The 57,671-nt window shown below is 67.5% G+C and carries 48 protein-coding genes (1 of these 48 running past the window's edge); 11 read left to right on the forward strand and 37 right to left on the reverse strand.

Translation table 11 applies throughout. From position 1 onward, the window contains the following. From BKH28_RS00220 to BKH28_RS00250, 7 genes are all read right to left on the reverse strand, one after another. Window positions 1–2,287 (reverse strand): fatty acid synthase subunit beta domain-containing protein (locus BKH28_RS00220; RefSeq protein WP_178388795.1); only part of this gene is annotated, 2,287 nt, incomplete at its 3' end. A 115-nt stretch (window positions 2,288–2,402) separates the two neighbouring features. Further along, window positions 2,403–3,971 (reverse strand): acyl-CoA carboxylase subunit beta, encoded by a 1,569-nt coding sequence (locus tag BKH28_RS00225; RefSeq protein ID WP_178388796.1) that lies wholly within the window; start codon window positions 3,969–3,971, stop codon window positions 2,403–2,405. Between the two features lie 54 nt (window positions 3,972–4,025). Then, window positions 4,026–5,861, reverse strand: a complete 1,836-nt coding sequence (locus BKH28_RS00230) for a biotin carboxylase N-terminal domain-containing protein (protein WP_075416948.1) — start codon at window positions 5,859–5,861, stop codon at window positions 4,026–4,028. Between the two features lie 377 nt (window positions 5,862–6,238). After that, complete coding sequence (gene rpe / locus BKH28_RS00235) at window positions 6,239–6,934, reverse strand: ribulose-phosphate 3-epimerase (protein ID WP_075416949.1); 696 nt, start codon at window positions 6,932–6,934, stop codon at window positions 6,239–6,241. 37 nt (window positions 6,935–6,971) lie between these two features. Next, window positions 6,972–8,363: an RsmB/NOP family class I SAM-dependent RNA methyltransferase gene (locus BKH28_RS00240; protein ID WP_081379970.1), complete on the reverse strand. Its 1,392-nt coding sequence runs from the start codon at window positions 8,361–8,363 to the stop codon at window positions 6,972–6,974. Between the two features lie 218 nt (window positions 8,364–8,581). Then, window positions 8,582–9,556 carry a methionyl-tRNA formyltransferase gene (gene fmt / locus BKH28_RS00245; RefSeq protein WP_075416951.1) on the reverse strand — a complete coding sequence of 325 codons (975 nt, stop codon included), beginning with the start codon at window positions 9,554–9,556 and terminating at the stop codon, window positions 8,582–8,584. Window positions 9,557–9,595: 39 nt separating this feature from the next. Next, window positions 9,596–10,276, reverse strand: coding sequence for an HAD family hydrolase (locus BKH28_RS00250; protein WP_428978899.1), 681 nt, complete (start codon window positions 10,274–10,276; stop codon window positions 9,596–9,598). A gap of 345 nt (window positions 10,277–10,621) precedes the next feature. Here BKH28_RS00250 and arcA point away from each other — a divergent pair, with 345 nt between their 5' ends. The 7 genes from arcA (at window position 10,622) to BKH28_RS00285 (ending at window position 18,791) form a co-directional block, all read left to right on the forward strand. Further along, a complete protein-coding gene (gene arcA / locus BKH28_RS00255; RefSeq protein WP_075416953.1) occupies window positions 10,622–11,845 on the forward strand; it encodes an arginine deiminase in 1,224 nt (407 codons plus the stop codon). Between the two features lie 64 nt (window positions 11,846–11,909). Further along, a complete protein-coding gene (gene argF, locus BKH28_RS00260) occupies window positions 11,910–12,917 on the forward strand; it encodes an ornithine carbamoyltransferase (RefSeq protein ID WP_075416954.1) in 1,008 nt (335 codons plus the stop codon). Window positions 12,918–12,920: 3 nt separating this feature from the next. Continuing rightward, window positions 12,921–13,901 (forward strand): carbamate kinase, encoded by a 981-nt coding sequence (arcC, locus tag BKH28_RS00265; RefSeq protein ID WP_075416955.1) that lies wholly within the window; start codon window positions 12,921–12,923, stop codon window positions 13,899–13,901. 210 nt (window positions 13,902–14,111) lie between these two features. After that, complete coding sequence (locus tag BKH28_RS00270) at window positions 14,112–15,239, forward strand: serine/threonine protein kinase (protein WP_075248172.1); 1,128 nt, start codon at window positions 14,112–14,114, stop codon at window positions 15,237–15,239. Window positions 15,240–15,424: 185 nt separating this feature from the next. Next, window positions 15,425–16,438 carry a DMT family transporter gene (locus tag BKH28_RS00275; RefSeq protein ID WP_075416956.1) on the forward strand — a complete coding sequence of 338 codons (1,014 nt, stop codon included), beginning with the start codon at window positions 15,425–15,427 and terminating at the stop codon, window positions 16,436–16,438. A 129-nt stretch (window positions 16,439–16,567) separates the two neighbouring features. Next, window positions 16,568–17,926 (forward strand): MFS transporter, encoded by a 1,359-nt coding sequence (locus tag BKH28_RS00280; RefSeq protein WP_075416957.1) that lies wholly within the window; start codon window positions 16,568–16,570, stop codon window positions 17,924–17,926. Window positions 17,927–18,044: 118 nt separating this feature from the next. After that, entirely contained in the window at window positions 18,045–18,791 is a 747-nt protein-coding gene (locus BKH28_RS00285) for a TetR/AcrR family transcriptional regulator (RefSeq protein ID WP_256695404.1), read from the forward strand. A gap of 46 nt (window positions 18,792–18,837) precedes the next feature. Here BKH28_RS00285 and BKH28_RS00290 read toward each other — a convergent pair whose 3' ends face one another. From BKH28_RS00290 to pyrR, 12 genes are all read right to left on the reverse strand, one after another. Further along, on the reverse strand, window positions 18,838–20,985 hold the full coding sequence (locus tag BKH28_RS00290) for a primosomal protein N' (RefSeq protein ID WP_081379971.1): 2,148 nt from the start codon (window positions 20,983–20,985) through the stop codon (window positions 18,838–18,840). A 38-nt stretch (window positions 20,986–21,023) separates the two neighbouring features. Next, entirely contained in the window at window positions 21,024–22,229 is a 1,206-nt protein-coding gene (gene metK / locus BKH28_RS00295) for a methionine adenosyltransferase (protein WP_075416958.1), read from the reverse strand. A gap of 68 nt (window positions 22,230–22,297) precedes the next feature. Next, window positions 22,298–23,635: a bifunctional phosphopantothenoylcysteine decarboxylase/phosphopantothenate--cysteine ligase CoaBC gene (gene coaBC / locus BKH28_RS00300; RefSeq protein WP_075416959.1), complete on the reverse strand. Its 1,338-nt coding sequence runs from the start codon at window positions 23,633–23,635 to the stop codon at window positions 22,298–22,300. Between the two features lie 12 nt (window positions 23,636–23,647). Continuing rightward, window positions 23,648–24,046 carry a DNA-directed RNA polymerase subunit omega gene (rpoZ, locus tag BKH28_RS00305; protein ID WP_075417015.1) on the reverse strand — a complete coding sequence of 133 codons (399 nt, stop codon included), beginning with the start codon at window positions 24,044–24,046 and terminating at the stop codon, window positions 23,648–23,650. Window positions 24,047–24,091: 45 nt separating this feature from the next. After that, window positions 24,092–24,685: a guanylate kinase gene (gmk, locus tag BKH28_RS00310; RefSeq protein WP_075416960.1), complete on the reverse strand. Its 594-nt coding sequence runs from the start codon at window positions 24,683–24,685 to the stop codon at window positions 24,092–24,094. Between the two features lie 57 nt (window positions 24,686–24,742). Beyond that, complete coding sequence (gene mihF, locus BKH28_RS00315; RefSeq protein ID WP_075416961.1) at window positions 24,743–25,054, reverse strand: integration host factor, actinobacterial type; 312 nt, start codon at window positions 25,052–25,054, stop codon at window positions 24,743–24,745. 149 nt (window positions 25,055–25,203) lie between these two features. Then, the gene (gene pyrF / locus BKH28_RS00320; protein WP_075416962.1) at window positions 25,204–26,088 is read right to left on the reverse strand and encodes an orotidine-5'-phosphate decarboxylase; all 885 of its coding nucleotides are present in this window, start codon (window positions 26,086–26,088) and stop codon (window positions 25,204–25,206) included. Then, on the reverse strand, window positions 26,085–29,435 hold the full coding sequence (gene carB, locus BKH28_RS00325) for a carbamoyl-phosphate synthase large subunit (protein WP_075416963.1): 3,351 nt from the start codon (window positions 29,433–29,435) through the stop codon (window positions 26,085–26,087). Before carB ends, pyrF begins: the two co-directional genes overlap by 4 nt. Before the next feature lies 1 nt (window position 29,436). After that, the gene (gene carA / locus BKH28_RS00330; protein WP_075416964.1) at window positions 29,437–30,660 is read right to left on the reverse strand and encodes a glutamine-hydrolyzing carbamoyl-phosphate synthase small subunit; all 1,224 of its coding nucleotides are present in this window, start codon (window positions 30,658–30,660) and stop codon (window positions 29,437–29,439) included. Next, entirely contained in the window at window positions 30,653–31,975 is a 1,323-nt protein-coding gene (locus tag BKH28_RS00335; RefSeq protein ID WP_075416965.1) for a dihydroorotase, read from the reverse strand. The genes carA and BKH28_RS00335 overlap by 8 nt, the downstream gene beginning before the upstream one ends. Next, window positions 31,972–32,961: an aspartate carbamoyltransferase catalytic subunit gene (locus BKH28_RS00340; RefSeq protein ID WP_075416966.1), complete on the reverse strand. Its 990-nt coding sequence runs from the start codon at window positions 32,959–32,961 to the stop codon at window positions 31,972–31,974. The genes BKH28_RS00335 and BKH28_RS00340 overlap by 4 nt, the downstream gene beginning before the upstream one ends. Further along, the gene (gene pyrR / locus BKH28_RS00345; RefSeq protein WP_075416967.1) at window positions 32,958–33,626 is read right to left on the reverse strand and encodes a bifunctional pyr operon transcriptional regulator/uracil phosphoribosyltransferase PyrR; all 669 of its coding nucleotides are present in this window, start codon (window positions 33,624–33,626) and stop codon (window positions 32,958–32,960) included. The genes BKH28_RS00340 and pyrR overlap by 4 nt, the downstream gene beginning before the upstream one ends. 391 nt (window positions 33,627–34,017) lie before the next feature. Here pyrR and BKH28_RS00350 point away from each other — a divergent pair, with 391 nt between their 5' ends. Next, the gene (locus BKH28_RS00350; RefSeq protein WP_075416968.1) at window positions 34,018–34,881 is read left to right on the forward strand and encodes a glycoside hydrolase family 16 protein; all 864 of its coding nucleotides are present in this window, start codon (window positions 34,018–34,020) and stop codon (window positions 34,879–34,881) included. 106 nt (window positions 34,882–34,987) lie between these two features. On the opposite strand, the gene BKH28_RS00355 is transcribed toward BKH28_RS00350, so the two are convergent. The 14 genes from BKH28_RS00355 to BKH28_RS00420 all read right to left on the reverse strand — a co-directional run bounded on the left by BKH28_RS00355 (window position 34,988) and on the right by BKH28_RS00420 (window position 50,372). After that, a complete protein-coding gene (locus BKH28_RS00355) occupies window positions 34,988–35,626 on the reverse strand; it encodes a hypothetical protein (RefSeq protein WP_075416969.1) in 639 nt (212 codons plus the stop codon). A gap of 263 nt (window positions 35,627–35,889) precedes the next feature. Beyond that, window positions 35,890–36,381 carry a transcription antitermination factor NusB gene (nusB, locus tag BKH28_RS00360; protein WP_075416970.1) on the reverse strand — a complete coding sequence of 164 codons (492 nt, stop codon included), beginning with the start codon at window positions 36,379–36,381 and terminating at the stop codon, window positions 35,890–35,892. Then, on the reverse strand, window positions 36,381–36,944 hold the full coding sequence (efp, locus tag BKH28_RS00365) for an elongation factor P (RefSeq protein WP_010615272.1): 564 nt from the start codon (window positions 36,942–36,944) through the stop codon (window positions 36,381–36,383). Before efp ends, nusB begins: the two co-directional genes overlap by 1 nt. Window positions 36,945–37,034: 90 nt before the next feature. Further along, window positions 37,035–37,601, reverse strand: a complete 567-nt coding sequence (locus BKH28_RS00370) for a shikimate kinase (protein ID WP_075416971.1) — start codon at window positions 37,599–37,601, stop codon at window positions 37,035–37,037. Then, window positions 37,598–39,466 carry a 3-dehydroquinate synthase gene (aroB, locus tag BKH28_RS00375; RefSeq protein WP_075416972.1) on the reverse strand — a complete coding sequence of 623 codons (1,869 nt, stop codon included), beginning with the start codon at window positions 39,464–39,466 and terminating at the stop codon, window positions 37,598–37,600. The genes BKH28_RS00370 and aroB overlap by 4 nt, the downstream gene beginning before the upstream one ends. A 76-nt stretch (window positions 39,467–39,542) precedes the next feature. Then, complete coding sequence (aroC, locus tag BKH28_RS00380) at window positions 39,543–40,775, reverse strand: chorismate synthase (RefSeq protein WP_075416973.1); 1,233 nt, start codon at window positions 40,773–40,775, stop codon at window positions 39,543–39,545. Window positions 40,776–40,841: 66 nt separating this feature from the next. Beyond that, window positions 40,842–41,792 carry a shikimate dehydrogenase gene (locus BKH28_RS00385; RefSeq protein ID WP_075417017.1) on the reverse strand — a complete coding sequence of 317 codons (951 nt, stop codon included), beginning with the start codon at window positions 41,790–41,792 and terminating at the stop codon, window positions 40,842–40,844. Between the two features lie 4 nt (window positions 41,793–41,796). Next, entirely contained in the window at window positions 41,797–43,008 is a 1,212-nt protein-coding gene (gene mltG, locus BKH28_RS00390) for an endolytic transglycosylase MltG (RefSeq protein WP_075416974.1), read from the reverse strand. Beyond that, on the reverse strand, window positions 43,005–43,520 hold the full coding sequence (gene ruvX, locus BKH28_RS00395) for a Holliday junction resolvase RuvX (RefSeq protein WP_075417016.1): 516 nt from the start codon (window positions 43,518–43,520) through the stop codon (window positions 43,005–43,007). The genes mltG and ruvX overlap by 4 nt, the downstream gene beginning before the upstream one ends. Before the next feature lie 40 nt (window positions 43,521–43,560). Continuing rightward, complete coding sequence (gene alaS / locus BKH28_RS00400; RefSeq protein ID WP_075416975.1) at window positions 43,561–46,272, reverse strand: alanine--tRNA ligase; 2,712 nt, start codon at window positions 46,270–46,272, stop codon at window positions 43,561–43,563. A 237-nt stretch (window positions 46,273–46,509) separates the two neighbouring features. Further along, a complete protein-coding gene (gene rpsD / locus BKH28_RS00405) occupies window positions 46,510–47,133 on the reverse strand; it encodes a 30S ribosomal protein S4 (protein ID WP_009747225.1) in 624 nt (207 codons plus the stop codon). A gap of 255 nt (window positions 47,134–47,388) precedes the next feature. After that, window positions 47,389–48,789 (reverse strand): replication-associated recombination protein A, encoded by a 1,401-nt coding sequence (locus tag BKH28_RS00410; RefSeq protein WP_075416976.1) that lies wholly within the window; start codon window positions 48,787–48,789, stop codon window positions 47,389–47,391. Between the two features lie 134 nt (window positions 48,790–48,923). After that, window positions 48,924–49,541 (reverse strand): L-threonylcarbamoyladenylate synthase, encoded by a 618-nt coding sequence (locus tag BKH28_RS00415; RefSeq protein WP_075416977.1) that lies wholly within the window; start codon window positions 49,539–49,541, stop codon window positions 48,924–48,926. A gap of 57 nt (window positions 49,542–49,598) precedes the next feature. Further along, on the reverse strand, window positions 49,599–50,372 hold the full coding sequence (locus tag BKH28_RS00420) for a glycerophosphoryl diester phosphodiesterase (protein ID WP_075416978.1): 774 nt from the start codon (window positions 50,370–50,372) through the stop codon (window positions 49,599–49,601). 84 nt (window positions 50,373–50,456) lie between these two features. On the opposite strand from BKH28_RS00420, the gene BKH28_RS00425 reads away from it, so the two are divergent. The 3 genes from BKH28_RS00425 (at window position 50,457) to BKH28_RS00435 (ending at window position 52,871) form a co-directional block, all read left to right on the forward strand. After that, window positions 50,457–50,786 carry an ArsR/SmtB family transcription factor gene (locus BKH28_RS00425; RefSeq protein WP_004564836.1) on the forward strand — a complete coding sequence of 110 codons (330 nt, stop codon included), beginning with the start codon at window positions 50,457–50,459 and terminating at the stop codon, window positions 50,784–50,786. Further along, on the forward strand, window positions 50,770–51,093 hold the full coding sequence (locus BKH28_RS00430; RefSeq protein ID WP_009405546.1) for a hypothetical protein: 324 nt from the start codon (window positions 50,770–50,772) through the stop codon (window positions 51,091–51,093). Before BKH28_RS00425 ends, BKH28_RS00430 begins: the two co-directional genes overlap by 17 nt. Before the next feature lie 221 nt (window positions 51,094–51,314). Next, a complete protein-coding gene (locus BKH28_RS00435) occupies window positions 51,315–52,871 on the forward strand; it encodes a serine/threonine-protein kinase (protein WP_081379979.1) in 1,557 nt (518 codons plus the stop codon). A gap of 259 nt (window positions 52,872–53,130) precedes the next feature. On the opposite strand, the gene BKH28_RS00440 is transcribed toward BKH28_RS00435, so the two are convergent. The 4 genes from BKH28_RS00440 to BKH28_RS00455 form a co-directional block, all read right to left on the reverse strand. Next, window positions 53,131–53,898, reverse strand: a complete 768-nt coding sequence (locus BKH28_RS00440) for an alpha/beta fold hydrolase (protein ID WP_003779943.1) — start codon at window positions 53,896–53,898, stop codon at window positions 53,131–53,133. Between the two features lie 271 nt (window positions 53,899–54,169). After that, a complete protein-coding gene (gene aspS, locus BKH28_RS00445) occupies window positions 54,170–55,942 on the reverse strand; it encodes an aspartate--tRNA ligase (RefSeq protein WP_075416979.1) in 1,773 nt (590 codons plus the stop codon). Between the two features lie 106 nt (window positions 55,943–56,048). Next, on the reverse strand, window positions 56,049–56,741 hold the full coding sequence (locus BKH28_RS00450; RefSeq protein WP_256695405.1) for a DNA-directed RNA polymerase II: 693 nt from the start codon (window positions 56,739–56,741) through the stop codon (window positions 56,049–56,051). A gap of 177 nt (window positions 56,742–56,918) precedes the next feature. Further along, window positions 56,919–57,671, reverse strand: partial view of a hypothetical protein gene (locus BKH28_RS00455; protein ID WP_075416981.1) — the 3' end only. The gene runs 1,572 nt beyond the window's last position; only the last 753 of its 2,325 coding nucleotides appear in the window; its start codon lies off the right edge, out of view; the stop codon is at window positions 56,919–56,921.

The raw sequence follows: 57,671 nt of genomic DNA on the forward strand, positions 1-57,671 counted from the left end.
CGTCGGCCCAGTCGGCGCGGGTCGCGGAGCGACCCTCGTGGGGGGCGACGCACAGCTCGGCGTAGCGGGTGGCCCACTCAAGGTAGGTCATCTCCTCGACGTCACCGAAGTAGGGCTTGGCGGTCTTGGCCAGGGCGTCGATCATCTCCTGGCGACGTGCGGCCATGGCGGCCTCGTCCCCGGCGAGCTCCTGGATGAGGCGGGAGGCCCGGGCCGAGGAGTTGTCGATCTCGTAGAGGTCGGCACGCAGGTGGGACAGCCCGGAGGTCATGCCACCGATGGACTCCCCGGAGGCCACCCAGCCGCCCTCAACCCCGGAGTCCTCGGGGATCCCGGGGGTGTCGACGAGGAGCTGTTTGACGTCGTCGTTGGTCTTGGCCTCCAGGCAGGTCATGGCGGCGGTGCCGATCATGACGCCGTCGACGGGCGCGGCGGCCGTGCCGTAGGCCTCGGCCCAGCGGCCGGTGAGGTAGTCGGCCGCACGGGTGGGCGTGCCGATGCCGCCGCCGACGACAAGGACCACGTTGCTCACGGCGCGGATGGCGTCGTAGGTGGCCAGGAGCATGGTGTCCAGGTCCTCCCACGAGTGATGGCCACCGGCGTGCCCGTCCTCGATCTGGATGATGACGGGGCTGTCGGGCACGGCGCGAGCAATGGCCAGGACCTGACGGATCTGGTCCACGGTGCCGGGCTTGAAGGCGATGTAGGGGAAGCCCTCGGCGTGCAGGCGCTCGAGCAGGGCGGTGGCCTCCTCGAGCTCGGGGATCCCGGCGGAGATGGTGATGCCGTCGATGGGGGCGCCCCCGGCGCGGGCCTTGGACAGCAGGCGCTGGGTCCCCAGGTGCAGGTTCCACAGGTAGCGGTCCATGAACATGGCGTTGAAGGCCGCGGTGCGTCCCGGTTCGAGCGCCTTCTCCAGGCCCTCGAGGTTCTCGGTCAGGACGGCAGGGGTGGTCTGACCCCCACCGGCGAGCTCGGCCCAGTATCCGGCGTTGGCGGCGGCCGCCACGATGGCGGGATCCACGGTGGTGGGGGTCATTCCCGCCAGAAGCACCGCGCTGCGTCCGGTCAAGCGGGTGAAGGCGGTGTCCAGGGTGAGGCGGCCGTCGGGCAGGCGGGTGATGCGCGGGGCGAAGCGGGAGCGGTCGACGCCGGGCCGGGGGGCCGCGCCGGCGCGGTCGAGGTCGTCAATGGCCTTGGCGGTCCCCGCGGGCACGACGGTGGTACCGGTACCGGCCACGACGCCCTCGGTGAGACGGACCAGGACGTTGCCCGGTCCCAGGTCCAGGACGGTGCGCACCGGGTCGGCCGATCCGGTCCCGAGGGCGCCGGTGACCAGGCCGGGCCAGTCGACCGGGTCGATGAGCACGGCGGTGGCCAGCTCACGGGCGAGCTTCTCGTTCAGGCCGCAGGCAGCTGCCCAGGCGGCGACGTCGTCGACGGCACCGGCGAGCAGCGGGGTGTGGAAGGGGACCGAGGTGGTGAGGAACTCGGTGACCGGGGCCAGCACGGCGCCACCGCGACGGCGGTCCTTGCGGGCCTTGGCGCTGCGGGCGGCAGCGGCCTCCAGAGCGGTGACGACGCCTTCGAGGTCGGCTGGGCGCCCCGAGAGGATGTGCGCCTGACGGCCGTTGGTCACGCCCACGGAGATCCTCTCGGCGCCGGGGACCCGGGCCAGGACCGCGTCGAGCACGCTGCGGGTCACACCACGGACTGAGAGCATGGGGGTGGACTCCCCCACCGTGCCCAGGTCGAGGCGACGGGTGGTGCGGGTGGCCGCTGCGCCGATGAGGCGGGCGATGGCGTGAACCTCGATGACGCTCTCGCGGTCACCGGTCTGCACGGCCTGGAGCAGGCTGACACCCAGGACACCCTGGGAGTGGCCGATGGCGCCCACCGGGGTGTGGGCGGTCGGGTCGATACCGGCGCCGGGCAGGGAGGCCAGGGCCGCGTGCTGGGCCATGAGGATGCCGGGAACGGAGACGTCGGCGCCGTCGGCGGCGGTGCGGTGCTGGGGCGCGACCGGGGCGGCCTCGTCGTCCAGGAGTCGCGAGCCGCGCGGGGTCACGGTGAGCAGATCGGTGGATACAGGGGCCAGGCGCTCGGCCACGGCCCGGTCGACCGCCACGACGTCATCGGCCAGGGCGTGGTCCAGGGAGACCAGGTCGGCCAGCGTCTGGCGCCAGGGGGTGGCCTGGCCTCCGAAGGTGATGATGTAGGGCTCGCCTCCACTCAGGCGCTCTGCGATGGTGGTCGCGGGGCTGGGGGCTTGCGAGTTCGTGTGCACGGTAGTGGTGTCCTTCGGTGTTGCGACGGCGTGGTCGGTGGTCTCGGAACGGTTACCAGAACTGAGGTCGGGTGAAGACGGGGAACGTGGCGGCGAGTAGGACTCGGAGCCGGGGTCAGAGGGGGATGTTGTCATGCTTCTTGGGCGACTCGGGGCGGGCGTCGTTCTTGGCTCGCAGCGCGGCCAGCGAGTCGACGATGACGTTGCGGGTGTCCTCGGGGGCGATGACGGCGTCGATCTCACCGATGGCCACGGCCTTGTCGGGGTTGATGACGGCGTCGGTGTACTCGGCAACGAGCCGCTCGTGCTCGGCGGCGGCGGCCTCCTCACCCTGCTCGTCACGGACCTTGGCCAGGTCGCGACGGTGGATGATGCCGACGGCGCCGGCAGCACCCAGGACGGCGATCTCGGCTCCCGGCCAGCAGAAGTTGAGGTCGGCGCCGATGGCCTTGGAGCCCATGACGATGTAGGCGCCGCCGTAGGCCTTGCGCAGGACGATCGTCACCAGCGGCACGGTGGCGGTGGCGTAGGCGTTGATGACCTTGGCGCCGCGACGGATGATGCCGGCGTGCTCCTGCTCGGCTCCAGGACGGTAGCCGGGGACGTCGACGAAGGTGACCACCGGCAGGCCGAAGGCGTCGCAGAAGCGCACGAAGCGGGCGAGCTTCTCGGAGGCGTCGACGTCCAGGGTGCCGGCGTCCACCAGCGGCTGGTTGGCGACGATCCCCACCGGGTGGCCCTCGAAGCAGGCGAAGCCGACCACGACATTGGGGGCGAACTCCTCCTGGACCTGGACGAGCTCGCCGTGGTCGACGACGGCCGAGACCACTTCGACGACGTCGTAGGCCTGCCGGGTGGAGGCCGGGACGATCTCGCCGACGCTACGGGCGGCCTCGGCGTCGGCCTGGGCGTCGGTGTCGTCGTAGGCGTACATGGGAGCATCGAGCTCGGCCGAGGAGGGCAGGTAGGCCAGGAAGGTGCGGACCTGCCCAAGGGCGTCCTCCTCATCGTCGGCCACGTAGTGGACGACGCCGGAGACGGAACCGTGGATCTGTGCGCCGCCTAGGTCCTCGGCGCTGATCTGCTCGCCGGTTGTGGCGCGTACGACGTCGGGGCCGGTGACGAACATGTGGGAGGCCTGGCGGGTGGCGATGACGAAGTCGGTCAGGGCCGGGCTGTAGACGGCGCCGCCGGCGCAGGGTCCCAGGATGACGCTGATCTGCGGGACCAGTCCGGAGGCGGCGCAGGTGCGGTTGAAGATGCGCCCGTACTGGCGCAGGGCCCCCACGCCCTCCTGGATCTTGGCGCCGCCGGAGTCGATGAGTCCGATGACGGGGATGCGCAGGCGCAGGGCGTCGTCCAGGAGGCGGACGATCTTGTCCCCCTCGATGGTGCCCAGGGCGCCGCCGGAGACGGAGAAGTCCTGGGAGTAGACGGCCACCTGGCGGCCGTCGATCTGGCCGAAGCCGGTGACGACGCCCGAGGGGCGGGCCTTGTCGCCGGCGCCCGAACCGGAGTAGCGGCCGATCTCCAGGAAGGTGGAGTCGTCGAGCAGGTCGTTGATGCGCTCGCGGGCGGTGCGCTTGCCCTTGGCATGCTGGCGGGCGGCGGCGCGCTCCTCGGCCTCCCGGTCGATGCGGGCGATGCGCTGGCGGAAGGCGGTGGTGGCGACCGAGTCGGCCATGGTGGTTCCCTGGGCAGGTGCTCCGGGGCCGGTTATGGGATCGGTGGTCACGGTTCAGGCCTCCTCGGAGTCGTTCTCGGGGGTGTGCATGCGCACCAGGACATCACCGGCCGAGACGGTGCGTCCGGCGCTGACGGGGATCTCCGAGATGGTGCCGTCATTGGGCGCGTGGACGTAGTTCTCCATCTTCATGGACTCCAGGACCACGAGCAGATCACCCTGACAGACCTGCTGTCCGGGCTCCACACAGATACGGGTGACGATGGCCTGCATGGGGGCGGCGATGGCACCGGGCTCACCACCGACGGCCCCGTTGTCGCCGGAGGCGGCGCCTCGAGGCGAGCGGGCCCCGCCGGAACGGCCGCGCAGCGGCTGAGCCCGGTTTCTGCGGGGGCTGAAGCCTCGCGCCGGGTTGGAGGGGGCGAGGATCCCGTCGGGCAGGGTGAGCTGCATGCGGCGGCCGTTGAGCTCGATGATGTAGCTGGAGCGGGTACGCGGGTTGGCGACCGTCTCCGGGGATCCGTCGGCCTCCGACGCCGCCGCGGTGTCGTCGAGATCTGGCAGCACCTCCTTCTCGATCCACCGCGTGGTCACGGCCAGCCGCCCGGCCTTGTCGGGTGCGGTGAAGTCGGGTCGTGTCAGGACCTCGGCGTGCAGGGCGGTGCATACGGTGACGCCCTCGACAACCGTCTCTCGCAGGGCGCGCCGGGCTCGGGCGATGGCCTGCTGCCGGCTGGCGCCGGTGACGATGATCTTGGCGAGCATCGGGTCGAACAGGGGGGTGACGACATCGCCCTCGGTGACCCCGGACTCGATGCGGATACCGGGGCCGGCAGGCCAGCGCAGGCGGGTGATGGCGCCGGTGGAGGGGGCCAGGCCACGGGAGGGGTCCTCGCAGGTGATGCGCAGCTCGAGGCTGTGACCGCGGGGCGCGTTGATCTCACCGAGGTGACCGCCCTCGGCGATGCGCAGCTGGACCTCGACCAGGTCGGTGCCGGTCACCTCCTCGGTGACGCAGTGCTCCACCTGGAGACGGGGGTTGACCTCCAGGAACCACACATCGCCCTCGGGGGTCAGGAGGAACTCGCAGGTGGCCACTCCGACGTAGTCGACTGTCTCCAGGAGGCGACGGGATGCCTCGACGAGACGGTCGTGAACGCCCTCGGGCAGGAAGGGCGCGGGAGCCTCCTCAAGGAGCTTCTGGTTGCGTCGCTGCAGGGAGCAGTCGCGGGTGGAGACCACGGCGAATTCGCCGTGGGAGTCACGGGCGCACTGGGTCTCGACGTGGCGCGCGGCCGTGACGAATCGCTCCAGGATGAGGGTGCCGCCTCCCTGCGCCGCGGACTCGAAGGCCGGGGTGGTCCTGACCTCCTCATCGTTGTGCAGGACGGTGATGCCCCGTCCACCGCCGCCGTCAGTGCGCTTCAGAGCGACCGGGTAGCCGTGGGCGGCGGCGAAGGCGATCACGGTGTCGGCGTCGGTGACCGAGTCGGTGATACCCGGTACCGGGGCGACCTGGGCACGCTCGGCGGTGGCCCGGGCGCTCATCTTGTCCCCGAGGGCATCCATGGCCTCGGGCGAAGGACCGACCCAGGTGATGCCGGCCTCGATGATGGAGCGGGCGAAGCCTGCGTCCTCGGACAGGAACCCGTAGCCGGGGTGGATGGCGTCGGCGCTGGTAGTGCGGGCCAGCTCGAGGAGCGCTGCCGCATCGGTGTAGGACGACCCCTCGGGTAGGGCGTAGGCCTCGTCGGCGAGCTCTGCCGCGGGACTCATCAGGTCCTCGGGCGTGTACGGAAGGATCGACGTCGCCCCGAGATCGCGAGCAGTTCGCACGATGCGCAGTGCGATCTCGCCGCGGTTGGCGATGAGGATGCGGGAGAGGGTCACCAAGAGTCTCCTTACCTGGACGGCGCCGGGCTGGCGGCGGGCCCTCCTTGGGCCGGCGGGGCGGATCCGTGCCTTCCCTACAATCGCTGAAGGGCAGATCCACTGGACAACGACGTTACGTGGTCAGGGCACCACATTCCATTTGTGGAAACCTCACAAAGACCAAGAGTTGCGTTGGTGTAACAGTCGAGACCCCAGTAATGGGGCGGCATAACGGGGGCCTCGCAAAGGTGCTTCCTGCTCCGAGAGCGTCTTTGAGGTTTCCCACAAGGCCGATGAGGTGGAGGGTCTCTGCGCATCGGCTGTCACACCTGCATCATGAGCACCTCCTCTGACGAGGGGCTCCTGCGACCACGGTCATAGCCCTCTCTGTGTCGTCAGTGGCCACGGCGAGTGCCATGGAGGTGTAAGGAGGCCGCCTCACGCAGCTCGGAGATGGCGACCAAGGCGTCGTCGGCCCGGTAGACCGCCGACCCGGCGACGAAGACGTCGGCACCTGCCTCGGCGGCGCGCTCGATCGTCTGGGCGGTGATGCCGCCATCGACCTGTACTCGCAGGTCGAGCCCTCTGGTGCCGACCAGCTCTCGAGCACGATGGATCTTGGGCAGCATCGACTCGATGAAGGACTGCCCGCCGAAGCCCGGCTCCACGGTCATGAGCAGGAGGAGGTCGAACTCCCCCAGCACATCGGCGACCGCTTCCAGGGGGGTGGCGGGCCTCAGGGCGATGCCCGCGCCGGCGCCGAGTCGGTGGAGTTCACGCGCCAGACGCACGGGTGCTGTCGTGGCCTCGGCGTGGGGGGTGACGATCTGGCAGCCGGCCTCGGCGTAGGTCGGCGCCCAGCGGTCGGCGTCACAGATCATGAGGTGGGCATCCACGGGCAGCGAGGAATGTGCGAGCACCGCCTCGACCACCGGCAGCCCCCAGGACAGGTTGGGCACGAAGTGGTTATCCATGACGTCGACGTGGATCCCGTCGGCACCTGGGGCGCCATCGTCTCCCGTGACCCGGCCGAGCTCGTCGGCCAGTTGGGCGATGTCGCAGTTGAGGATCGAGGGGTGGATGGCCGTCATCGAGGTGCTCCTCATGATGCGCTGGTGTGGTTGTCAGTCAGCCGATGCGGCGCAGCAAGGCGCAGAACATGGCGTCGGTGCCGTCGAGGTGGGGCCAGAGCTGAAGCGTCTCCCGGTCGGATCCGGCCGGTGGCTGAGGGGCCAGACGGGTGGCGACGTCCCCGGCGTGCAGGAGCTCAGTGCGCAGGCCCTCCCGCTCCAGAAGTCGCGTCACGTCCCGCACCACGAGGCTCGTCTCAAGGGCGTGCGGTGAGCAGGTCACGTAGGTCACCACTCCCCCGCGGCGCACGGCGCGCAGGGCGCTGGCAAGCAGCTCGCGCTGAAGCTCGGCCAAAACGGTGACGTCCCCCGGTGCACGGCGCCAACGGGCCTCCGGGCGACGGCGCAGTGAACCGAGTCCTGTGCAAGGGGCGTCGACCAGGACGCGGTCGTAGGCGCCGGGCTCATCGCGCCCGAGATCACGCCCGTCGCCGCATCGCACCCGGGCAACCTCCCGCGGGATCGCGCGCAGCGAGGAACGCACCAGATCGGCCCGGTGGGGGCTGACCTCATTGGCCAGCAGCTGAGCGCCCGTCTGAGCGGCCCTCGCAGCGAGCAGGGCAGCCTTGCCACCGGGCCCGGCGCACAGGTCGAGCCAGCGCTCGTCACGGCCCTCGAGAGGAGCATGTGCCGCAATGAGCGCCACCAGCTGGCTACCCTCGTCCTCAACCCCGGCCCGGGAGTCGCGGATCGCCTCGATCCTGCCCGGGTCTCCTCCGACCATGACGACAGCAAGAGGGCTGACCCTGCCGGGATGCGGCTCAACATCGTGGGCCCGGTCGGCCTTGCGGGCGACCTTGGCCAGCGCTTCCGGTGCGATGAGGCCGGGCCTGGCGCACAGGGCCACTTCGGGGTCGGCGTTGTCCGCGACCAGGAGCGCCTCCAGCTCGTCGCCGCTGCGGCCGTGGGTGACCAGGGCCTGGCGCAGCGCCTTGACGATCCACTCCGGGTGCGACTGGGTGCGGGCCAGGGCGGTCGTCTCATCAGGCGCGTCCTGGCGCAGCTCAGCCATCCAGGAGTCGAGATCCTTCCCACTGAGCCGACGCATGACAGCGTTGACGAAGGTGGCTGCGCCGCGTCCGCAGGAGGTGGTGGCCAGGTCCACGGTGGTACTCACGGCGGCGTGCTGGGCCACCCTCATGCCCAGGAGCTGGTGTGCCCCCAGGCGCAGGACGTCGAGCACGGCCGGGTCGATGCGCTCCAGGGGGCGGTCTGTGCAGGCGTTGATCATCGCGTCATAGCGCCCCTGGAGCCGCAGGGTCCCGTAGGTCAAAGCGGTGGCGAAGCCGGCGTCACGTCGGTCCAGGTCGGCGGAGTCCAGCAGCTCTGGCAGGAGGAGGTTGGCGAAGGCATCGTCACGGCGCACGCGGGTGAGCACCTCCAGAGCCACCTGACGCGCCGGGTCTGATCGGCGTTGAGCAGAGCGCCGTGACGTGTCTGCAGATGGGCCGCCCTGCCTGAGGGGCCGCCGCCCCTGACCTCGTCCGCCCTCATGGCGACCGCCGCGCTCACTGCGTCTTCTGGGCTTGCCGTGCCGCCCGCCGCCCCCGCCTCGCCGGCGCTCATCGTTGCCGCCTGACGTGTTCCGGCGCGCCGATCGCTCCCCCATCAGCTCATTCCCTCAGCATCGTCGTTCTTGGGAGACGGCGCCCCTAGGAAGGCGCCCACCTCCGGGCGAGCCCCCCGGGCCCAGGCATCGGCGGACATCCAGTTGCGCCCGGCAGGCGCCACCTGCCCCAGACGGACGGCGCAGCCCCCGGTTCCCACGAGAACCTCATGCTTGGTGGCGCGCAGCTGACCGGGCAGGAGGTCGGTGACCTCCGGGACCGGGGTGACCGGCCCCAGGCGGAACCTGGCCCCCTGGTAGGTGGTGTGGGCCCCCGGTGCCGGACTGACGCCCCGGACCCGGCGATCAATGATCAGTGCCGGATCGTCCCAGTGGACCTCGCCGTCGGCGGCGGAGAGCATGGGGGCGAGCGTGGCCAGCGCGTCATCCTGCGGCTCCGGGCGAACGCTCCCGTCCGCAACGGAGCGCAGCACATCGAGGACCAGGGGCGCCCCGGCCCGCGCCAGCCGCTCCAGAAGGTCCCCACTGGTGTCCCGGCCACTGATGGCCTCGGTGAGTCTGCCGTAGACAGGACCGGTGTCGAGCCCCTCCTCGAGTCGGAACACACAGGCCCCGGTGACGTCATCTCCGGCAATGACCGCTCGCTGGACCGGAGCGGCTCCGCGCCAAGCGGGAAGCAACGAGAAGTGGAGGTTCAACCAGCCGTGCTCAGGGACGTCCAGCAGATCGGCCGGAACCAGGCGGCCGTAGGCGACCACGACCGCGACGTCGACCCTGAGGTCGCGCAGCCAGTCGCGCACGTCGTCGGCCTCCTCACCCTTGAGGGTGGCCGGAGTACGTACGTCGAGTCCCGCGTCACGGGCCATGGCCGCCACCGGTGAGGGATGCAGTGTCCGGCCGCGTCCTCGGCGGGCGTCCGCACGGGTAAGCACCCCGACGACATCGTGCTCACTGGCCATCAGGGCCTCCAAGGTGGGCAGGGCTGCCTCAGGGGTTCCGGCGAAAAGCACACGCATGCGGCCGAGTCTAAGGCTCCGGATCGCCCAGTGCGGGGTTCAGCGCCGGCCCGGCGTGGGGAGCAGGCCCAGGGCGATGAGTTCGGCCCGCAGCCGTCCTACGCCGGTGAAGCGGTGGGTGCGTAGCCCCAGCCGACGGGCCGCATCGATGTTGACCGCCGAGTCATCGATGAAAAGAGTGCTGGAGGCCTGGAGGCGGTAACGACCCAGGAGCAGATCGAAGACGGCGGCATCGGGCTTGGTCAGGTGCTCCCGCCCGGAGACCACGATGCCGACGAAGCGCTCGAGCTGGGGAACCAGGAGTCTGGCCCGTTCGAAGGGGGCGGCGTCAAAGTTGGTCAGCCCGTACAGCGCTACGCCCGCCTCAAGGAGGTCATCGAGCAGATCCGCCATACCGGGAACGGGGCCGGTCAATGAGGCGGCGAAGCGCTGGCGGTACAAGGAGAGGATCTCCGCCCAGTCAGGGCGATCCGGGTGGGCTCGGGTGTAGTCGGAGAGCACCTGCTCGAAGGGCTCCCCCAGGTCCAGCCGCTCGTTCCAGGTCAGGAACCCGCCGTCGACGACGAACTCCTCCCAGGCGTCGGCCGAGACGTATCCGGCGACGGCCGCTATGGGCTCCCAGGCGTACAGGACGTTGCCGTAGTCGAGAACGACGGCACTCACGGAGTCGGAGGGCGCGATGGTCTTGAGGGCCGGGATCGTCGCGTTCACATCCGGGATTGTCCCACACCTGCACTGTCAGGGCCTCAGGTGAGTCCGGCTGGGACGGAGCGCCCGCGACGTTTGTAAGTCATCTACTGGTGCTGGGCCACCTCACCTGTGGGTGAGAGGCGTTGGAAAGCACCTCCGGAAGTGGTGAAGCGCCCGGTGGGAGCAACATCACGCATCGGTGAAAGATGCTCGATCGACGCGCTCTGAACTTCTCTCTACCTGGGGGTTTCCAACCCTCAGAGACTCTGGTACGCTCGTACCAATTCGGTACGGGCGTACCATTTCAATAGTCAGAGCGCGTGATCCGCGTCATGATCCACGTCAACGACACAGTGCTGTGTCAGAGAGGGAGTCATGGATTTTTCCGTAGATTCCGAAATCGGGAAGCTTCGCCAGGTCATCCTGCACAGACCCGGCAACGAGATGCTCCGACTCACTCCGCAGAACAAGGACCACCTCCTGTTCGACGACGTCCTGTGGCTTGACCGGGCGCAGGAGGAGCACGACCAGTTCGCGCGAGTTCTGACCGACCGCGATATCGAGGTGCTCTACCTCAGCGACCTGCTGGCCCAGACCTTGGAGGTTCCCGAGGCCAGGAAGTACGTCCTGGACCGGGTCGTCAACGAGAACACCAGCGGCCCCAGCGCCGCCGAGCCGCTGCGTGCCCTGGCAGACGGGATGTCCGGTGCTGAGCTGGCCGAGGTGCTCATCGCCGGGATCACGAAGGCCGAGCTGCTTGAGCGCACCTCCTGCCCGGACTCGCTCGTGCTGGCCTCCATGGACGACGACGACCTGCTTCTGTCGCCGTTGCCCAACCACCTCTTCACTCGCGACACGTCCTGCTGGGTCTACAACGGGGTGTCCATCAACTCGATGATGATGCCGGCCCGGCAGCGCGAGACCATCAACTACGAGGCGATCTACCGCTGGCACCCCCGATTCGCGGGCTCCGAGTTCCCGGTATGGTCCGAGGGCACGCAGGCCGGCCCCGCCACCGTCGAGGGTGGCGACGTCCAGATCATCGGCAATGGCGCCGTTCTGGTCGGAGTCTCCGAGCGCACCACCGCGCAGGGCATCGAGAGGCTCGCAAGCCGGCTCTTCGCCGGAGGCAAGGTGAACCAGATCGTCGCCGTTGAGATGAACCGGACGCGCGCCCAGATGCACCTGGACACGGTGATGACCATGGTCGACGTCGGCACGTTCACTGTCTACGGTGGTCTGGGGAAGCTGCCGACGCTCACGCTGCGCCCGGACGGCGACAAGCAGATCAGCGTCACGCGCAACGCCCCCGAGGACATGTACCGCGTCATCGCCCAGGCTCTGGGTGTTGACGAGCTCAACGTCCTCATCACGCCCCAGGACTCGATGGCCGCCGCCCGCGAGCAGTGGGACGACGGCTCCAACACCCTGGCCATCGCCCCCGGCGTCATCGTCACCTACGAACGCAACATCAACACCAACGAGTACCTTACTTCTCACGGCATCGAGGTCCTGACCATTCCCGGCTCGGAGGTCGGTCGTGGTCGCGGTGGCCCGCACTGCATGAGCTGCCCGACCCTGCGGGACCCGGTTGCCTGAGCCGGCCCCGGCCGGCACGTATGAAGAACTGTCAGCACACCACACACAGGACGAAGGAATCCTCATGACCCACCCCCTGCACAACCGCCACTTCCTCAAGGAGCTCGACTTCACGGCCGAGGAGTGGGGCTCTCTGCTCGAGCTCGCTGCCCAGCTCAAGAAGGACAAGAAGGCCGGCCGCGAGGTGAAGCGACTGACCGGCAAGAACATCGCCCTCATCTTCGAGAAGACCTCGACGCGCACCCGTTGCTCCTTCGAGGTGGCTGCCTATGACCAGGGCGCACAGGTCACCTACCTCGACCCCTCCGGCTCCCAGATGGGGCACAAGGAGTCCGTGGCGGACACCGCCCGGGTCCTGGGCCGCTTCTACGACGGCATCGAGTTCCGCGGCAAGAAGCAGGAGCACGTCGAGGCCCTGGCCGAGCTCTCCGGTGTGCCGGTGTGGAACGGACTGACTGACGAGTGGCACCCCACTCAGATGCTCGCCGACCAGCTGACCATGCTGGAGCACGCCGACAAGCCGATCGAGAAGATCTCCTTCGCCTACCTCGGGGACGCCCGCAACAACGTCGCCAACTCGCTGCTCATCGCGGCAGCCCTCATGGGGATGGACGTGCGGATGGTGGCCCCCAAGGAGCTGCAGACCCCTCCCGAGGTGGTGGCTCAGGCCGAGAAGCTGGCCAAGGAGAGCGGTGCCCGCATCCTCATCACCGACGACGCCGCCCAGGGCGTCAAGGGCGTCGACTTCCTCTACACCGACGTGTGGGTCTCCATGGGTGAGCCCAAGGAGGTCTGGGACCAGCGCATCGCCCTGCTCAAGCCCTACCAGGTCAACGCCAAGCTGGTGGAGGCCACCGGCAACCCGGACGTGAAGTTCCTCCACTGCCTGCCGGCCTTCCACGACCGCAACACCACGGTGGGCGAGGACATCTTCGCCAAGACCGGCATGAACGGCCTTGAGGTGACCGACGACGTCTTCGAGACCGAGCGCAACGTCGCCTTCGACCAGGCCGAGAACCGCATGCACACCATCAAGGCCGTGATGGTCGCGACCCTCGGAGAGTGGGACTGAATCGTGAGAATCGTTGTTGCCCTCGGAGGAAATGCCCTGCTGCGCCGGGGGGAGAAGCCCGACGCCAGCACCCAGATCCGCAATGTCGAGATCGCGGCCCGCGAGCTGGCCAAGCTGGCGGAGAAGCACGAGCTGGTCCTGACTCACGGAAACGGCCCCCAGGTGGGTGTCCTGGCCCTGCAGTCCGCCAATGACGAGCGCCTCTCCGAGCCCTACCCCTTTGACACCCTCGGCGCCCAGACCCAGGGCATGATCGGCTACTGGCTGCTGCAGGCCATGCAGAACGCCCTGCCGGGGCGCCACGTGGCCGCCATGGTCAACCAGACCCTGGTCATGGCCGGTGACCCGGCCTTCTCCAATCCGACCAAGTTCGTCGGTGAGGTGTATACCAAGGAGGAGGCCGAGAAGCTGGCCGAGGAGCGGGGCTGGGTGGTCAAGCCCGACGGCGAGTACTATCGCCGCGTCGTCGGCTCCCCCATGCCGCAGCGCGTCATTGAGACCCGCCTGGTGCGCTCACTCCTGGAGGCCGGTGCGATCGTCGTCTGCTCCGGTGGTGGCGGCGTGCCCGTCGTCCGCAGCGAGGAGGGCAAGATCAAGGGCATCGAGGCCGTCATCGACAAGGACCTCACCGCGTCCGTCATGGCTGAGGCCCTGGAGGCCGATGCGCTTCTCATCCTCACGGACGTTGATGGAGTGTTTAAGGACTTCGGAACCGAGAACCAGACACAGGTTCCGAGGGCGACGCCGGCAGAACTGCGGGCCCTGGGACTTCCCAGTGGTTCCATGGGACCAAAGGTCGAGGCGGTGTGCCGATTTGTTGAGCTGACTGGTGACATGGCGGCAATCGGACGTCTTGAGGACGCCGTTTCCATCATTGAGGGCCAGGCAGGGACCATCGTGACTCCCGGAGGCAACTACGGGGGCCCCGACGATATCCATCCCCCCATTCCCGAGCAGATCGACACGCGCATCCGTAGGGCCTGACCGGCGCAACGGCATCGGTCCTTCAAGGAGGTGGTGAACACCCTCAACCAGCAATGACCGTGCCACGGTTCAGCGATCATTCTTTATTTCCAGATACTCCTACGACCACTTTTTCGGTTCCTTCAGAGTAGAATGACAGCGTTGAACCATAGACACATCACCTGTCTTAATTCACGCACCACACACCGAGCACAAAGGAGTGACTTACTCATGACGAAGATCGTCAATTCTTGGAACGACTTCGACCCTCTCAAGCGCGTGATCGTTGGACGCGCCGACTTCTCGGTTATTCCTCCCGAGGAGCCCGCCACGTCTGAGAAGGTGCCGATCGACTCCGAGATGCGCGGCATGTGGGGCCCCCGCCCCACCGCGACCGTCGAGGCCGCCAATGAGCAGCTCGACAACTACGTCAAGATCCTCGAGGGGCTGGGCGTCCAGGTGGACCGCCCCACACCGCTGCAGTGGAACCAGGCCATCCAGACGCCTGACTTCCGCACGGAGTCTGGCTTCACCCAGATGCCCCCGCGTGACATCCTGCTGACCATCGGTGACGAGATCATGGCGTCGGCCAACTCGTTCCGCTGCCGGTACTTCGAGTACCTCGCCTACTGGCCCCTCATGAACCAGTACTTCGAGGAGGACCCGGAGTTCAAGTGGACCCAGGCCCCTCGTCCTCGGCTGACGGACAAGTCCTACAAGCACAACTACTACGACGAGCGGATCTCACTGGAGGAGCGCCTTGAGCGCACCGCCGCCAAGGACTTCGTGACCACCGAGTTCGAGCCGATGTGGGACGCCGCGGACGTCATGCGTGTGGGTAAGGACCTGTTCATCCAGCACGGTCTGACCACCAACCGCAAGGCGATGGAGTGGTTCAAGCGCTACTACCCGGACCTGCGGGTGCACGCGGTGAACTTCCCCGGCGACCCCTACCCGATTCACATCGACGCCACCTTCGTGCCGCTGCGGCCCGGGCTGATCATCAACAACCCGCACCGCCGCCTGCCCGAGGAGCAGCGCAAGATCTTCGAGGCCAATGACTGGCAGATCGTCGACGCAGCTCCCCCGGCCCACGAGGTGCCGCCGCCGCTGTGCTACTCCTCCGTCTGGCTGTCCATGAACTGCCTCGTCATCGATCACAAGACCGTGTGTGTCGAGGCCAGCGAGGTCCACCAGATGGAGCAGATGGACAAGCTGGGCATGAACGTCATCCCGGTTCCCTTCCGCGACGCCTACGCCTTCGGTGGTGGTCTCCACTGCGCGACGGCGGACGTCTACCGCGAGGGCGGCTGCGAGGACTACTTCCCCAACCAGGTCGCTGACCCGACTCTGGTCTGATCTCAGGGGTGCGGGGCGGTGGCTCATGGATCGGGCTGCCGCCCCGCACCGTTCCCGGCTCTGCTCTTCGTAACGCGGTCAGCGGACACTCCGTTGAACTGGCTGCGGCCGAACTGACCGCGTGAGATCCGGCAATGATGCCGATCTGCTGTGCATGCCGGGGGAACTCAGGAGACAAAACTGCCATGTCACAGACTTCGTCCGCTGAATCCTCTGTCACAGAGTACGTGATGAACAAGAAGCTTGGCGCCATTGCCATGCTTCTCTCCGCCACCGGGATGGGGCTCGTCGGCACCATCAGCCGTGGCACGACCGCCGGCCTCGCTGACGCCGACAAGTCCGTCATCGGATCGTTCCTCGCCTTCGGGCGTATGACCGTTGGGCTGCTCGGCTTCATTCTTATCCTGGTTATCACTAAGAAGACCGGCTTGTTCCGGCGCACCCGCCTGAGCCCCACCGTGATCCTGGGAGGAGTGGCGATCGGCCTGTCCCTGGGCTGTTATATCTCTTCGACGCTGATGACGTCGATCGCCAACGCCGTCTTCCTCATCTACACAGGACCTCTGTTCTGTGCGCTGCTCGCACGCATCTTCCGCAAGGAAAAGATCAGCGTGCTCTCTGGAATTTTCCTGTTTCTGGTATTCGTCGGCATGCTGCTGACCATCGGAATCATCGACTTCAAGAACGGAAGTCTCACTTTCGGGCTGGATCTGTCGGCCTCGTCTCCTGAGTTCCCTCAGAAGAAACTGGGAGACCTTCTTGGCCTGCTGTCAGGAGTCTTCTACGGCCTGGCGATGTTCTTCTACGGCTATCGCAAGGACGTGGACTCGGTTGTACGCGGTGTCTGGAACTTCTTCTGGGCCGCCTCTGCTACGCTTGCGATGTCGGTCATCCTGAAGCCCTGGCACGGCGTTGCGTCCTTCAAGGCCACCAACTGGATGTGGGCCGTGGCCCTCTTCCTCGTCTGCGGACTCTTCGCGCTGGGATTCTTGGTTGTTGCAGGGCGCAACCTACCTGCCGTGGAATACTCGACGATCTCCTACTGGGAGTGCCCTGTCGCCATTCTGTGTGGTATCATCGTCTGGGCGGAGAAGCTCACTCCTGTGGGAATGGTCGGGGGGCTGCTCATTGTTGGAGGAGGACTGGCCCCGATCATCGTGGATGCGGTCTCCCGAAAGTCACGTGCCTCTGAGGCCTGATCGTTGTGTGATCCTGTCTGCCTGCGTTAACTTCCTGCAGGCAGACAGGATCACATGTATAATCTTCAACGTCTCTCCATGAGGCCTATTTCGTCAACGTCGACATTCACCGAGCCGGAGCCATAGGCTATGCATACCGTCCACTCAGGAAGCACGAACGACCATCACCTGGACTCAGAACGAAGTCTCGCACTGAGACGTGCAGCGAAAGCGAGCTTCATTGGCAACTTCATTGAGTGGTTCGACTACGCCTCGTACGGATACCTGGTCACCGTCATTGGTCACGCTTTCTTCCCGGCGGCAGACAAATCTGTCCAGCTGCTTTCGACATACGCAGTATTTGCGATGTCCTTCATTTTGCGCCCCATCGGAGCTGTTGTGTGGGGGGCGTGGGGGGACCGCTGGGGGCGCCGGTGGGCACTGTCATGGTCGATTCTCATTATGTCCGGGTCGACGTTCTTCATCGGACTTCTTCCTACATACTCGGTCATCGGGATGGTGAGCGCCATCGGCCTGCTCGTCCTTCGAATGATTCAGGGATTCTCCGCGTCAGGCGAGTATGCAGGCGCTGGAACCTTCCTGGCCGAGTATGCGCCCCCAGCGCGCCGTGGGATATACACTTCCCTGGTTCCCGCCTCCACCGCCTGCGGCCTGCTTGCCGGCTCTCTCATGGTCACAGGGATGTTCTCGGTTCTCAGCGATGACGCCATGAACACCTGGGGGTGGCGAGTTCCCTTCCTGCTGGCCGGCCCGTTGGGGCTCATCGGCCGCTACATCCGAGTGCACCTGGAGGACTCCCCCGCCTACCAGGAGATGCGTGCGGAGATGCCACAGGAGAAGAAGGCAACCAGCTGGTCCGAACCGTTGCGCCTGCTGCTGCGAGACCACCTGCACGAGACGCTCATCACCTTCGGAGTCTCCTGTCTCAACGCCGTTGCCTTCTACATGCTCCTCACATATATGCCGACTTACGTCCACGAAGAGCTCGGGTTCTCTCAGGACACCTCCACTCTGGCGACCTCCGTGATGCTGGTGGTGTATATCGCCGCAATCTTCCTCATGGGGCACCTGTCTGACTCCTTCGGGCGTCGTCGGATGCTCATCGCCGCTTGCGTTGCATTCATCGTCCTCACCATCCCGTTGTTTGTCGTGATGACGAAGGCCGCGAGCATGCTTGTGGTGGTCATCCTTTGTGAGATCGTCTTCGCCATAGCGCTGACCGCTAATGATGGAACTCTCGCCACCTTCTTGGCGGAGTCTTTTCCAACCAACGTTCGCTACTCCGGATTTGCCTTGTCCTTCAACGGGGCCAACGCACTTCTCGGTGGAACAACGCCGTTCATTGTCACATGGCTCATCAAGATCACTGGCTCCCCTCTGGCGCCGGCGGTCTATCTTACGGTGATCGCACTGATCGCCATGGTGGCGATCTTCCAGTCCCGCACTATTCATGGGTCGGAACTGACCGGGGAGCATACTCAACCCTGAGCCCGAGCAACTCACTCAGAGCAATTGCTGACAGGTCGAATATAGACTGCCTCTTTACGAGGTCATTATCACCGTCTTGTTACGGACATGAACCTCTTGTCGTCGTAAGATGATGAGCATGGCTAGTATCGATGCAGACGCCGCTGGAGATGCAGCGAGTAGCGACGCTTCCGCACCTGCAGGTCCTCGCGCGGAATCCCGAGTCACACCGCGAGGCGAGGACCGCCGTCAGGCCATCATTGATGCCGCCGCAGCCATCATCCGCGAGTCAGGTCCTTCCGCGATCAGCCACCGCAGTGTCGCCAAACGCGCCGGGTGCTCCTTGTCGGCGACAACCTACTACTTCGATGGCTTGGAGGATCTCCTCCATCAGGCCGGGCTGGTCAACATCGGACTGTGGGCCTCCCGTGCGGAAGATGTCGCCGACCGGGTTGAGGCATTCAAGGGCGTCCCAGACCTCCCCCAACGGGTACGGTTCATTCTCCAGGCTACTCTTCCCGCACACGGCGCCTACTTCGGGCACTATCTTCAACTCATCTCCGCCAGCCAGGCATCCCCGGTCAAGCACGCCTACCGCCAGGGACGCCAACGCCTCAATGCTGCATTGCGTCGTGTGCTGCGCCAGCTCGACAGCCCGCTCGAACCGGAGATGGTCATCGCCATCGTCGATGGTGCGGCCGTGACCGCCCTCAGTGAAGGGTGGAACGTCAAGTCCACCGCAGCGGGACTATTGACTGATCTCATTTCCTTGGCCCACGGCATGCCGCCCTTCCAGGCGCCAGGTGCCACGGTGGGCGCCGCTTCGGCTCCTGCCGCTCATGCGACACGGCCCGCCACGGTCAAGTCCAGTAGCTCCGCCAGTTAGGGCCTGCCCCGTTGGTCTCGTTCCTCGTTTGTTCTTCCAAGCATCCTCACCACAAACGGGTGGGATCGAGCTCAACCCGCATCGGCTCCTCACGCCGGGCCGAGCGGTCTCGCAGTCTTACCCCAAGCATGGTTGCAAGCGCTTTGCCCTGTGACAGCGGAGCGCGCACCAGGGCCCTGGCCACGCCGGGGGGAACCTGACCGCGAACGGGTGGCGGGGCCACCGGGCCCAGCACCTCAAAACCATCAGCGTCGGCCTGAGCCAGGAGTGACTCCACGCCACGCACCGGGCCGTCCAGACGTGCCACACGCCATGCGGGCGGTAGATGCAGCTCAGCTCGCTCCAGAAGGTCCCTGCGGGCGAAGCCCGCCTGATCCCATCTCACAAGGGCTTGTGCCGCCACCGGATCCGGGCCGCCCAGGAGAATAACGCGAGCCGAACGCTCCGCCAGCGCCACGGCATTCGACCACTGGCGCAGCGCTTCACCCGCTGCCCCCAGATCGGGACGCGAGGACAGGGCCCCGCCGTCGAGAAGCAAGACGGCCCGGTATCCACCCTTGGCCACCGGCTCAGCCCCGGGCGTGGCCACGACAAGGCGTGGCGCGTCGTCAACCTCATCCACGACGCCATGGGCCTCCCGCGCTCCCGACACCACCACAGGGATACCGGGAAACGCCCTCCCGAGCTCCTCCCCCGTACGCGTGGAACCAACCGTCGCCATCCTCACGTCATGGCCGCCGCACTCGGGGCAGTCCCACTGCCCCACAGTACGAGCGCACCAACGGCAGGAGGTGCGACCCTGACGATCCATGGCCAGTGGGCCACCGCAGAAGGTGCACCGGGCGGCCGAGCGGCACCGGGCGCAGGCAACCAACGGCGCGTACCCGGCGCGCGGCACCTGGACCAGCACCGGACCATTCTGCAGGGCGCGCCGCAGTGCTCGATGGGCGAGCGATGGGACCCGGGCCGCACCGGAAGCGCCCTCCCGGTCCAACTCAGCCGGGCCAGGAACCTCCACTCGAGGCACCACACCGCGCACGATGTGACGAGAAGCCCTGAGGTTCTGGCACCACCCCTGCTCGACGAGTGACTGCGCCTCCACGGACCGGCTGAACCCGCCGATGAGCAGGCCGGCGCCCTCCAACGTGGAGCGCAGGGCGAGTACTGTGCGCGTATGACTGTAAGGGGCGTGAGGCTCCTCCAACCGGTTGTCCCCGTCATCCCAGACGGCCGCCAGTCCGAGCCGATGCACCGGGGCGAAGGCCGCCGCCCGAGTGCCGACGACAACCCGCGCACGCCCCATCAACACAGCCAGAAAGGCCCGGTAACGGCGCGCCGGCCCGTGCTCGGCCGAGAGCACCACAATCGGTTCTCCCTCCAGCTCGCGGCCCAGCCGGGCGGCCAGGGCCTCAGCCTGTTGAGTCGTCGCCACAACGATGACCGCACTGCGGGAGCTCACCAACGTAGCCTGGACAGCCCGTGCCAGGCACACCTCCCACGGCTCAACCACCGGGACGCACTGACCATCGCTGCCGGACAACGATGCCTGGTGCGGCCGCGGCTGCGCCGGTAGGGCGGACCAGACTACTCGTGGAGCCTCGCCATCGGCCAACCGTCTCAGGAACTCCTCACCACCGTCGTAAGGGTGCCAGCAGTGCGCGTTTGAGGAGGGGCGCTCCCAGGTGGGAAGGTCAAGGGGGGCCTTGGCCCTCTCCGCCTTCTCAGTAGTGGCGTGCCTGGTGGGAACCGCAAGACGGATAACGTCGGAGCGCGTCCCACAGCTGCGGGAGGCGACGGCCCCGATGAGGCGGCGTGAGCTCTCCGGCAGGACCTGGAGGTCGGAAACCACCCGGCGCAGAGCAGAGAGTCGGCCGATATGCGTCGTTGTCGCCCCCCGCTCCCAGATCCAACCCCGCATCTCCTGCTCGCCGAAGCGAACCATCACCCGGGTGCCGGGCAGGGCCTGCTGGGCCAGTGCCGCAGGAACCAGGTAGTCGAAGGTGCGGTCAAGGTGCGGTATCGGCGAGTCCAGGAGGACCCTGGCCACGGGCTCGTGGACCCCGGCCACCGTCACCGTGCGCTGTCCGGGCTCCGGCAGCTCCAGCAGCTCACCCTGCCGGCTCACGCCAAGACCATACGCAGGTCCATCCGGCTCACCGGAAGCAGAAGCAGCGTCGTCGTAACCGGTTGCCATACAAGCCTTCAGAGGTCTCCCGCCCGAGTGCGCGGGACTCAGACGGCCTGGCGCAGAGCCTCAACGCGGTCGGTGGCCTCCCAGCTGAAGCCGGGACGCCCGAAGTGCCCGTAGGAGCTGGTGGCTCGGTAGATGGGACGCAACAGGTCGAGGTCCCGCACGATCGCGGCCGGACGGAGGTCGAAGACCTCGTTGACGGCTTTCATGATGCGATCCTCGGGAACGCTCGCCGTCCCGAATGTCTCCACGTAAACGCCCACCGGGTGGGCTGAGCCGATGGCGTAAGCCACCTGAATCTCACATCTTCTGGCCAGCCCTGCCGCTACGACATTCTTAGCGACCCAGCGCATAGCGTAGCTGGCGGAGCGGTCCACCTTCGAGGGGTCCTTGCCGGAGAAGGCGCCCCCGCCGTGGCGGGCCATCCCACCGTAGGTGTCCACGATGATCTTGCGTCCGGTCAACCCGGCATCACCTGCCGGACCTCCAATGACGAACTGTCCTGAAGGATTGATGAGGACCTCGGTGCCGGCGGTGTCGAGCTCGGTGCCGGCCTGGGCCTCGGCGGCCAGTACCGGCTCAATGACTTCCGTCTGCAGAGCGTCGGTGAGCCAGGCACGAGTGCGGTCCGCATCGTGCTGCGTGGAGATGACCAGGTTGTGCAAGCTCACCGGCCTGTGGCCGTCGTAGCCGATCGTCACCTGGGTCTTGCCGTCGGGGCGCAGGCCCGGGAGGATTCCCTGCTTGCGCACGACGGCCAGGCGCTCCGCCAGACGATGCGCCAGATGGATGGGCAGCGGCATGAGGGCCGCGGTGTCGTCGCAGGCGTAGCCGAACATGAGCCCCTGGTCGCCGGCACCCTGAAGGTCGAGAGGATCGATGTCCGTGTCATCCCTACGAGCCTCGAGGGACTTGTCCACTCCGGCCGCGATGTCCGCGGACTGCTGCCCGATCGATACCGAGACACCGCAGGAGCGGGCGTCGAAGCAGACATCCGAGGAGGTGTAGCCGATGGCGGAGATCTCCTGGCGCACGATCTCAGGGATCTCGACGTAGGCCCTCTCTGTGGTCACTTCGCCGGCCACGTGTACCAGACCGGTCGTCACCATGGTCTCAACCGCAACGCGCGCGGTGGGGTCCTGCTCGAGGATGGCGTCGAGAATCGCATCAGAGACACGGTCGCAGATCTTGTCCGGATGTCCTTCAGTGACCGACTCGGAAGTGAACAGACGCAAGGAGGAACTCACCCGCCCATCGTAGTCACCACCAGCACTGATCCGTCGTGGCGTTACCCACGAAAACGCGGAGCCGGGAGTCAGACTGCGTCCACCAGGTCGGCGGTCAGGGAGATGAGAAGACGGGCGACGTCCATCTTGCTCCCTTGTCCCCGCGCTACTTCCGTACCGTGAGCATCCAGTACGACGACGGCGTTGGGGACGTCTCCGAAGCCGAGTTCCTCCCCCACCGCGTTGACCGCCAGAAGGTGAGCCCCTTTACGGCGGGCCTTGGCCCTGCCGTGGAAGAGCACGTCGCCGTCCTCGTCACCGGTCTCTGCGGCGAATCCGACGACGATCTGACCGGGCCGAGGCGGATCACTCACCAGCCCGGCCAGGATGTCCGGGTTGGTGGTGAGCTCAATGGACATGGCCGGTTCTCCGGGACGATCCGCTCCGGCGGGCGCCTGCTTCTTGAGCTTGGTGGTGGCTACGGTGACGGGTCGGTAGTCGGCAACAGCTGCTGCCATGATGACAGCATCGGCGTCGCGGGCGCCGTCACGCACGGCACGGAGCATGTCTGAAGCGGTACCAGCCGCGACAACAGTCACCTCCGCAGGCAGGGCGTTGAGCAGATCGGAGGCCACGTGCGCCTGGACCAGGGTGACGCGGGCTCCCTGTTCGGCGGCGGCCGCCGCCAGTGCGCAGCCCTGACGCCCTGAGGAGCGGTTGCCGAGATACCGCACCGGATCGAGGGGCTCACGTGTACCGCCGGCCGAGATAACGACGTGCCGACCTTCCAGGCGTCCGTCACCCTCAGCCGAAACGTCCTCCGCTTCCGCAGCCACGGCGGCGGGTCGTCTCAGAACAGTCAGGGCCTGCGACACGATCTGCTCGGGCTCAGGCATCCGTCCCACTCCGGAATCCTTGCCGGTCAGACGGCCGGAGTCGGGCTCGATGACAGTCAGGCCGCGCTCACGCAGCACCGCCACGTTGTCTTGGGTGGCGGGATTGAGCCACATCTGGGTGTGCATGGCCGGAGCCAGGACGACGGGGGCCTGGCAGGTCAGTATCGTTGCGGTGAGCATGTCATCGGCCCGTCCTGCCCGCACCCGCGCCAGCAGGTCCGCCGAGGCCGGAGCGACCAGGACGAGCTCGGCCCACTCCGCCACGGCCACGTGCTCGACCGCGGCCGGGTCGTCGAAGACACCGGTGGATACGGTCTGGCCGCTGACCGCTGCCAGCGCCGGAGCACCAATGAACTTCAGTGCCGACTCAGTGGCCACCACCTTGACCTCGTGCCCGGACTGACGCAGCAGTCGAATGACGAAGGGGGCCTTGTAGGCGGCAATCGACCCGGACACGCCGACGACGACGCGCCGCGGCCCCTCGAATGCGGTCGCGGCGCGCTCACTCACAGCAGTGTGCGGCTCGTCCATGGCGAGCCCGGCTCAGAACTGGATGTCGTCAAGGCTGGTGGGAGTCTCGCCCCCCTCGAGGGAGACCGGAGCGTCCAGCGAGATGTCGCTGAACATATCGGCCTCGGCAGCCCGACGGGCTTCCTCGGCCTCGGCACGGCGGGCGCGGGCCACGTCCCCGGGAATGACCTCGAGCTTGTCCTCGGCGATCTCACGCAGAGCGATGCCCAGAGACTTCTCGCCGACCTCGGAGTCGACCAGCGGGCCGAAGAACTCGAACTGGTTGTCCTCGAGCTGCTGGGTGTAGGTGTTGATCTGGCGGGAGCGCTTGGCGGCCTCCACCACGAGCCCGTACTTGGAGTCGACCTTCTTCAGAAGGTCGTCAATCGGCGGGTTGGTGATGCCCTCGGGCTGGGGAGAGGTTCCGAGCATGTGCATGCCTCCGGTTCAATCTCGATAGTTCAGATCCACGTTATTCTAACTGCCGAGCCCCATGAGTCTCTCCAGCTCCGCGGTGGCGCTCGCCACGGTGTCATTGATGACGACGTGGTCGAACTCGTTGGCCGCCTCCAGCTCGGTGCGCGCTGTGGCCAGGCGCCGTTCCTGCTCCTCGGCGTCCTCCGTACCACGCCCGGCCAGCCTGCGAACGAGTTCGTCCCAACTCGGTGGGGCGAGGAAGACGAGCCGGGCCTCAGGCATCGCCTCACGAACCTGGCGGGCGCCGGCCAGGTCGATCTCCAGCAGTGCCGGACATCCGGCGTCGAGCCGGTCCTGGACCGGGCCACGGGGAGTGCCATACCGATACGCGCCATGAACCAAGGCCCACTCGAGCATCTGGCCTCCGGCGACGAGCGAGTCGAAGTCTTCGTCACTGACGAAGTGGTAGTGCACACCGTCAGCCTCACCGGGACGAGGCTGACGGGTGGTGGCCGAGACCGAGACGAACAGGTCTGGATGGCGTCTGCGCAGCTCTGTGACGACGGTGCCCTTGCCCACCGCTGTGGGGCCGGCCAGAACGGTGAGGCGGGCGAGCGCGGGAGCGGATGGGTCTGCGGCAGCAACGTCGGTCATGGTCACATCATGACCTACCGGGCGCTGTCGGCACGAGCCCGCATCCGAGCAGTTGTCCTAGCCGAAGCGCTCCACCAGCGCCGCCCTCTGATTCGCTCCCAGTCCACGAACACGACGGGACTCGGCGATATGCACGTCAGCGAGGATCGCATCAGCTGTTGTGGTTCCCACACGCGGGAGGGAGATGAGCAGTGCTCTGACCTTCATCTTGCCCAGGACATCATCGGTCTCCGAGGCGGTAAAGAATTCGGAGAGCTTGAGCTCCCCGCTCTTGAGCTCGGACTTGATGCGTGCGCGCTGCGATCGTGCAGCGGCCGCCTTTTCCAGTGCCTGAGCCCTTTGCTCAGGTGTCAGTGTAGGAAGCGTCATGGTGTGTCTCCTCCCGGTCCAATGCCAGTGACCCGCACCACAAGCATAAGTCGGGTCCAGTGCACTCGCATTCGCAGGGGCCCATATTCCACAACCGACTTCGTGTTTCCGCACACACCCTCGCCGAAGTGGGCGACAGCGCACGAGGCTCAGCGAAGAGCCGTCACGGCCTCATGGGCAGACGCCAGTGCGGCTTTTCGCAACTCCTCAATGGAGGGACCGGCCCGGAGAACCCCGCGCGAGGTGGAGGCCAGGACCTGACGGCGCGCCGCCCCGAAAACGGTCTCCAGCTCGGCCGGCCCTGCTCCCTGGGCGCCAATCCCGGGCGCCAGCAAGGGGCCGTTGGCACGCTGCAGGTCGATTCCCAGATGAGAGACCGCTCCTCCGACGGTGGCACCGATGACCAGCCCGATGCAGCCGAGTCTGCCTTCGCCACTGGCCTGGGCGTTGGAGGCGGTCACTCCCTCCACGATGCCTGCGGCCACGGCCCGGTCCCCGTTGACAGCGTGCTGAACGGCGGCTCCTTCAGGATTAGAGGTCAGGGCCAGGACGAAGACGCCCCGTCCGTTGGTCTCCGCGAGATTGAGCACGGGAGTCAGGGAGCCGTAGCCCAGGTACGGTGACACGGTGATGGAGTCCGCGGCCAGAGGAGCATCGTCTGACAGGTAGGCCTGGGCGTAGCCGGCCATCGTGGAACCGATGTCCCCGCGCTTGACGTCGAGAACGGACAGGGTGCCGACGTCGCGCAGGGCCGCCAGGGTCTCCTCGAGGACCGCGATGCCGGCGCTGCCGTGACGCTCGAAGAAGGCGGACTGCGGCTTGACGGCGGCCACGTGCCCTCCGACGGCTTCGACGGTCCGCAGAGCGAAGTCTCGCAGCCCCGCGGCCGAGTCGGCCAGTCCCCAGGCCTCGAGCAGGTTCGGGTGGGGGTCGATGCCGACACACAGGGGTCCGTGATCATCCATGGCATCAGCCAGGCGCGCGCCAAAGGAGCGACGGGAGTGATTGTGCTGATTGGGGACGGTGGGGGTCATCGAGTCTCCTTGTCGGCAACGTAGTGGGGCTCGGGCGCTGAGCATCGCCGGGATCGGCGGGCGGCAATGTGCTCCTGGAGGCTGCGAACCCGGAAGGGTCCGCGCAACTGGGCCTCGAGGGCCTGGACCGCCGCCTGGAGCTGTTGAACTGTGGTGATGATGGGGCGGTCGGCGCCGGTTGTAGCCGCGCGGATGGAGTACCCGTCGGCGCGGGCTCCCTGGCCTTTGGGAGTGTTGACGACCATGTCGACGGCGCCGGACTCAATCAGCCCGGCGATCGTCTGCTCACCGTGCGCGCCGACGCCCTGGCTGATCTTGCGCACGGCCATGGCGTCGATCCCGTTGCGGCGCAGTACCTGTGCGGTCCCGGTGGTGGCCAGGACGGTGAAGCCGAGCTCGGCCAATCGAGCCACCGGCAGGATGATGGCGCGCTTGTCCCGGTCCGCCACGGATACGAACAGTGTGCCCTCTTCTGGCAGACCGCCGTAGGCGCCGGCCTGGGACTTGGCGAAGGCGCGGGGGAAGTCCACGTCGTAGCCCATGACCTCACCGGTGGAACGCATCTCCGGTCCCAGGATCGTATCGACGACACGCCCCTCGGCGGTGCGGAACCGTTTGAATGGCAGGACCGCCTCCTTGACGGCGATCGGGTCATCGGGATCGGTGATGGCGGCGTCGGCCTCGGGCAGGTGGCCGGAGGACCTGAGCGAGGCGATCGTCTCCCCTGCCATGATGAGGGCCGCCGCCTTGGCGAGCTGCACGCCGGAGGCCTTCGAGACGAAGGGGACCGTGCGTGAGGCCCTTGGGTTGGCCTCAATGACATAGAGGACGTCGGAGACCAGGGCGAACTGGATGTTGAGCAGCCCGCGCACCCCCACCCCGACGGCGATCGCCTCAGTGGAGCGCCGGATGCGCGCGATCTCCGTGTCGGAGAGGGTCATGGGTGGCATGACGCAGGCCGAGTCGCCGGAGTGGATCCCCGCCTCCTCGATGTGCTCCATGACTCCGCCGAGGAACAGCTCGCTTCCATCGTAAAGGGCGTCAACGTCGATCTCGATGGCGTCATCGAGGAACCGGTCGATGAGCAGCGGCCCGGTCCCGTAGACGCCACCGGGCTCGCGGCCGGCTCGCTGGAGATAGTCGTCCAGGCCGCCGGCGTCGTAGACGATCTCCATACCTCGCCCACCGAGCACATAGCTCGGGCGCACCAGGACCGGGTAGCCGATGTCCTGAGCGACCGAGCGGGCCTGCTCATCGCTCAATGCGGTGCCGTGCGCCGGTGCGGGCAGCCCGGCGCGCTGGAGGACGACGCCGAAGGCCTCGCGGTCCTCGGCAGCGTCGATGGCCTCGGGGCTTGTGCCCAGGATCGGCACCCCGGCCTCGGACAGCCTGGAGGCCAGGGACAGCGGCGTCTGCCCGCCGAGCTGGACGATGACACCGGTCACCGGACCTGCCGCGCGCTCGGCCTCATAGACCTCGATGACGTCCTCGAAGGTCAGAGGCTCGAAGTAGAGCCGGTCGGAGACGTCGTAGTCAGTGGATACGGTTTCCGGGTTGCAGTTGACCATGACGGTCTCGTAGCGCTCGGACAGCGCCATGGAGGCGTGGACGCAGGAGTAGTCGAACTCGATGCCCTGCCCGATGCGGTTGGGGCCCGAGCCCAGGATGATGACGGCCTCGCGCTCGCGGGGCGCAACCTCGGTCTCCAGGTCGTAGCTGGAGTAGAGGTAGGGGGTACGTGAGGCGAACTCGGCTGCGCAGGTGTCCACGGTCTTGTAGACCGGGCGCAGCCCGAAGGCGTGACGGACCTCGCGCACCGTGTCCTCGCCGATGCCTCGCAGAGCGGCGATCTGGACGTCGGAGAAGCCGTGGCGCTTGGCCAGGGCCAGGACCTCGGGGGTGAGGACCTCGGCGTCCTCGACCTCCTGAGCCACCTCTTGGAGGAGCAGCATCTGGTCCAGGAACCAGGGGTCGATGCGTGTGGCCTCGTGGAGCTGAGAGATCGTGGCGCCTCCGCGCACTGCCTGCTGGAGGTCGACTAGCCGGTGCTCACTGGGGGTGGCGATGGACTCCAGCAGCTCGGAGGTCTGCTGTGCGGTGGGAGCAGGTCCGTCCCAGTGGAAGACAGTGCCCTTCTTGTCCAGGGATCGCATGGCCTTCTGAAGCGCCTCGGTGTAGGAACGGCCGATGGCCATGGCCTCTCCCACCGACTTCATGGTGGTGGTGAGCCGGGGATCGGCGCCCCGGAACTTCTCGAAGGCGAAGCGCGGAACCTTGACGACCACGTAGTCCAGGGTCGGTTCGAAGGAGGCCGGTGTGGAGGCGGTGATGTCGTTGGGGATCTCGTCGAGTGTGTAGCCCACGGCGAGGCGGGCGGCGATCTTGGCGATCGGGAAGCCGGTGGCCTTGGATGCCAGGGCGGAGGACCGCGAGACGCGCGGATTCATCTCAATGACAATGATCCTGCCGGTGGCAGGGTCGACTGCGAACTGGATGTTGCAGCCGCCGGTGTCGACCCCGACCTCGCGGATGACGGCGATACCGATGTCCCGCAGCTGCTGGAGCTCGCGGTCGGTCAGGGTCAGGGCCGGGGCGACCGTGACGGAGTCGCCGGTGTGCACGCCCACGGGGTCGATGTTCTCGATGGAGCACACGACCACCACGTTGTCGGCGGCGTCACGCATGAGTTCGAGCTCGTACTCCTTCCAGCCCAGGATTGACTCTTCCAGGAGGACCTCGGTGGTGCGTGAGGCGGCCAGACCGGCACCGGCAATACGGCGCAGATCGGCGTCATTGAAGGCGACGCCGCTGCCCAGACCCCCCATCGTGAAGGAGGGGCGCACGACGACGGGGTAGCCGCCCAGCGCATCCACTCCGGCTCGGCACTCGTCCATGCTGTGGGCGATGACGCTACGGGCGACCTCGGCGCCGCAGCGCTCGACGACGTCCTTGAACTCGTCGCGGTCCTCCCCGGCGTTGATGGCCGCGGCGGAGGCGCCGATAAGCTCGACGTCATACTCCTCGAGCACACCCCGCTCGACCAGGCTCATGGCGGCGTTGAGGGCCGTCTGCCCGCCCAGGGTGGGCAGGAGGGCATCGGGGCGCTCCTTGGCGATGATGGTGGTCAGGACCTCGGGGGTGATTGGCTCGATGTAGGTGGCATCGGCGACGTCCGGGTCGGTCATGATCGTGGCCGGGTTGGAGTTGACCAGGACGACGCGGATTCCCTCGCTGCGCAGGACTCGGCAGGCCTGGGTGCCGGAGTAGTCGAACTCGCAGGCCTGCCCGATGACGATGGGGCCCGATCCGATGACCAGGACGGAGGTGATGTCAGGGCGAGCAGGCATGTCAGTTCTTGTCCTCGCGGTCCTGGCCCTGGCGGTGCTCCCGCATGAGGCGGATGAATCGGTCGAAGAGGTGCTCGGCGTCGTGGGGGCCGGCAGCGGCCTCGGGGTGGTACTGCACCGAGAAGGCCGGCAGATCGAGAGCCCGCAGTCCCTCGACGACGCCGTCATTGAGCCCTAGGTGAGAGACCTCCACCCGGCCGTAGCGACCATTGTCGAAGGGCGCCACGGAGGGCTCGTCAACGGGCGCGTCGACGGCGAAGCCGTGGTTATGGGCTGTGATCTCCACCTTCCCGGTGGTGCGGTCCAGGACAGGCTGGTTGACGCCGCGGTGCCCGTAGGTGAGCTTGTACGTGCCGTACCCCAGGGCCCGCCCCAGGAGCTGGTTGCCCAGGCAGATGCCGAAGAAGGGGATGCGCGCGTCGAGCACGCCGCGCAGAAGCTCGATCTCGACGTCCGCGGTCCCGGGGTCTCCGGGGCCGTTGGAGAACAGGACGCCGTCAGGCCTGAGTGCAAGGATCTCGGAGAGGGTGGTAGACTGGGGCAGGACGTGTACGCGTACGCCGCGCTCGGCGAGCTGCCACGGGGTACGCGACTTGATGCCCAGATCGATGGCGACCAGGACCGCGACCGGCTCCTGACCCTCGGCCGGTCCGGTGGGCTCGACGACGTAGCCGGAGGGAGTGGTCACCTCGGCGGCCAGGGCGCGACCGCTCATAGGTGGCTCGCTGCGCACAGTCTCCAGGCAGATGTCGACACAGGCCTGGCTGGGACCACCGGGGTCGGTGCCTCCGGCAGGCAGGGAGTCCCCGGAGAAGATGCCGCCGCGCATCGCGCCCGCCTCGCGTAGGTGGCGGGTCAGCGCCCGGGTATCGACCTCGCATATCCCGACGATGCCGGAGGCCCGCAGGTCGTCCTCCAACTCCCGGCGGGAGCGCCAGCTGGAGGCTCGTCGGGCCGGTTCGCGCACGACGTAGCCGGCCACCCAGATACGGTCGGACTCGGCGTCTTCGTCGTTGACCCCGGTGTTACCGATGTGTGGTGCCGTCTGAACCACGATCTGGCGGTGGTAGGAGGGGTCGGTCAGTGTCTCCTGATACCCGGTCATCCCGGTGGAGAAGACGATCTCCCCGATGGCGCGTCCTGGAGCCCCATAGCTGCGGCCCCGCAGGGCCCAGCCGTCCTCCAGGACGAGGAGGGCGGCTGGGCGGTGGGTCGACTCAGACATGAGCCGAGTCAGCAGGGGCCTCGACAGGAGCCCCGTCCAGGACGGTGGGCCGGCCGTGGAGGAAGGTGGCCATGACCTGACCCGGGAGCTCCATGCCCGCGTAGGGGGTGTTGGTGGAGCTGGTCCATTGAGCGGAGCCGTCGACGGTGCGGCGCACCTCAGGGTCGACCACCGTGATGTTGGCCGGAGCCCCGATCTCCAGCTCACATCCCTGGTCGCTCAGGCGACCGATGCGGGCAGGGGTCGAGGACATGGCCCGGGCGATGTCGCGCCAGGTCATGCGTCCGGTGCTGACCATTGTCTCGATCAGGACACTCAGAGCCGTTTCCAGTCCCGTCATGCCGAAGGCTCCGGCCTGCCACTCGCAGTCCTTGTCCTCCACCGGGTGCGGGGCGTGGTCAGTACCGACGACGTCGATGGTGCCATCGGCCAGGGCCTCGCGAACCGCCTCCACGTCCTCGGCCGTGCGCAGCGGAGGGTTGACCTTGTACAGCGGCGAGTAGGTACGGGCCATCTCGTCGGTCAGCAGGAGGTGGTGCGGCGTGACCTCGGCGGTGACATTGATACCGCGGGACTTGGCCCACCGGATGATGCCGACGCTGCCGGCGGTGGACAGGTGGCACACGTGCAGACGCGAGCCCACGTGCTCGGCCAGCAGGACGTCGCGGGCGATGATCGACTCCTCCGCCACCGCGGGCCAGCCGCGCAGTCCCAGCTCTGCGGAGACAACGCCCTCGTGCATCTGGGAGCCCTCGGTGAGGCGGGGATCCTGAGCGTGCTGGGCGATGACGCCGTCGAAGGACTTGACGTACTCCAGTGCCCGGCGCATGAGGACGGGGTCGGAGACGCACTTGCCGTCGTCGGAGAAGACGCGCACGCGGGCGGCGGAGGTCGCCATGGCGCCCATGTCGGACAGGTGCTCACCGGCCAGTCCTGCCGACACGGCCCCCACCGGGTGGACGTCCACCCAGCCGGCCTCACGACCCAGCCGCAGCACCTGCTCAACGACACCGGCGTTGTCCTGGACGGGCGTGGTGTTGGCCATCGCGAAGACGGCGGTGTAACCGCCAACGGCCGCCGCGCGGGTACCGGAGTAGATGGTCTCGGCGGACTCCCCTCCGGGCTCGCGCAGGTGAGTGTGGATGTCGACGAGCCCGGGCAGGGCGATGAGCCCGTCAAGGTCATGGCGCTGGGCGTCGGCGGGGGCCTTCGCTGCGGCGTCAGGGCCGATGGCGGTAATAGTGCCATCGGTGATGAGAATGTCAGTGGGGTCCTCGCCGTAGGGGCGGACACCGGTCAGGAGGTGGGAGGTCACAGCTGGTTCCCTTCGTCAGCGAGGAGGAGGTAGAGGGCGGCCATACGGACAGAGACTCCGTTGCCGACCTGCTCGATGATGCGTGAGCGGGGGTCGTCGGCGGCCTCGGCGGTGATCTCGAGGCCGCGGTTCATGGGGCCGGGGTGCATGACGATGGCATGCTCCGGCATGGCCCGGCGCCGGGCTGAGGTGAGGCCGTAGACGCTGGAGTACTCGGAAGGACTCGGGAAGAAGCCACCGCCGGCGGCACTCATGCGCTCGCGCTGGACGCGCAGCATCATGACGGCGTCGGGCTGGATGTCCTCGATCGCCTCATCAAGGTTGTAGGAGACCTCGCAGGGCCAGTCGTCCATGCCGACGGGCAGCAGCGTCGGGGGCGCCACGAGGGTGACCTTGGCTCCGAGTGCCGTCATGAGGTCCACGTTGGAGCGGGCCACCCGGGAGTGCAGGACGTCTCCGACGATGATGAGGCGGGCGCCTTCCAGGTCGCGCCCCTGCGGGGCGGGACTGCCGTCCGCTGTCGCGCCGGCACCGGGGACGTACCAGCGGCGCAGCGTCATGGCGTCCAGAAGCGCCTGGGTGGGGTGCTGGTGGGTGCCGTCGCCCGCGTTGAGGACCGGCACGTTGATCCAGCCGGCGTGGGCCAGCAGGTGCGCGGCGCCGCAGGCGGAGTGGCGCACGACGACGGCATCCGCGCCCATGGCCATGATCGTCTGGGCGGTGTCCTTGAGGGACTCCCCCTTGGACAGTGAAGAGCCCTTGGCCGAGAAGTTGATGACGTCGGCGCTCAGGCGCTTGGCGGCGGCCTCGAAGGAGAGCCTGGTGCGAGTGGAGTCCTCGAAGAAGAGGTTGACCACGGTCTTGCCGCGCAGCGTTGGGAGCTTCTTGACCGCCTGGCTCTGCGTGGCGGCCATCGCCTCAGCGGTGTCCAGGATCATGACCGCCTCGTCGTGGGTCAGGTCCTTGGCGGAGAGCAGGTGCTTCATCGGGTGGCCTCCTGGTCGGCGCGCTCGCTCGAACGCTCAGTAGGGACGTCTGCGGGAACAATGGTGACGGCGTCGGTGGAGGCGCCGAGCTCGGTCAGGGAGACCACGACCTTCTCGGTGCGGGAGGTCGGCAGATTCTTACCCACGTAGTCAGCGCGGATGGGCAGCTCCCGGTGGCCCCGGTCGACAAGGGTGGCGAGCTGTACGGCCCGGGGGCGGCCGACGGCACCCAGGGCATCGAGGGCGGCACGGATGGTGCGTCCGGAGTAGAGGACGTCATCGACGAGGATGACGACCTTGCCGTCAATGCCTCCCTGGGGGATCTCAGTGGGACGGGGCACGCGGATGGGATGGCGCCCCAGGTCGTCGCGGTACATGGTGATGTCCAGGGTGCCGACCGGGACCCTGGCGGCAGCCTGAACCTGCCCCGCCTGCTTGGACCACTGCGTTCCTTCGCTCGAAGCGACGGCGAGCGCCTCGACGAGTCTGTGTGCAAGTGGCGCTCCCCCGCTGGGGATCCCTAGGACGACGACGTCCTGAGTCCCGTGGTTGCGTTCCAGGATCTCGTGCGCGATACGGAACAGGGAGCGGGCTATATCGGGAGGTCCGAGGATCTCCTTGCCCTGGATCGATGCGCCAGAGGCGCCTGACAAACGTTCGGCCATTTCAGGCCTCCTTCCCCGCCTCTCTGGACGGACTTAAAGGATGTTGGTCGCCAGCGAGTTTACGCCACCCGCAGCGGCTTGCGCTCGCCCACGCAGAACGGGCTTCAGAGACGAAGGTCACGTCGATGTCAGTGAATCGGCTCTACACCTGGTACCAGTCGCGGCAGGGCGTGTTTTGCGTCTACAAATCGTCCGTGACAATGTTTAGTCTTAGCCCAATGCTCGGGCGTCACCAGACGCTGACTGCGAGATCGTCACAACATGTCGAGAGCTTGAGAAGTGAGTGCCGGATCCATCTGAGCCCGATTGAGAGCTGAACGATGTCGCGGGGCAGACAAGGTCCGGTGTTGCTGCCGCTTCAGCGACTTCTTCTCAAGCAAGGAATGCCCTCATGACACTCCCTACTCGACGTTCGATCATCACCGGCCTCGGCGCCGGGGCGGGGCTGGCCGCCGCTGGTCTGGTGTCCCCCTCGCCGACCGCTGCAGCCAAGCCGACCTACGATTTCGGCAGTCTTATCTTCAATGAGCAGTTCTCCAGCGGGACGGACTTCTCTCCGTCGCGTTGGCGCGACAACCGCTCGGAGCCCGAGTCCTGCACCAGTTATGACTGGGGGGTGTTCACGCATGACTCCCACAGCATCAGCAACGGTGTCGGGCATCTCCTGTGGCGCAAGCGCGCCACTCCCCTCAAGGGCTTCCAGAACCGCTTCGACAAGGAGCCGACCCTTCGCTACGTCGACCAGGCATTTGTCACCACGCAGGGACTGTTCTCCTTTGTCTACGGCTCCTTGGAGACCAGGGCGCGCTTCCCGCAGTCAGCCGAGGGCCTGTTCGCCGGGATCTGGTTGCGAGCGGACGACGATGACAACGGAGGCGAGATCGATGTCGTTGAGACCTATGGTGGCGGCAGCGCCACCGGTATCGCCGAGTCGACTGTGCATTTCGGCCAGGCGGGGGGCACAGGAAGCAACCTGGGGGTCTCGCCGCGGCCCGATCTCACCCAGTGGCACACCTACGGGATGGAGAAGACCCCCGAGAGCATTCTTTTCCTTTTCGACGGTCAGCCCTACCACGAGGTCTCGCGTTCAACATCGGAGAAGGAGTTCGATGAGTGCTTCGGTGACGACGCCGCCTACCACATCTGCTTAACCACGCACAGCGGAAGTATTCACCGAGGCCGGCTGAACCATGAGGGCTTCACCCAGGCACAGGTGGATATTGACTATATCGTCGTACGGGCCATGGACGAGTAGCTGATGCGGCGCCCTCAGCCTGCACTCCGGCCGGTTCGCCAGGACGCGTTGGCGCGGGCTGAGGGACTGTGCCGGCACCCGAGTTCTCCTCGGTGCCGGCAACAGATCATGCGAACTGCGTTCCCGGAGCCTGAGGCGCTCTGACCGATGGGTCCAGTGCCCTGCTCATGCGGAGGAGAAAGCCGAACCCCACTGCGATCAGAGCCTGCACCAGGTCGCAGGTGATAAGCACTGATTCCATGAAGTAGTCAGTGCCCCCAGCAGAGGAGCCGGACGATCCCTCCAAGAACAAAGTGACATAGCTGATGACGGCGGGAAGCCCCGCGACGATACTCGCGGCCAGCAGTGCCGACGTTGGCATCTTGGCCTCGTCCCATCCGTCGGGCTGGACTCTGGGCGTCCTGGAATGCGCCTTGATGCAGGCGATGAGAGCAAGGATGAAAGTAGCGATCCACCCGAGGCCAACGATGAACGGGGTGAAGATCATCGCGAGAAGGCCAATGAAATCAAGGAATGTGAACTCCAGGGACGGATCCTTTGGGACGACGGAAGTAACGAATAAGGTGGTGGAGGTGATCATCTGAACGCTCATGGTGATGATCCCGGCGACGCCACTCGAGAGAGACACCTTGCGGGTTGCGGAGCGCTTGCGCTGAACCGTCGTCAGGACCGGGTCGTTCCAGCCGAAGCCAGGAACAGGAGTCTGCCCCATCGAGGGGTAGTAGCGGCCGTAAGGAACTGTCATGTGTCCGTTCCACGGGTAGCCGGCGTTGTCGGGACCGGACGGTAACGATGCTGGACTCTCGGGGCCATACGTCCCCTCCTTGAGCGACGAACTGCCCTTGATGTAGGGGTAGTCGTTGGGATTCTGGGGAGGTAGGTGACTCACGGGGGTGCTCCAGCATCGGCAGAGGGGATGGCCTCAGCCTAGGCCGACGGTGTCGGATGGGAGCACCTCACGGCATAGGGAGTGCACCCCATGCCGTGAGCCCCTTCGCTCCATATGACTCAGCGCAACGTGTCCGCGAGGTCGCCGATACGCCCTAGAAGCCCTCCCAGGTACCTGGGTGACTCATCGGTGGAGAGCATCCGGCTCAGCGTCATGGCCTCGTCCACGGCAACAGGAGCATCGACGTCGTCGTTGTAGACGATCTCCCAGGTGGCGACACGGGCAATGGCGCGGTCGACGGCCGGCATGCGCCCCAGGGTCCATCCCTGGGCGTAGGTCTGGATCGTCTCATCAACGTCGCCCAGATGGTCGCACACACCGTTGAGGATATCCCGCGTGTAGGCAGGGGCCTCGGTGTGGTTGGCCGAGCTGACGGCGCGCAGCTGCGCGAAGGAGCGCAGCTCCTCAGTGTCCTCGGAGCTCAGCATCCCGCGCTGATCGGCCTCGAAGAGGATCTCGATGGCACGCCGGCGAGCCTTGGTGCGGGCGGTGACCGGGTGCCGCGACGCGGGGCTCGAGTGGGTCGAGCCCTCCTCGGGATGCTCGGTCATCAGTCGTTGACGCGGGAGATGTAGGAGCCGGAGCGGGTGTCCACCTTGACCTTGTCACCGGTATTGAGGAACAGGGGGACCTGGATCTCGGCACCGGTCTCGACGGTGGCCGGCTTGGTGCCCGCGCTGGAACGGTCGCCCTGGAGGCCCGGCTCGGTGTGGGAGATCGTCAGGACCACGGAGGCCGGCAGCTCGACGAACAGGACCGAGTCCTCGTGGAAGGCCACGATGACCTCCTGGTTCTCCAGCATGAAGGTGGCGGCGTCGCCAACGGTGGCCGAGGGGACGTAGGTCTGCTCGTAGGACTTGACGTCCATGAAGACGTAGTCGTCGCCGTCCTTGTAGAGGTACTGCATGTCGCGCCGGTCAACGGTGGCGGTCTCGACCTTGAGGCCGGCGTTGAAGGTCTTGTCGACGGTCTTGCCGGACAGGACGTTCTTGATCTTGGTGCGCACGAAGGCGGGGCCCTTGCCGGGCTTGACGTGCTGGAACTCCACTACCTGCCACAGCTGGCCCTCGAGGTTGAGCACCATGCCGTTCTTCAGGTCGTTCGTCGTGGCCACGAGGGTTTCCTCACTGTTGCATTGCATCTGGGACGCGCTGATCCTACCGCGACCTGCCGCGCTCACCCCGTGACGGGCGTGTCGCACCGATCACGAGTGGCGGGACAAATCGGCTGCGACGGCGCTCATCACCTTCTCGCCGGCCTCGTCGGGGGTGGTTGTGGTGGTGTCGATGACGACGTCGGCCAGATCCCGGCACTGGGCCTGACGTTCGTGGAGCATCTGGACGAACTGGTGGTGGATGGTTCCCAGGGCCACGGACCGGGGTGCGTCGAGACCGTTACGGGTGGCCAGGGCCCGGGTGGCGCAGATCAGGGCCACGACGCGGTGACTCTGACGGTTGGCGAGCCTAAGACGCTCAAGGCCCTGGCGTACTCCAGCAGCCTCCAAACAGCCCGATCCCAGGGCGACGACGACGCTCCCGGTCTGGGCACGCTCCAGGAGCCTCACAGCGGTGTCGGCCTCGACGCGGCGGTACTCGGTCTCCGGCACCGCAACGAGCGCCAGGTCCGGGCGGGTTCCCAGCTCGTCGGCAACGAGCCGCCCCAGATCGAGCACGGGCAGGCCCTGGGCACTCCCGACGGCACGGGCCACGCTCGAGCAGCCGGCACCCGGCGGGCCGGTGAGGATGAGTGAGCCCGGTGCCGTGGCACTCAACCGCGGTGCCCTTCTGTTTGGTGGGCCCCACCGGTGACAGCCTCATGAGCCGACAGGAGAATACTCTCCGCCGGCGCCTGAACCCGCACGGGCCTGGCGATGTCATCGAGCAGGACGAGACGTAGTCGGCCGCCGCGCACCTTCTTGTCGCTCATCATGGCCTCCTTGAGCTCCTCCCAGCGTCCCTCCCCTTCGGGGAAGCGGGTCGGCAGGCCGACCGCCTCGAGGCTCTGCCGGTGCAGGGCGAGTGCGTCACTGCTCAGATTGCCGTTGCGGTGGGCGATCTCGGCGGCGAAGACGCAGCCGACGGCCACCGCCTCTCCGTGACGCCAGGAGTACCCGGTGACCTTCTCGATCGCGTGGGCGTAGGTGTGGCCGTAGTTGAGGACCTCCCGTAGGCCGGCCTCAGTGAGATCCTCCCCCACGACGGCTGCCTTGACCGCTACCGAACGGGCAACCAGGTCGGCCAGTACTGGCGAGTCCCAGGTCAGGCAGTCGGCGGGATCGGCCAGGACCCGGTCGAGAATGACGGAATCGGCGATCAGGCCGCACTTGACGACCTCGCCGAGTCCGGCCCGCAGCTCGGAGGCCGGCAGCGTGGAGAGCGTCTCCAGGTCGGCGATGACAGCGGCCGGCGGGTGGAAGGCACCCACCAGGTTCTTGCCGGCGGGCGTGTCGATCCCCGTCTTGCCGCCCACGGCGGCGTCCACCATGGCCAGCAGCGTGGTGGGCACCTGCACCACGGGAACACCCCGCAACCAGGTGGCGGCGGCGAAACCGGCCAGGTCCGTCGTCGCCCCACCACCGAGACCGACCACGAGCCCGTCGCGCCCCAGGCGGAAGGAGCCAAGCCGATCCCACAGGTGCTCCAGGACGCGCGCCTTCTTGGCCGCCTCTCCGTCGGGAACCTCGAGACGCAGGACGCGCAGGCCCTCGGAGGTCAGTGCCGCCTCGGCCGCGGCGGCGCGGTCGGCCAGCGCCTTGGCGTGAACGACGGCGACACCTCCCGCACCCGCCCCCGGAACGTCCTGCACGAGGCGGGGCAGCTCGGCCACGATCCCGTGGCCGATGAGCACGTCGTAGGGGCTCTCTCCGGCAACGCTGACCCGTCGTGCCCCACTGCAGACCTCGGTGGTGGCAACGGGCCGGACACGGACGCGCCGAGGCGAGTCACCGGGCCCGTCCGGGGCAGTGGCGGAGTCCGCCTGCGTCTCGGCCATGGGCGCCAGGACACTGACCGCCTGAGCGGTCTGGACCCCCAGGGCCACGAGGATGAGAGCGGCGATCTGCTGGGGGCTGAGCCCATCGGTGGGCACGGTGAGAGTGGCGACCTCGGAGTACAGCGGTGAGCGCTGAGCGTGGAGCGCCTCCATCCGCGCCAGGACGCCCGCGTGCTCGCCGTGCTCCTCACAGCGCTGCTGAGCGGCACGGGCCTGGTCGGAGTCCGCGTCAGGAGCCATGACAGGGCGCCCCGACCCGTCGCCCACGTGCTTGGCGGCGGTGCTCGGGGAGGCGGACAGGTAGATGACGGTATGACCGCGCAGCAGGTCTCGGTTCTCGGAACGCAGAACCGCTCCCCCACCCAGGGCGATGACGCCCTGAGCGGCTGCCGGGGAGTCCAGGACCGCCCGCATGGCCCGGTGCTCGCGGTCGCGGAAGCACTCCTCCCCCTCGGAAGCGAAGATCTCGGGGATCGTCATGCGGGCGCGCCGGCGGATCTCGGCGTCGGTGTCGGTGACCTGGACCCCCAGGGCCTGGGCCAGGAGCCTGGCCTGAGTGGTCTTGCCCGCGCCGGGCAGCCCCACCAGCACCAGGGGCAGCTGGTCGTCGCGCAGAGCGATGGTCGGAACACGCTTCCAGGTCATGATCGTGTCTGCCTCTCCGTTGAGATCGCTGTGGGTGGTACCAGTATCGCCCGAGCAGAGCGAGTTGCCACGAGATTCACCGCTCGGTTCGCCACTGTGTCCGTTCTGCGATGCGGGCCTGGTAGGAACGGAGGTTGCGTCGGGCCTCATCGACCGAGTCGCCTCCGGTCTTGTCCAGCAGAAGATCGGCCAGAACCAGGGCGGTCATGGCCTGAGCGATCACCGCTCCGGGGACGACGGCGCACACGTCGGAGCGCTGGTGCAGCCCGGTGGCGGCCTCACCCGTGGCCAGGTCGACGGTGCGCAGGGCCCTGGGCACCGTGGAGATCGGTTTGAATGCGGCCCTCACCCGCACATCGGAGCCGTTGGAGATGCCGCCCTCGATGCCGCCGGCACGGTTGGTGGGCCTGGTGAGCGTTCCTGAGGTCACTGAGACGATCTCGTCATGGGCGGCTGAGCCCCGCCGGGCCGCCTCGGCGAAGCCGTCGCCGATCTCCACACCCTTAACGGCCTGGATCCCCATGAGCGCGGATGCCAGGCGCGCGTCGAGGCGGCGGTCGGCGCTGACATGGGTGCCCAGTCCCACTGGGACACCGGTGGCGATGACCTCGACGACGCCCCCGAGCGTGTCACCCTCCTTCTTGGTGCCATCGATCTCAGCGACCATGGCGGCACTGGTGGCAGGATCCGTGCAGCGCACCGGGTCTGCGTCCAGGCGCCCGGTGTCCTCAACACTCGGTGGGGGCGCGTCCTCGGGCAGGGCGACCGAGCCGATCCGCACGACGTGGCTGACCAGTCTGATGCCGGCGACCTGTGCCAGAAGGGCCTCGGCCAAGGCCCCCAGCGCCACCCGGGCGGCGGTCTCACGGGCTGATGCCCGCTCCAGGACCGGACGAGCCTCATCCAGGTCGTACTTAAGCATCCCTGGCAGGTCCGCGTGCCCGGGCCTCGGGCGGGTCAGCGGTCGGTTGCGGGCGATCTCACGCTCATCGCCGGTCCCGGCGTCGATGAGCAGCTCATGGGGATCCACGGGGTCGGCACTCATGACCGTGGACCACTTGGGCCATTCGGAGTTGCCGATCTGTAGGGCGACGGGGCTACCGATAGTGCTCCCGTGGCGGATGCCGCCCAGGACCCGCAGCTCATCGCGCTCGAAGGCCTGGCGAGCACCGCGCCCGTGCCCCAGACGACGCCGGGCCAATGCTGCCCGAATGTCCTCACTGGTGATCCGCACGCCTGCGGGCATGCCCTCCAGCACCGCGGTCAGGGCCTCGCCGTGGGACTCCCCGGCCGTCATCCATCGAAGCATGAGGCAGATACTCTCACACGCCGATGTCGCCTCCGGCGTCCCACGTCGAGATTCCCTGCGCGCGGATCAGCCGTCGGTGCCGGCCAAGGTCGAGGTCAGTGCCGCGCGCATGCACTCGATGTCCGGCTGCTGCCCGGTCATGAGCTGTACCTGGGGCACTGCCTGGTGCAGGAGCATGAGCCAGCCCGGCGCGACGGCTCCGCCGGCACGACCCCAGGCCTGAGTGAGAGCAGTGGGCCAGGGGGCGTAGACGACGTCGAGCATGACCGCCGTCGGACGACTCCGACCCGAGCGGTCCGCAAGCGCATCCAACGGACCGGCCAGAGGATCCGCTGCCCCGGCGGGCAGAGTCGAGATGACGACGTCTGCTGCGGCCAGGCGCCGGGACGCCTCGATGTTGGAGGCTGCGTCGGTGGGCTTCCAGGTGAGGGTCTCAATACTCAGCCCCATGCGGTGGGCGGCGCTGAGCGCGCGACCGGGGCCGGCGTGCCTTCGTGCCACAACGGTGATCCGGCCGGCCCGGAGCTCTCCGAGCGCCGCAAGGGCCGAGCAGGCGGTGGCGCCCGAGCCGAGGACGACGGCCTGCTCGACCCGGAGGTACTCATCCGGCGAGCCCGATGTCTGTCTGCCGGCGGTCTCCCGCAGTGCGCCCACGATACCTGCGACGTCGGTGTTGAAGCCGGCCAGGAGCGCGCCTCCTGCGCCGCTGCGCTGCGCCACCACGGTGTTGACGGCACCGACGGCCTCGGCGAGGGGGTCGATGACGTCAAGGTGCGCCAGGAGCGTCTGCTTGTGGGGCATGGTGACGCTCAGGCCCGCCCAGGCCGGCCCGGCCTGAACCGGAGCGGCCAGTTCGGCGAGCAGCCCGGGCAGCTCTGGAGGCGCTGTCTCGAGCCGCTCGTAGGACCAGTCGTCCAGCCCCAGTCCGGCGTAAGCGGCTCGATGCAGCACGGGAGACAGCGAGTGGTTCACCGGGCTGCCGATGACGGCTGCGCGGTGGCGGATCACTGCCGCCATCGGGTCAGCCACTCTTCTTCTCGCCGTTGCAGATCTCCTTGTTCTTGTTGCAGTAGTCGTTGAGCTTCTTGGTGTTGGCCTTCTGCTCGTCATTGGTGGAGGCGAACAGGGTCTCGCCGGTCTCGAGGTTGACCGTGACGAAGTAGAGCCAGCTTCCGGCCGGTGGGTTGATCACCGCCTTGATGGCCGCCTCACCGGGACTGCCGATCGGCCCTGGTGGGAGCCCCTTGTGGACGTAGGTGTTGTAGGCGTTGTTGGCGTCCTGAGTCTCCGCCTCGGAGGGGATGCCGCCATAACGCCCCAGGCCGTACTGCACTGTCGAGTCCATCTGGAGCAGGCCGTGGGTCTCTCCATCGGTCTGCGCCAGACGGTTCTCAATGACCCGTGCTGCCTGCCCGTAGTAGCGTTCGCTGTTGACCTCACGCTCAACGATGGAGGCCTTGGTCAAAACCTTCTGGTAGTCCTCCTTGGGCACCTTGAGCTCTTTGAGCTGGGTGACGGTCTTGGAGACCATCTTCTTGATCAGGTCCTTGGGAGTGGCGTTCTCGGCGACGTCGTAGGTGCCCGGGGCGAGCCAGCCCTCCACGTTGCCGCCGGCCTCCGCGGGCAGACCGATCCCAGCAGTATCGGCGTAGGCCGCCTCGATCTGCTCATCGGTGAAGTTGCCGACCTTCTTGAGCCGGTCCTTGACGATCTGCTTGGTGACACCTGCGGGGATGGTCAGTGTGTGATCGCCCTTGCTCTCAGGGTCGAGCAGCGCCTGGAGCGCGGAGCTCGCCGACATCTTCTTCTTGAGCTTGTAGGTGCCCGGCTGGATCGTATTGCCCTTCGGGTTGTTCTTCGCCGCATTGGTGAAGGCCTTGCCGGAGGCGACGACGCCCTTGCTCTGGAGGATGTCACCAATGTCGACTCCGGAGGCTCCCTCCGGGATCGTCACGGTGACCTCGCCCTCGCCTTCACCCTTGTAGTCCTCGGCATGGGTCGCCTGGGCAGAGGCGTCACGCATGATCCCGATGGCCTTGTAGCCCAGGACGCCGACAGCCGCGAGGGTGACGACAATGACAAGGCTCGTCAGCCAGTGCCGGCGCCGCTTTCGCTGACGGCGCTCAACCTTCTCCATGCGCCGCTGTCTGCGGCTCTTGGGTTTGTCCTTGGCGTCGCCAGCGTCCTCATCGCGCTGGATGCCGAGCTCGGCGAAGAAATCGTCGTGGCTCACGCTCTGCCTCTCTTGATCGGGTGGACTCGCTCACCGGCCGGGACCCCGGACATCCGCTCAGTTGTGATGGCCTGTTCAAGGATGACGACCGCTGCCGCTTGGTCGACGATACCGCGAAAGCTCCTCTCCTTCAGGCCAGCCGCGTGCAGATCCCGGTGAGCAGTGACGGTGGTGAGTCGTTCATCGACCAGCCGGACGCACACCCGCTGCGGCAGGCGGCTCGCCAGGTCGCGCGCCCATGCGCGGGCGTCCCTGGTTGAGCTCGAGCTGCCTCCGCCCATGTGCTTGGGCAGACCAACGATCACCTCGAAGGCACCGTACTCCTCGACGAGGTCAACGGCCTCGTCGAGGTCTGCACCATAACGGTCCCGCCTGAGAGTTACCACAGGAAACGACAGAATCGCGTCCTGATCGCAACGAGCGACACCGATACGTGCCTTGCCGACGTCGAAGGCGATGCGTACGCCGGGACGGAAACCCGTCGGGGCAGGCTGAGCCGATGAGTCTGTCACGTGATCTGCCACGGAGTGCGGGGCGAGCCGGCTCGCCGGGTCAGGCCTGGATCTGCTCGGCGACGGCGCGCAGCGCCTCGTCCAGAGCCTCTGGGTTCTGACCACCGCCCTGAGCCAGGTCGTCCTTGCCGCCACCGCCGCCACCCAGTACCTGAGCGGCGGTGCGCACCAGGGCACCGGCTCGGATGCCCTTGTCACGGGCACCGGCATTGGTGGCCACCACCACCACCGGACGCGAGCCCAGGACCGCACCGACAGCGACGACGGCGGGCTCGGCGTCACCGAGCCGGCTGCGGGCGTCGAGGGCCAACGAGCGTACGGCGTCGGCGGAGCCGACGGGCCCGAGGTCTGCTGACGCGAGACGGACCTCACCCAGCCGGACGGCGTCTGAGACGATGCCGGCCGTGCGCGCGGACAGCGCCGCCTGCTCGGCCACGGCCAGGCGCTTCTCGGCATCCTTCAGGCGCGTCATGAGACTCTCGACGCGCTCGGGCAGGTCCTCGGGACGGCCCCCGACCATGGTGGAGAGCTGGGAGACCAGGGCGTGCTCCTTGGCCTGGTAGCCGTAGGCGCCCTCACCGACGAGGGCGTCGATGCGGCGTACCCCCGAACCGATCGACGACTCGCCCAGCACCGCGATACGGCCGATGTGCCCAGTGCTGGGAACGTGGGTACCGGCGCACAGCTCCTTGGACCAGTCACCGCCGATGGAGACGACGCGCACCTCCTTGCCGTACTTCTCCCCGAACAGCGCCATGGCTCCTGCGGCGCGGGCGGCGTCGATGTCCATGACCTCATCGGTGACGGCCAGGTCCTCCGACAGCCTGGCGTTGACCCGCTCCTCAATGCCGGAGATCTGGTCTGCAGCCAGGGCGGAGCCGTGACGGAAGTCGAAACGCATGCGGGAGGGGGAGTTCTCACTGCCGGCCTGGGTGGCGTTGTCGGAGACGATCTCGTGAAGCGCCTTGTGCACCATGTGGGTGGAGGTGTGGGCACGTGCGATCGCCAGGCGGCGAGCCGAGTCAATCTGGGCGAAGGCCTTCTCCCCCACTGCGATCGTGCCCTCGGTCAGGGTGCCGCGGTGGACGTGCAGCCCTTTGACGGGGGCCTGGACGTCATCGACCTCGACGGTGCCGCCGTCAGCCAGTCGGATCGTACCCCGATCGGCGAGCTGACCACCCATCTCAGCGTAGAAGGGGGTGCGGTCCAGGATGACCTCGACCTCGGCCGGGGCGGTCACGACGCTCTGCGGGACGCCGTCGACGAGGACCCCGGCGACGGTGGCCTCGGCGGAGGACTCGGTGTAGCCCAGGAAGGTCGAGCCACCACCCATCTCCTTCTCCAGCTCGCGGAAGACTCGGATGTCGGCGTGCCCGGTCTTCTTGGCGCGAGCGTCGGCCCGAGCACGCTCCTTCTGCTCGTTCATGAGACTGCGGAACGCGCTCTCATCGACATCGACCCCCTGCTCGGCCGCCATCTCCAGGGTGAGGTCGATGGGGAACCCATAGGTGTCGTGCAGCTCGAAGGCGCTCTTGCCGGACACCAGCGGGCGCCCGGTGCGGCCGGCCTCCTTCTTGGCCGAGGCCACCGCGGTGTCCAGGATCGTGGTGCCGGCGGCCAGGGTGCGGCGGAAGGCGTCCTCCTCGCCGTAGGCCACCTCGGAGATGGTGCTCCAGCCGGTCTCCAGCTCGGGGTAGGAGGCCTTCATGGCGTCCTTCGAGACGGTCAGCAGAGTGGGCATGGCGGCCTCGTCGACGCCGAGCAGACGCATGGAGCGCACGGCCCTGCGAATGAGTCGGCGCAGGACGTAGCCGCGACCGTCGTTGCCGGGGCGCACGCCGTCGGAGATGAGCATGAGGGCGGAGCGCACGTGGTCGGCGACTACCCGCATGCGCACGTCATCGTGGTAGGCCTCGCCCGCCTCGGGGCCGGCGGAGCCGCGGCCGTATACCTTTCCGGAGAGCTCCTCGGCGGCCTTGATGACGGGGAAGACCTCGTCGATCTCATACATGTTGGGCTTGTCCTGCATGATGAAGGCCAGACGCTCCAGACCGGCTCCGGTATCGATGGCCGTCTGGTCGAGCTTGCCCAGGAGCTCGAAGTCGTGCCCCTTGCCCTCTCCACGCAGGAACTCGTCGAAGACAAGGTTCCAGATCTCCAGGAAGCGGTCGCCCTGGGTGTCGACGGCGGGACCACCGTCGGGCCCGTAAGCGGGGCCGCGGTCGTAGTGGATCTCGCAGCAGGAGCCGGCGGGGCCGGGCTGCCCTGTCGACCAGGAGATGTCCTTGAAGGGAAGCAGCTGGATCCGCTCGGCGGGAACCCCGATCTCACGGGTCCAGTAGTCGAAGGAGACCTGGTCCTCCTCCCAGATCGTCATCCACAGCCGGTCCCCGTCCAGACCGTAGCCGCCCTCCTCCCGGCTGCCTGTCAGCAGACCCCAGGCGTAGGAGATGGCCCCCTCCTTGAAGTAGTCGCCGAAGGAGAAGTTGCCGTTCATCTGGAAGAACGTGCCGTGGCGCGTCGTGATACCGACGTTGTCGATGTCATTGGTGCGGATGCACTTCTGCACCGAGGCCGCCCGGGGCCAGGGGGCCTCCTCAGTACCCAGGATGTAGGGGATGAAGGGCACCATGCCCGCCACAGTGAACAGGATGGAGGGCTCGGGAGACACCAGGGAGACCGAGGGCCGGATCTCGTGCTCGTTCGCGGCGAAGTAGTCCAGCCAGCGGCTGCGGATCTCGGATGTGCGCATGGGGTCCTCATCCTGTTCGAGGTGTGCCCGGGCACTGCGGCCCTCGGGCCGGGTGCTGGGCGTGTGGACGGTGTGGTGTGGTCGACCGGCCGGCCCGGTACACAGTGCAAACGGTGGAACCAATCGCCTGTGGGCTCGGAGCCGGTCGGGTTGCTCCATGGTGAGCGTACTCCCACGCCGGGGCGCCCCGAACCTCTCAAGGGTCCGGGGCGCCCCGGCGTCAGGTGAGTGTGAGGGTCAGCGCGAGTAGTACTCGACGACCATCTGGACGTCACAGGTCACGGGGACCTCGTCGCGCTTGGGGCGGCGCACCAGCGTCGCGGAGAGCTTCTCGAGGTCCACGTTGAGGTACTCCGGGACGGGGGGCAGCACGTCGCGGTGCGCGCCGGCGGCGGCGACCTGGAAGGGCACCATCACCTGGGAGCGGGGACGGACCTGGATGGTCTGGCCGGGCTTGACGCGGTAGGAGGGGCGGTCCACGACCTTGCCGTCGACGAGGATGTGGCGGTGGACCACGTCCTGGCGGGCCTGGGCGATGGTGCGGGCGATCCCGGAGCGCAGGACGAGAGCGTCCAGGCGCATCTCAAGCAGCTCGACGAGGGACTCACCGGTCAGGCCCTGACCGCGACGGGCCTCCTCGAAGACGCGCTGGAGCTGGGCCTCGCGGATGCCGTACTGGGCGCGCAGGCGCTGCTTCTCCTTGAGACGGACGGCGTAGTCGGACTCGGTGCGACGACGGGCGCGGCCGTGCTCGCCGGGGCCGTAGGGGCGGCGCTCGAAGTAGCGCACGGCCTTGGGGGTCAGCGGGATGCCGAGGGCGCGAGAGAGGCGCACCTGACGGCGGGAGCGTGAAGAGCTCATGTGTTTCATTCCTGTCGGATCGGTGGTCGCACGCCGTGGCTGGTGCCGACGGCGCGGGGTCAAGCCTCGGTTCGGGCCGGGACCCCAGGAGGTCCGCATCGCCATCGGCCGGTGGCGCCAGCAGGAGCCATCAGCCGTCCTCGATGTGGACAACTCGAGAACTCTAGCGTGCTCACCGGCAAAAACCTATGTCGGAACCGCTCGGTGTGAGACGGTCCTCAACCTCTGCCCGGCTCGGCCGTTCAAGGGAGTGCGCTACCGCTCATCGAGGATGCGTCGGACCGCCTCGAGACGGGAGGCGAGCTGCTTCTCGAAGCCGTTGCCGGTGGGCCGGTAGTACCGACTGTCCTCGAGCCCGTCGGGCAGATACTGCTGACCGACGACGGCGTGGGGGAAGTCGTGAGGGTAGCGGTAGCCCTTGCCGTGCCCGAGTCCCTCGGCCCCGGCGTAGTGGGCATCGCGCAGGTGAACGGGCACGGCCGAGGCCTTGCCGGCCCTCACATCGGCCAGCGACTCGTTGAGCGCCACGGTGACGGCGTTGGACTTGGGGGCGGTGGCCACGGCGAGCGCGGCCTGGGCCAGGATGAGGCCGGACTCCGGCATTCCGATCATGGCGACCGCCTGCTGCGCGGCCACGGCGGTGGACAGCACCGTGGGGTCGGCGAGCCCGACATCCTCAGCGGCGTGGATGACGATGCGGCGGGCGATGTAACGAGGATCCTCCCCTGCGGCGATCATGCGCGCCAGGTAGTGCATCGTGGCGTCGGGATCCGAGCCGCGCATCGACTTGATGAAAGCGCTGATGACGTCGTAGTGCTGGTCTCCGGCCCGGTCGTAACGCACCGCAGCCACGTCGGCGGCCCGCTCGATGTCGGCGACCTCAATGACGGGCTCCTCCCCCGTATCGCGCGCCAGGACCGTGCCTGCGGCGGCCTCCAGCACTGTGAGCGCCTTGCGGGCGTCGGAACCGGCCATGCGCACGATCTGCGCGCGCGCCCCCTCACTGATGCGTACTGTTCCGGCCAGGCCCCGCTCGTCATCCAGGGCACGATCGACAAGTCGCCCGATGTCATCGGCTTGCAGAGGATGGAGCGTCAGGAGCAGGGAACGGGACAGGAGCGGCGAGACGACGCTGAAGGACGGGTTCTCCGTGGTGGCTGCGATGAGCGTCACCCACCGGTTCTCCACACTGGGAAGCAGGGCGTCCTGCTGAGAGCGGGAGAAGCGGTGCACCTCGTCGATGAACAGCACCGTCTCCTCCCCCGCCGCCAGACGGCGCCTGGCATCCGAGACGACGGCCCGTACGTCCTTGACGCCTGCCGTCACCGCCGACAGCTCCACGAATCTGCGGCCGCTGCCTCGTGCCACCAGGTAGGCCAGCGTTGTCTTACCGGTTCCGGGCGGGCCCCACAGGATGACCGAGGACAGGGACGATCCGGAGGGCCGTGCGGCGCCACCGCCCTGCTCGCCCACGGGGAGGTGCCTGTCCGCCCCAGCCGGTTCCACGAGTCGTCGTAAGGGCGATCCAGGAGTGAGCAGGTGCGCCTGCCCCTCGAGCTCATCGAGTGTGCGCGGACGCATCCGTACTGCCAGCGGTGCGTGGGAGTCCACGGGGATCCCGGCGTCATCCGTGCCGGCCGACTCGAACAGGTCCATGGGCCGACCCTATCCTCCCCCGCTCCCGACTCCACTGGAACCACTGGTCGCCCAGGTGGCTACGACGACTCCTCTCCGGGTCCGACGCCAATCGGACCCGGCGAGCACCGTGAGCACGGCGGCGGCCGAGTCGGTCACAGGAGGCTGACGTCTCCGGCGCCCTCGCGCAGCACCTCGGGGACGTCGTCGGTCAGGTCGATGACGCTGGTGGGCTCCCCCTGTCCGACCGGCCCCTCGATGACGACGTCGATGAGGTGCCCCAGCGAATCCTGGATCTCCCATCCGTTGGTCTCGGGCTCCTCCTGGCCGGGGCGGATGAAGGTGGAGGACAGGATGGGAGCGCCGAACTCGGCGACGAGGGACTGGGTGATGGCGTGGTCGGGGATGCGCACGCCCAGCGTGTGCTTCTTGGGGTTGAGCGTCATCCGGGGCACGTCCTTGGTGCCCTTGAGGATGAAGGTCCACGGCCCCGGGGTAAGCCGCTTGATGAGCCGGAAGGCGTTGTTGCCCACGATGGCCAGCGGCCCGACCTGGGCGAAGTCGGCGCACACGAAGGTGAAGTTGTGCTTGCCGTCGAGCTGGCGGATGGTGCGGATCCGGTCCAGCCCCTCCTTGTTGCCCGGCGCACAGGCCAGGGCGTATCCGGAGTCGGTGGGGTAGGCGACCAGGCCGCCGTCGCGCAACGTGTCGACGACCTTCTCAACCAGACGCACCTGCGGGTTGACGGGGTGGAGCTCGATGTAACGTGCCATGCCCCCACCCTACCGCGAGTGACAGGTCTCACACAGCATTCCGAAGGCAGGAGAACGTCAGCCGCGAGGGATCTGGTGAGGGACGTCGGAGAAGACACCGGTCACGCCCCAGTTGAAGAGCTCGTTGGCTCGGCTCGGCGAGTTGACGGTCCAGACGTTGACGCCGTAGCCCTCGGCCCGAAACTCCTGAACCTGCTGCCGGGTCAGTCCGGAGTCCTCGGGGTGGATGTAGTCGGCACCCACGATCTCGAGCGTGCTCCTCCAGTCACCCGACAGCGCACGACTCTCATAGAGGCACCCCACGGGCACCTCCGGGGCGCGCTGCTTGAACAGGTGGAGCAGGAGGTGGCTGAAGGAGGAGACGATGACCTTGACGTCCGGACGCAGGCGCTCGAACTGTGTGATGACGCCGTCGATGAGGCGCAGAGTCGCCTCCTTGCCGGTCTCATTGGGCTTGATCTCGATATTGGCGTTGAGACCGGTGTCATTCATGAGGTCGATGAGCTCCCTCAGGGTGGGCAGCGGCTCACCCACAAACCGAGGGGAGAACCAGCCTCCGGCGTCGATCCCCTCCAGGTCGTCCACCGTCAGGTCGTCGTACCGACCGGTGCGATTCGTGGTCCGATCCAGGGTCGAGTCATGGCAGATGATGACTGTTCCGTCCGCAATGATGTCGACGTCGGCCTCCACCCACGCCACCTGATGATCCATCGCACAACGGAAAGCGGCCATGGTGTTCTCCGGGGCCAGCGAGCTCAGGCCCCGGTGCCCGAAGATCATGCGCTCGTCTCCGCGTACGCACCCACCACTGTCTGAGGTCACCGATGACATGGCCGGAATGCTACATGAGCCGCACGAACGCACTCCGCGGAAGAACGCTTTGACATCAAGGCGAGTTGATATAAAATCCCTTGTATGCGAAAGGTCGCCACACCACCGGAGGCCCCCCTTGGGGAGGACTCGGCCGTGGTGCAGCTGTTCAAGGCGCTGGCTCACCCCATGAGGGCGAGCATCGTCTACCGCCTCATCAGCTCACCGGCTGACGTCACCGAGCTGGTGACGTTCCTCGGCGTCTCCCAGCCCCTGGTCTCGCACCACCTGCGGGTCCTGCGCAACGCCCACCTGGTCGAGTCGGTCCGCGACGGCAAGCGCCAGAGCTACTCCCTCATTGACGACCATGTCGCATCCATCTTCATCGACACCCTCGAGCACACGAAGGAGCACGATCATGACTGCCACCACTGAGCACCGCCCCGCTGAGGCCCACCAGCACACCCACGGCCCCGACTGCGGGCACCTGGCCGTCATCCACGGAGACCACGTGGACTACATTCACAACGGCCACGCCCACCACGAGGACAACGGCCACTACGACGAGTGCGACACCTGCTCGTGCGAGCACTGCTCGGACCCCTGCGCCGTGTGCGAGTGCGAGGACTGCACCTGCCCCACCTGCAACCACAACACCTGCTCGTGCGAGCACTGCTCGGACTCCTGCTCCTCGTGCACCTGCGAGGACTGCACCTGCCCGACCTGCACGCACGCCGCCTGAGCGACTCAGTCAGTCACCCCTGGACGGGCTCCGCCTTCAGGAGGTGCGCCCCTGTGAGGGCCTTTTGCCGAATGACGTATGTCGGCAGGAGGCCCTCACGGTTTGCGGCAACGCTGTAGCCGACGGCGCCCGACGCAGACGGTCAGCGGGAGGCCCCTGGACGATGAGGCTCAGGGAATGGCGAGTTTGCACCGATGCGCACGCGCAACGATCATGTGCCCATGAGCAGTCCCCTGCCTGTTTCCGGTGCTTCTGGGCACGTCGCACCGCCTGTGCCCGGTGTCCGTCTGGGACAGGTGCTGGGTCAGGGAGGATTCGCCACCGTCTACGCCGGGGAGCAGGTCTCGTTGGGGCGCCCAGTGGCTGTCAAGATCGACTCCAGGCCGCTGCACGACGAGCGCAACCGCCGACGTTTCATGCGGGAGATGGCGGCCGCCAGCCGGATCAGCGGGCACCCGAACGCGGTCTCGCTGATCGACTCCGGAGTGCTTCCCGACGGACGTCCCTACCTGGTCATGGAACGCTGTGACGGAGGCTCCTTGGCCCAGGTCCTCGAGCGCTGCGAGCTCAGTGCCGCCCAGGCCGTCAGCATCGTCACGGCCGTCTCCGCCGCGCTGGGAGCCGCTCACGAAGCCGGGGTCCTCCACCGCGATATCAAGCCCGGAAACATCCTCATTGACGCCTACGGAAGCCCGCGTCTGAGCGACTTCGGCCTTGCCGCCATCCAGCGCGAGGGCATCGAGTCCTCCGTCACCCTGGAGACGATGACACCGGACTTCGCTCCGCCGGAGGCCTTCACCCTGGCTGAGCCCTCACCCAGCGGCGACGTGTGGTCGATGGGGGCCGTTCTGTTCACGCTCCTGACCGGCCGAGGTCCTCGTCGCACCGCAGACGGCACGGCCCGAAGCCTACCGGAGATCATCAACCACCTGTCCGTACCCGTGGACACCTCGGACACACGTATCCCCGAGGCGTTACGTCCGCTGCTCGACCGGGCGCTGCACCCCGACCCCGCTCAGCGGTACCGCGACGGCAACGAGCTGACCGAAGCACTGACTCGGGCCGGCGGGCTCTCGAACGGCGCGTTCAGCACCCCTCACTCGGCGCTACGGGATTCCCACCCCCTGCCTGCGGCGATCTCGACGCCCACAGCCGGATCGCGCCGCTCGAGCAGGGCACTGATGCTCCTGGCACTGGGGGTGACAGCGGGCGTCGTCATCTCCGCCGCTGTGCTGGGCGCCGTCAGGCTCATCGACTCGGTGCCGTCAGCGAACCGGGCAGCCCAGCGGGCCTCTGCCTCACCCGTCCTACATGCGGGGGCCCGAGCGGAGCAGGGCGCCGGCAGCCGCCCCTCGGCTACGGCCCGGGCAACCGTCCCCGGCTCCCGGAAGGCCTCGCCCTCCCCGACAGCCGCCCCGACTCCCGCGCAGGTCAACGCCCAGGGCATCCCCTACTCCGACGACATGCCGTGGCCTCTGGGGACCTGCCTGAGCCGGACGACCTCGGTCGTGGGCGGCACGAGTGTCAGCCAGGTCGACTGCTCCCAGGCCGACTGGATCGTCTTCGCCGGCGGAACCTTCGACCCGGCCACGACCGCTTCCAGCGCCTCCGAGGCGCTAACGGATGACCCGCAGGTCAAGGTCACCTGCACCAGCACCTACGCGGAGCGCTACGGACTCGACCTGTCCACCAGCTACTCGATCAATACGCTCGGTCCCAGTGATCAGGAGTGGGAAGCGGGCAATCGCGGTTTCGCCTGCGTTCTGGGCCGGCTGTAGGTCTGCAGCGGTCTCACGCGCCCCGCCGTGCACGGGGCCCGCACCGACAAGGACCCGGTTCCGCATCTCTTGGCGGGGTAGTCACTACGCGTTCATCGTCGAGGGCAATCAGAAGACCCTGCACCGAACTCTGAAGGATCTGCCGTGGAAGAACGTCCCGCCCATCTCCTCGGTTGACACTGGCCACGGGCGGTGGGCGCGACGCACCAGTACCACCACGAACCGCAAGACTCTGAAACAGGCCAGGCCCAGGGGCGGGTCACCGGCCGGTGCTGGCGAAGACTTCCTCGATGAAGGGATCGACGAGCCGGTGGTAGGCCTCCGGGGCGTCCCGCCGCACGCAGTGGCCGACGCCGTCGAGCAGCACCAGGCGCACGAGCGGATTGGTCACTTCAGTGGGGTCAGGAGCCATGTCGCCGCGGCGGGGTGCCAGGTAGAGCGTCGGCGTCCTCAGCCGGTTGATGGCGCTGACGAGGTCGGCCTCGCCGAGATAGGTGCCCTCGCGGATGTAACGGCGGTCGACCCGTTTCTTGCACGCGGCCCAGCCCTCGATCTCGGATTCGCTCCATGAGGTCTCGCGCCTCATGCGTTCCCGCTCGGCCGCGCCGCCGTCGGCGAAGGCGTCCAGGAACCGTTCCTGATGCTCCACGAACCAGGGGGCAGGGGCCCAGTGCCCGGTGGGACGTGCGACGTCCTCCAGGACCAGTGCCCGAACCAGCTCGGGCCAGGCGACGCTCACCCGCAGCGACATGAGCCCTCCCAGACTGTGGGCCACGACGACCGGCGGCTCCGAGAACAGGGCCAACGTCTTCTCAAGGTCCTTTTGCATGGTCTGCGGCGCCCGGGCCAGGGTCTCGTCATCCCACCGCGGGGAAGCCCCGTGCCCCCGCTGATCGATCGCGAGGACGTGATACCGGGAGGACCAGCGGGCCACGGCGTCGGGCCAGGCGGTAGCCGATTCGGTCAGGCCGTGGACCAAGAGCAGCGGCGGATCCGCCGGGGCGCCCCACTCGTGCAGCGCAAGCATCGTCACCTCGTCGAGTGTAGGCGAAGAGCGCGCACGAGCTCCGTGCTCGCATCGGCCCCGGCTGAGCTCATCGATTCCGATGAGGGCAGGTCTTCCAGGGCCTGTGGCGAAAGTCGTCGAGTTCGGTGCTCCCCGGGGGCCGAGGCCCCCGGGTGTATCCGCGACACCGGGATCGGCACCCCATCCGCAAGTCTTAGCCTGACGACGCGACCTTCGAACTCAGCTCTGCTTCATCCCGTCCTCTTTGCCCTGCGCCGCAGAGCCGGACTCGTCACTCGTCGTCCGGGACGGCGTCGACCCCGGCCTCCTTGCGCTGCTCGGGCGTGATCGGAGCAGGCGCCTCGGTCAGCGGGTCGAAGCCGCCACCGGACTTCGGGAAGGCGATGACGTCACGGATGGAGTCGGCCTTGGTCAGCAAGGAGACGATGCGGTCCCAGCCGAAGGCGATACCGCCATGCGGTGGGGCGCCGAAGGTGAAGGCGTCCAGAAGGAAGCCGAACTTCTCCTGAGCCTCCTGCTCACCGATCCCCATAACGTTGAAGACGCGCTCCTGAACGTCGCTGCGGTGGATACGGATGGAGCCACCGCCGATCTCGTTGCCGTTGCAGACGATGTCGTAGGCGTAGGCCAGGGCGTTGCCCGGGTCGGTGTCGAAGGTCTCCAGGCACTCGGGCTTGGGCGAGGTGAAGGCGTGGTGGACCGCGGTCCAGGCGGACTTGCCCAGGGCCACGTCGCCGTCGGCCTTGGCGTCGGCGGAAGGCTTGAACAAGGGGGCGTCCACGATCCAGACGAAGGACCACTCGTCGTCGTTGATGAGGCCGCAGCGCTTGCCGATCTCCAGGCGGGCGGCGCCCAGCAGGGCGCGGGAGGAGTCCACGGGACCCGCGGCGAAGAAGATGCAGTCTCCGGGCTCGGCACCGGCGGCCTGGGCCAGGCCCTCGCGCTCGGCGTCGGTGATGTTCTTGGCGACGGGGCCACCGAGGGTCCCGTCGTCGGCGACGGTGACGTAGGCCAGGCCCTTGGCACCGCGCTGCTTGGCCCACTCCTGCCAGGCGTCGAAGGTGCGTCGGGACTGGGAGGCCCCGCCGGGCATGACGACGGCACCCACGTAGGGGTTCTGGAAGACCCGGAAGGTGGTGTCCTTGAAGTAGTCGGTCAGGTCCACCAGCTCGCAGCCGAAACGCAGGTCGGGCTTGTCCGAGCCGTATTTCTCCATGGCGTCGCGGTAGGTCATGCGGGCAATGGGCGTGGGCAGGTCGTAGTCGATGAGGGCCCATACCTCGCGCAGCACGTCCTCGGCGACGGCGATGACGTCGTCCTGCTCGACGAAGCTCATCTCCACATCGAGCTGGGTGAACTCGGGCTGGCGGTCGGCGCGGAAGTCCTCATCCCGGTAGCAGCGGGCGATCTGGTAGTAGCGCTCCATACCGGCAACCATGAGCAGCTGCTTGAACAGCTGCGGGCTCTGCGGCAGGGCGTACCAGGAGCCCGGTGCCAGACGAGCCGGGACCAGGAAGTCGCGGGCTCCCTCCGGGGTGGAGCGGGTCAGGGTGGGGGTCTCGATCTCCACGAAGTCATGGGAGTCCAGGACCCTGCGAGCGGCCTGGCTGACCTTGGCACGCAGGCGGATGGCGTGTTGCATGGCACTGCGCCGCAGGTCGAGGTAGCGGTAACGCAGCCGGGACTCCTCGCCGACCTGTCCGGCGTCCTCGGCGTGGTCGGAGACCTGGAAGGGCAGCGGGGCGGAGGCATTGAGGATCTCGACGTCGGAGACGACGACCTCGATCTCGCCGGTGGGCAGGTTCGGGTTGGCGTTGCCCTCAGGGCGGGCGCTCACCTCACCGGTGACGGCCAGGACGTACTCGGCGCGCAGGTCGTGGGCGATCTCCTCCCGGATGACGACCTGGGCGATACCCGAGGCGTCCCGCAAGTCGATGAAGGCCACGCCTCCGTGGTCACGCCGTCGGTCCACCCATCCGGTGAGGGTCACGACCTGGCCGATGTCTGAGGCGCGCAGGGAGCCTGCGGTGCGAGTTCGCAGCACGGTGCTGAGTTCCTTCCGTGTGGGGCACTGAGCCGGTGCCCGTCGGGGCGCACCACGAGACGGGTGGGCGCCGGCGGCAGTTTACAAGGAGCTCGGCACTCGGGCGTCAGGCCATGGCCCGACGGCGTTGGTAGGCCGCCATCCTGCGACGGTTGATCGCCACGAGCACCGACAGCACGACCAGGATCACGCTGAGCACGAGGATGGAGGCACCGATGATCGGAAAACCGGTTGACCCGCCATCTGGACCAGCGGCCTGGATGCCGGAGGCTCCGGCACCATTGGGCCGCCCCACGGCCGCGACCTGACGGGGTGGTGGCGTCGGAGCGGGCGGAACGGTGGGAGGGGTGGACCCTCCGATGACCGTGACGCCCGAAACAGTGAAGTAGGGGCTCTTGTTGGTGTAGTCCGCCGCGTTGCTCTCCTGGCCGCTCTCCCCCTGAGCCCCGGAGACCCGGAATCGCAGCCAGTGGTTTCCCTGCTCGACGTACTCGGGAAGCTCGAAGGAGCCCGCAGCGGTGCCGTCCTTCTTGACGGTGATCGTGGCGACCACCTCGGACTCCGTGGGGTGAGAGGCGACCAGCGCGCCGTCGTCGACGAGGACCTGGACCGTCACGCCACTGGGAAATCCCGAGAGCGTGTACATGATCGTTCCTCCGACGGCGACTGTCGAGGGGCTCACCGTTGAGGCGGTTCCTGTGGTGGAGGGACCGGTCTTGGTGTCCGCCCTGGCAGCGGGGCTCGTGGAGACCAGGGCTGCCAGGGATGCGAGGAGGACGGAGCAGACGACGATGAGCACGCGCGTCGAGCCCTGGAGGCAGCGGAAGCCGGTCCGATGCCAAGCCGGTGCAGGACGCCGATCTCGACGTATGCGCTCTGTCATCCGGGACGTCCGGATCATCTGCTCCCACCTCCTTTCCACGGCCGCGTGTTCCGGCCCCGTGACGATGTCATTGACGATCTCTACCGCACCGTCTCAGCGCCTGCGCGGCATCCGCAGTTGCGGGGCGGACCGGGGTGCGCCGAGCGGCATGCCGGAGAACGCAGCGACCAGCAGGCTCACGGCACCGACGACCAGCAGTCCTCCAGCGCTGCCCAGGAGCATGTCGTTGGCACTGAGTCCCTTCGTGGACGCAGCCGCTTTGTCCGGGAGGGGCAGGAGCTGAGCCTGTGCCGGATTGCGAGGATCGAAGGACGCGGAGGAGATCTCCAGCTTCGCCCATCCCAGCAGGCTGTTGTCACGATCGGCTACCGCCAACTCGTAGGAGCCGGACTCGAATGTCGAGATGTCGATGGAGACGCTGTTGGCGTCGTCGACCTGCACCCAGCCCTTGGTGGTGGCTCCGGGGAAGACGAACACCGACACCCACTCGCCCGCCTGCACCTTGGACTTGGGCAGGACGAGGTTGACGATGTTGCCCTGGCGGGAGCCGGACAAGGAGCCGGCATTGTCCGCGCTCAGGTGCGCGGCGCTGGCCACCGGGGGCACCGGGCTCCGGTCAGGACGGACAGTGCGCTGAGAGGACGTGTCGGGCTCGGGCGAGCCCTGCGTCGAAGCCGCGGAGTCCTCCGGGGCCTGTGCGCGTACGTCTCCTGAGCCGCCGGCGCTCGGGGCGGGAGCAGCTCCTGCGTTTGCCTGCTGAGGGGCGGAGCCGTCCTGCGAGGCCGAGGAGCGTGAGTCCGATCCGGTGCCGGGTGCCTGAGGTGCGGAGGAGTCGCCCTGGACACC

This window comes from Actinomyces oris, assembly GCF_001937665.1.
In the GTDB taxonomy this organism is placed as follows: domain Bacteria; phylum Actinomycetota; class Actinomycetes; order Actinomycetales; family Actinomycetaceae; genus Actinomyces; species Actinomyces stomatis.

Bases quoted from the DNA above. Each gene is read 5' to 3' on its own strand.
- BKH28_RS00355 (WP_075416969.1), bottom strand. From the start codon at position 35,626: ATGACAGTTCCTTACGGCCGCTACTACCCCTCGATGGGGCAGACTCCT.
- carB (WP_075416963.1), bottom strand. From the start codon at position 29,435: ATGCCTGCTCGCCCTGACATCACCTCCGTCCTGGTCATCGGATCGGGC.
- BKH28_RS00415 (WP_075416977.1), bottom strand. From the start codon at position 49,541: ATGGCACGTTACATCGAGCTCCACCCCGTCAACCCGCAGGTGCGTCTG.
- gmk (WP_075416960.1), bottom strand. From the start codon at position 24,685: ATGACCGACGTTGCTGCCGCAGACCCATCCGCTCCCGCGCTCGCCCGC.
- BKH28_RS00350 (WP_075416968.1), top strand. From the start codon at position 34,018: ATGACACTCCCTACTCGACGTTCGATCATCACCGGCCTCGGCGCCGGG.
- BKH28_RS00430 (WP_009405546.1), top strand. From the start codon at position 50,770: ATGACTGCCACCACTGAGCACCGCCCCGCTGAGGCCCACCAGCACACC.
- BKH28_RS00425 (WP_004564836.1), top strand. From the start codon at position 50,457: ATGCGAAAGGTCGCCACACCACCGGAGGCCCCCCTTGGGGAGGACTCG.
- arcA (WP_075416953.1), top strand. From the start codon at position 10,622: ATGGATTTTTCCGTAGATTCCGAAATCGGGAAGCTTCGCCAGGTCATC.
- BKH28_RS00420 (WP_075416978.1), bottom strand. From the start codon at position 50,372: ATGTCATCGGTGACCTCAGACAGTGGTGGGTGCGTACGCGGAGACGAG.
- BKH28_RS00440 (WP_003779943.1), bottom strand. From the start codon at position 53,898: ATGCTTGCGCTGCACGAGTGGGGCGCCCCGGCGGATCCGCCGCTGCTC.
- BKH28_RS00270 (WP_075248172.1), top strand. From the start codon at position 14,112: ATGACGAAGATCGTCAATTCTTGGAACGACTTCGACCCTCTCAAGCGC.
- BKH28_RS00410 (WP_075416976.1), bottom strand. From the start codon at position 48,789: ATGGACCTGTTCGAGTCGGCCGGCACGGATGACGCCGGGATCCCCGTG.
- BKH28_RS00225 (WP_178388796.1), bottom strand. From the start codon at position 3,971: ATGGCCGACTCGGTCGCCACCACCGCCTTCCGCCAGCGCATCGCCCGC.
- carA (WP_075416964.1), bottom strand. From the start codon at position 30,660: ATGTCTGAGTCGACCCACCGCCCAGCCGCCCTCCTCGTCCTGGAGGAC.
- nusB (WP_075416970.1), bottom strand. From the start codon at position 36,381: ATGACCGAGCATCCCGAGGAGGGCTCGACCCACTCGAGCCCCGCGTCG.
- BKH28_RS00340 (WP_075416966.1), bottom strand. From the start codon at position 32,961: ATGAAGCACCTGCTCTCCGCCAAGGACCTGACCCACGACGAGGCGGTC.
- BKH28_RS00290 (WP_081379971.1), bottom strand. From the start codon at position 20,985: ATGGCAACCGGTTACGACGACGCTGCTTCTGCTTCCGGTGAGCCGGAT.
- BKH28_RS00275 (WP_075416956.1), top strand. From the start codon at position 15,425: ATGTCACAGACTTCGTCCGCTGAATCCTCTGTCACAGAGTACGTGATG.
- BKH28_RS00285 (WP_256695404.1), top strand. From the start codon at position 18,045: ATGGCTAGTATCGATGCAGACGCCGCTGGAGATGCAGCGAGTAGCGAC.
- BKH28_RS00280 (WP_075416957.1), top strand. From the start codon at position 16,568: ATGCATACCGTCCACTCAGGAAGCACGAACGACCATCACCTGGACTCA.
- fmt (WP_075416951.1), bottom strand. From the start codon at position 9,556: ATGCGTGTGCTTTTCGCCGGAACCCCTGAGGCAGCCCTGCCCACCTTG.
- argF (WP_075416954.1), top strand. From the start codon at position 11,910: ATGACCCACCCCCTGCACAACCGCCACTTCCTCAAGGAGCTCGACTTC.
- aroB (WP_075416972.1), bottom strand. From the start codon at position 39,466: ATGACCTGGAAGCGTGTTCCGACCATCGCTCTGCGCGACGACCAGCTG.
- alaS (WP_075416975.1), bottom strand. From the start codon at position 46,272: ATGCGCACATCCGAGATCCGCAGCCGCTGGCTGGACTACTTCGCCGCG.
- mihF (WP_075416961.1), bottom strand. From the start codon at position 25,054: ATGACGCTTCCTACACTGACACCTGAGCAAAGGGCTCAGGCACTGGAA.
- rpoZ (WP_075417015.1), bottom strand. From the start codon at position 24,046: ATGCTCGGAACCTCTCCCCAGCCCGAGGGCATCACCAACCCGCCGATT.
- coaBC (WP_075416959.1), bottom strand. From the start codon at position 23,635: ATGGACGAGCCGCACACTGCTGTGAGTGAGCGCGCCGCGACCGCATTC.
- rpsD (WP_009747225.1), bottom strand. From the start codon at position 47,133: ATGAGCTCTTCACGCTCCCGCCGTCAGGTGCGCCTCTCTCGCGCCCTC.
- BKH28_RS00385 (WP_075417017.1), bottom strand. From the start codon at position 41,792: ATGGCGGCAGTGATCCGCCACCGCGCAGCCGTCATCGGCAGCCCGGTG.
- BKH28_RS00435 (WP_081379979.1), top strand. From the start codon at position 51,315: ATGAGCAGTCCCCTGCCTGTTTCCGGTGCTTCTGGGCACGTCGCACCG.
- aroC (WP_075416973.1), bottom strand. From the start codon at position 40,775: ATGCTTCGATGGATGACGGCCGGGGAGTCCCACGGCGAGGCCCTGACC.
- rpe (WP_075416949.1), bottom strand. From the start codon at position 6,934: ATGACGGCCATCCACCCCTCGATCCTCAACTGCGACATCGCCCAACTG.
- pyrR (WP_075416967.1), bottom strand. From the start codon at position 33,626: ATGGCCGAACGTTTGTCAGGCGCCTCTGGCGCATCGATCCAGGGCAAG.
- pyrF (WP_075416962.1), bottom strand. From the start codon at position 26,088: ATGACCCCCACCGTCCCCAATCAGCACAATCACTCCCGTCGCTCCTTT.